The following is a 57,671-nucleotide window of genomic DNA, read 5'->3' on the forward strand; positions in this document are numbered from 1 at the left end:
CGCACGTCACGCACCGACGATGGCCTAACTACGTCCCCTGGCGGGGCCAAACGAATCAAGATCTACGAATGCAGTACCGGGAAGTGCTTTTTCCTTACCTCAACGGGGAGGACCTCAACTCCCGGCCGGACTGCTCGGGGCGTCGCTGGGTGATCAATTTCCGGGACTGGCCGATCGAGAAGGCGCGGGAGTATGCGGAGCCGTTCGCGATTGTGGAACGAGACGTCAAGCCCGAGCGTGCCCGCAATTCAGATCGCCGCCGCCGGGAAATCTGGTGGCGGTTCACGCGTCCTACGCTCGAACTGTATGAGGCCATCGCGGACTTTGATCGTGTCCTTGTCATCGCCTTGGTAAGCCGCCTCGTGATGCCAGCCTTTGTGCCTGCACGGCAGGTTTTCGCGCACAAGCTCGGCGTCTTTGCCACCGATAGATCTGCCGATCTTGCTCTGCTTTCCAGTGCGTTCCACAACCAATGGGCTTGGCAACGGTCATCAACGATGAAGACGGACCTTAACTACTCGCCGTCTGATGTCTACGAAGCTTTTCCTCAAGCGACGCGGACCGAGCGGATGGATTGGGCTGGAGCCGGGCTACATGAGTTCCGAAGCAAGCTCATGCTGGACCTCGATCTCGGCTTGACCAAGTTCTACAACCTGGTGAACGACCCGACTCGGTCCGACCCGGAGATCCAGCGGATCAGGGAACTACACGTCGAGATCGACGAGGCCGTCCTTGAGGCGTACGCACTGGACGAGGAGCGGGAATCGGCCATCCGCGACTACGAGGTCCGAAAAGCGAAGGCGCCCCTACCCGCCTGGTCCGACGTCGTCCTGGACCACGGGTTCCATGATCACGGCCAGGGCACCCGCTGGACGATCGGCCCGCAGGCTCGACTGGACATCCTCGACAAACTTCTGGTCCTCAACCACTACCGCCATCGGCAGGAGCCGGAAACTGGCCTTCGTAAGCCCAAGAAAACCGCCCGAGCCAGGAAGACAACCCCCGCCGCCACGGCAGGCCCTGCCTCACCGGCCACGAGCCACGCGGAAAGCCCGAACTCGGCGGCGAAGGAGACCGACTCCTTGCTCGACGATGGCCTGTTTCCCCCGGACGGTGCCCTCTTCTGACGCTCTCCTCCAACGCCTCCCGGCTGCCGCTCCGCAGCCCGGAGGCGTCATGGTCGATGAACCGAGGGGATGAAAGATCAGGTCAGAGAGTCGAACGCGCCGGTTTTGACGCCGCCGATGAACGACTTCCACTCGGCAGGGGCGAAGAGCAGTTTGGCCCCATCCGGGTTCTTGCTGTCACGAACGGCAACTACCCCGGGCAGGTTGGCGGCCACCTCGACGCACTGACCGCCGTTCGATCCGGAACGTGATGACTTCCGCCACACAGCGGCTCTCAGGTCCATTCCTGCCTCACATCTTCAATCATCTTGAGGGACATGTGATCAGGATAAGCCCATCGCCGTATCGCCTCATATCGGTTCCATATTGAGGCCACAAGACTGGAATCAGTCGAGACATGCCCTTCCGCCGATGAGTCGGCATGGATGGCATCTGGTTGCCCGTCCGGAAGCTCGGCGATCATAAAAGCTCCCAGGAGTCCTGGCAGGCATCTCTGATCGACAAGCTGGATAGAAACAGCGGGATTCTGGCCAACCTCCAATAGGTAGTCGAGCTGGCCGCGCATAACCTCAGAATCCCCAACCGGACGGTGCACCACATTGGCGTCGATGAGAGTCAGGAACAGGGGCGGATCGTCCCGCTCCAGGATGGAGCGACGTTGAACCCGGGCCTCAATGCGTTCCTCCACTTCTTGAGAGGTCATTCGGGGTTCTTGGCTGAGAACGTGGCGGGCGTAGGACTCCGTCTGGAGAAGGCCGGGAACGAGGAGGGGATCCCAGGAACGTAGGACGAGGGCGGTCGGCTCGATCTCCTCGACCCAGCTCTGGAACCAGATCGGGCCACCGGGCTGGGCCAGGATGCGCTGACGGAGGCGAGTGAAGGCGCTGCCGTCAGCGGTCTTGAAGAGCTCGTCCAGCTTCTCCGCGTCGGACTTCGACGGTGTGCGGGTGGCTCCCTCCAGACGGCTTATCTGAGTCTGGGTGCAGCCGAGCCGCCGGGCCACGGAGGACTGCGAGAGCTGCGCGGCCTCCCGCAGCCGACGCATCTCGGCGCCGAACCGCACGCGAGGGGATCCAGGGTCGAGGGGCAGCACCTCATCCATTTCATTTCCTCCCGAATTAGAAAAAACGGACTTAATGGTCAGTCGGTGATATCAAATCCAGTCCAGATAAACCAACGGCTGTCATGGTCCGCTCTATCCTGGGTTGCCTATCCAGTAGTCGGTCGACTACCGATAAGGCATTCTAGGCACAGGAATCCTCCTCATGAAAGTGCTGATAAGAAAGCGGTAAACCAATTTCCTAGCCGGAGGCGAATCGAGCCGGATATGAATGATATAGCCATCTTTCGGCCTCCCGTCGCGCGCACCGGAAAGCATTCGAAAGGCGAAACCATGACGACGAGCGAGCCGCCGGCCGAGCGGATCACGGCTTCAACCCGCGAGGACATGCCCCTGCCCTGGCTGACGACAGCGGTCGGCGTGACCTGGCAACTCCCCTTGCCTGACGAACGAGTATGGAAAGGGTGTGGCGAACGCGTGCCGGGTGGGTAAAGATTGATACGTCCCGGCGCCCACCACCCCCGGAGGTCCCAAATGCGCTCCACCTGGTTACTCGCCTTCGGTCTAGCGCTGATGATGGTGGCCTCAGGATGCGCTTCCGGACCATCTTTGAAGGAAGCAGCAGCGGAGTTGCAGAGGGACACACAGCGACTAGAAACCGACGACGTCTTCAAGAACCCGCTCAAAAAACTGCGCATCCTACAGCGCCCAGACAAGGATCTTCCCTGTGCCAAGGACGGATTCAGGCGGGTATTACGAGCAACGGCAGATTACCAACGTGGCAAGGAGGAGGATCTGGACTCCCATTTAGACGGGGCCCAGAGGCTCATAGAAAATACTCTTTCCCAAATTCTAGGCTATAAGCTGGAACACGACATTAGCCAGGTTGATGCTCTAGAGGGGCGGTTTATTTATGGTAGCAAGGAAGTGGGGATTGTCGTGAACGTTTATGTTGCGCCAGAGACCCCAACCTGGCGGTTGCACGTGCAGACCGCCTGCCTGCCGCGCTGAAGAAATTGTCTCGTCAGTCCTGGGTTCGGGCCTTCAAGAGATTCTCGGCCAGGTCGCTAGTCTGAACCCTTGAGGAATTCTCAATCTTGTCATCGAGCTTACCGTTGCCGTCCATCCAATTATCGTAAACGGCTAGCTTCTCTTGGAGTACCTGCTCCCATTTTTTGCCGCCAGTGGCATCATGCTTAGCCTCGGCCATAAATTCGTCATACGTTTTGAGAGCGCCTGTGGCTGTGCTGAGGAGTTCCTTGGGGGGTTCACTCGTTGGGTAACCGCCGCTATGGAGAAGATATGCCATTTCATACTTCATGCGTTTGGCTAGGTCGGCACGGGTCTCGGTGGCTGCTTGGACCTGTGTCTCGAAACTGTCGGCCCACATATCCGATGCGGTGCTGACGATGTAAGCCTGGGTGAACTGCCAGCCAACTTCGAATACCGGCTTCGTGAAGCTAAGCCCGCCGAGCATCAAACCGACGGTGTTCTTGGTGATATCTCGGGTCATATCGGAGATAGCGTCTTCTTCGCCGAGCACGTCTACCGCCGTCATGAACGTGACACTGGCGAAATCGCCGAACATCATCGAGACGTCGCGGAAATAGTTATTGTCGCTCTGTGCATCCAGGCGAGCGGAAGTCAGCAGTGTGTCATGGCGGAACCGTGCCACAGCCGAGTCAAACGCATCAGCAACCTTGTCCTCACCGACGAAGGTCTTCATGAATTGAGAAGTATCGCCGGGGCTTAGGTAGAAAGCGGGAGTCACTCCAGGAAGGGATTTCCAATGTTCGGGGATTTGCATGCCGGAGGAACGGTCGGCGGCCCTGTCGAAGCGTCCGCCCGAGACCATCTCATGGACATACGAATTCGCGACCACGCCCATGGAATCCTTGGCGGGCCATGGCAGGTCGGAGCCGAAGGAGCCCGCGACTTTTATCAGGTCCAGAGCGAAGGTGGCGGCCTCCGGGCTGTGCTGGCCGGCCTTTTCGGTCTTGGCCTCGGTGCCCGCCTCCATTGCCCGGCCGAACGCGTCGGCCACCTCGTCTCCGGTGCCGACGCCCTTGGCGTAGTCGAGGAACAGCTTCATCTTGTCGACCTGGCTGAGCTTGACGTCGGCCCCGCCCATCTTGGCGAAGGCATCCCGTACGGCCGAGCCGTCTCCGTCGAGCACCTCCAGGCCCATGGCGACCAGGTCGTCAGGCAGGTCGTACTTCTTGCCACCCAGGGATCCAGCACGCCACTCCTGGCCGGGTCTCTTCGCGAACTCGTCCAGAGCCAGCGCGCGGGCCGCCGCGCTGCGGATGGACGAGGGGGCGTTCGCGCCCTTGAGCAGCGCGAGCCGGTTCCACGCGACGATCTTGCCGTCGACCGGTTTGACCAGGTCTTCTCTGACCTTGGCGAAGGCAGGGACGAGAGTGGGGGCGTTCAGGGCCGCGCCGAGGGCCTTACTGAAGGTGGCCAGGTCCTGCTTGGCGGTCTTGCTGCCGCTGGCCGCGATGATGCTGGGCAGCGCGTCGCGGACCTTGGGAGACAGCAGGGCGAAGAAGGCGGCGGCGGCCTGGGGGTTTTCGGCGATTTTGGCGACGTCGTCGATGTGCTCGTGGATGAGCTTGGCCTGCAGGTCGCTGTGGAAGTTAACGAGGATGTCCTCGCCGTACATCCTGGCCAGGCCCTGGGCGAGGTCGTAGTCCTTCAGCTCGTCGGGAAGACGGATGAGCCCCCGCCCGCCCGCCGCCACCGACGCCGTGCCGCCCGCGTCGCCCAGCTCCGGGGCACCTTCACCCAGGGAGTTGATCAGGTCGATCCGGCCGTGGAGCATGGAGACCTGTCTCCCGCCCCAGTCGGCGATGTCGCTGATCTCCCGGAGGACGGGGGTCTCGACCCCGTTCTCGCGAAGCTTTCCCTCGAACTCCTTGCTGAACGCGGTCAGCCTGTCGGCGGCGCCGCGCAGGGAGGTGGCGAGCTGACCCATCTGCTCGGGGTCGATGCCGCAGAATTCGGCGGTCGATGCCATGGAACGGTCCCCCTCATGGTCGTGACGGTCATGTGCGTCCGGCCATCTCCCGGCGCATGGCGTTCGCCTCGGCCTCGGTCACCAGCGGAGGGGAGCGGCGCAGCTCCTCCTCGACCGCGTCCACCACGTGCTGGGCGAGCCGTCCCAGCCGCTGGTGCCGGTCTTCCAATTCGGTGGTCCAGGTGGCGGCCGTCGGCCCCGTCCACACCTGTCCGGATCGCATCGCCGAGGAGGCGCGCTGGTAGGCCTGCCGCACCTCGTTGGCCCGGTATTCGGCTTCGACGAGCAATTGCCTCAGCCGTTCGTGCCGGGGACTGGGCACCATCCGCTCGGCCACGCCACCCCCGCCCTTTTCGTGACCCCGTAATGAAGGAGAAAGTCGCATACCAGGTTAGGTATTGATCGTCTAAGTCGGCAAGTCCCGTACCCGGCCGGTATCGCGCTTCCGCCGGTGGGTCTATGACCACACGAGCGGACGGAACTGGTATTTCGGTCATTCCCTCTCATGCCAGAGCGACTACTCCACCCACCACCATCGGAGTAACGCATGACGCTGTTCGAAAAACACATCGACACCATAGAAACCGCCGTCAAGACCGCGTACTGGATATATTTCGTCGCCGGTTTCGTGCTATTCCTCGCCGGTCACGTGACCGTCCTCATGGCCGTCGTGATCGGCATCATCTGGCTGTCCCGTGTCGCCCTGTACGAGATCCGGCGGACCCGGGCGCGCTGGGACCGCGAGAGCGCCGACGAATCGGAACTACGCCGCGAGCAACGACGCGAGCACCGCGAACGAGAGCTGCGTCTCCAGATCCGGCGCCTCCAGCAACCGGACCGCTGACCACACGCTTCCGCCTCGATCATCCATGTCGGCAGGGTCGGCCGCGTTCCCGCCGCACCGGTGAGAGCGGACGGGGCGGGTGGCAGTGGAACGAGTCGGTTCCGTGCCGGATCGCCACCGCGTCGACCCCGGTGACACCGACGAAGCCCTCGAACACGACCTCAGCCGAACACGGCGGATGGCAGTCTGAACAGCGGTGTCGGTGCCATCATGGCTCGGGTTGGCCCGAGCGCGATCGGCGATCCACACGGCCGTGATCGGTTCACCGGCGTCGCGGGCAACCCGGAACGACGCAGATCTCCAGCGAGCGGAAACAAGGAGCAGCCGACGATGGGCAAGGCCAACCGGGAACGGCGCAAAGCCAAGGAGAAGGAGCGCAAGCGGCGGCAGCCCAGGGACGCAGGGGCTCCCCATGGGGCCGGGCCGCATGACTTCTCGCCGTTCGGCTTCCCCGGCAAGGCCGGGTTCTCGCCGTTCGATCAGTCCTGGTCGCTCAGCCCCGCCGTGCTCGCCGAGCAGTTGGTGTCGCAGGCGGTGCACGCCCGGTTGGACGGCGACACCGACGGGTTCGAACGAAGCGCGGCGGCGCTGGTCGAGCGGCCCGGAGTCAGCGGATGGCGGCGCGTCGCCGACCGCACGCTGACCGCCACGCTCCGGCACGATCTGGCCGACGTCTGGCAGCGGGGCTGGCAGCCCGCCGACGTCGCGCGGATGGCCCGCAAGGAGTTCGGCGCCCGGCACGTGCGGCTGTTGACCGACGCGATCGCCGACGAGGCACAGAAGTATGCCGCGGTCACCGTCGACCCCCAATGGCACGGCCAGCTGTCGGCGCTGGAGGCGAAGGTCTGGTGGGAAGGCGACGACTACCCACGGGCACGCGGCGAGCGTGAACGCCTGGACCGGGCCGCCCTGGTCACCCTCCTGCTCCAGCTGATCTGCCTGTTGGCCACCCTTCCCCGGCTGGAGCGGCTGATCGCGCCGCCGGGCACCGCCCGGCACGCCACCCTGCGACGCGGCCCAGCGGTCGACGAGCGCATGTTGACCCGGGTCAGGGCGCTGCTGGCCAAGGCCGAGTCGACGGAGTTCCCCGCCGAGGCCGAGACCTTCACCGCGGCGGCGCAGCGGCTGATGGCCAAGCACAGCATCGATTCGGCACTGCTGGCCGCCGCAGCACACGGCCAAAGCGCCACCGACCAGCCCGCGGGCCGCCGGATCGGTGTCGAGGCCCCCTACGAGGGGCCCAAGGCGGTGCTGGTCGACACGGTGGCCGCGGCCAACCGCTGCCGCGCCATATGGAGCAGTGATTTCGGCTTCTCCACCGTGCTCGGCTTCCCCGCCGATCTGGACGCGGTAGAACTGCTGTTCACCTCGCTGTTGGTGCAGGCCACCACCGCCATGGTGCACGCCGGTTCCCACCGCGACGGCCATGGCCGCTCCACCACCCGTTCCTTCCGGCAGTCGTTCCTCACCTCCTACGCCCAGCGGATCGGCGAGCGCCTGGCCGAGGCCACCGGGGAGGCGGTGCGCGAGGCCGCCGCGAGCTCGGGCACGGACCTGCTCCCCGTGCTGGCCGCCCGCGACCAGGCGGTCGACGAGGCGGTCGACGAGATGTTCCCCCAGCTGACCTCACGCCCGGTGGCCCCGTCCTACAACCTCGACGGCTGGCTCTCCGGCCGCGCCGCCGCCGACCTCGCCACCCTGCACGGCGGCACCGAAGTCACCGGCTGATCGGAGTCCGCCGAGCCATTGCCGGCACGTCGAGGAAGGTACAAAGGAAGCGGTGTCGGCGGGGCGGGCGGCAGCAGAACGAGTCGGTTCCGCTGCGAGGTCGCCGGCACCTCGGCCACGAAGACGCCCTGATCCTCCCGCGCGAGGTGGTGAGCCTGCTCGCCTACATTTCGACCCAGGCCGCGGAGGGGCGCGGTGTCTCGGTCACCGCGTCGTTCACTTTCCGATTGTCCAGGTTCTTCCGTTACACAGGAGCGGACCGTATGTATAGGTCCTTCCGCTCTCGGTGCCGGTGGCGACCAGCCAGCCGCTTTCCTTCGGTTCGAGTTCTCGACACATATCCTCGGCAAGGCCCCGGCTCGTAACCTCTTCCGGTGCGAGAGTGGCGAAAGAGCCGCCACCGACCTTGTGTTCGATCGTGACGGTTTCCACGGTGCGATTGTAGATGTGAAACTGTTCGCCGTCCCGAGGCGTACACGCACCGAGAAAAATCATGGAGATCACCGCCAGAGCCGCCGAACACAGGAGGTCCAGCGTCGGGCATGCGCCACGGGGTACGTTCATGACGACCTCCTCGTTCCCGTCCCCGATGTTCACCCGTGGTGCCCGCCGGTTCTTTCAACGAGCCGGGTGACGGTCTGTTCGTCTGGGAAGCACAGGATCGGCGACACGGTTCTCCTTGGAACACACTACAGTCGGCCGGAGTCGCGGTTCGCTGTCTCCTTGCCGACGACGTTTGAATCCTGACGCTCTGGCATCACCACGGGGTCAGTTATCACGCGTCGCCGGCACTTTCTCACCGCCATCGCGCCGGAGAGGCCGGGACGGAGCCTCTCCGGCGCGATGAATCATCTACGGTCGCATCGAAACCGCCCGGGCACGACCGGTCACGGGATCTTCGAAGAAAAGAACGCACTTGTCGGTACATCAATGAACTGCGTCCTATAGGCATCCGGGAAGAAGTAGCCGCGAATTCGGCAGCTTGAATTCATCGCGCTCGTGCCCACGGTGTAGGAGATAGCGACTCTACGGCCGTTGGGAAAAATTACCGGATGGATTCTCGCTCCATAAATGGTGGAATATTGGGGGTTGGTCGTCGTCTCCGGCGGAGTGTACAGATCGACCATCTCCGACCCGAATCCCCATGCGGTCCTGGAAGGTGTCGCGATGATTTTTCCCGGTGCCTGGGACGCGGGTGTGTGGCGCACCAACCAGAACAGGCCGTTGATGTGAACGACGCTGAAATCCACTTCCGACTTCGGCAGCAGAGGCTTGGACGCAGAGCATGATTCCACCCATTGCGCGGATCCTCCGCTACCTGCGCCGGCGTAGTATCGCCAGCGGGTCTGGTCGACCAGGCCAGAAGGGGTCGAACCGGGTGCGCGTGCGAGGTAGAGCGGTTTCTCGGCCTGAGACCCGTCGGCCTCCCAGCCGTAGACGTAGGTATATCCGTCGTGGTCCAGGAGGGAGGCCCCCCAAATGATCGGGTATGGAGCTCTGGCAGAGCAATCCTGCAGGCTTGAGGGAGTGGCGTTGACCACGCTCTGCGTCTCAAGGTCGTCGGCCGAGAACCTGGCATAGGCGCCGCGTGTGTTCTCGTCGCCTATGCCCTCATAGTAGAACTTGATTATCTCGTTGCCGAAGATCTTTGAGTCTCCGGTCCAGTACTGACCTCCCTCGCCCGCCGGGGTCTTCGCGTACCGAGACCAGAAATCCGTGCTGGGGTCGGTCTCCCGGCAGGTACTGCCACCCGTGATTGTGCGCAGTGCCGACCCGTCTTGGATCACCACTGAATTCCGGATGTAGCTGGTCTCGTTGCCGGTCGATCGCTTCGCGGGATCACCGAGGAAGGTGTCCGCGAAGAACCACGCCCGCTTCCCGTCGGGCAGGGGCAGGGACTGGGCCGCGTCACCACCGCTCCAGTCCGCGCACTTGGCGTTCTCACCGTATGTCTTGAACATGGTGGTCAACGCGGTGTTGATCTGCGGCCCGGGTTCGGTGACCAGGGAGGCGCTCCAGTTCACCGATTCGTCGTTGGCGTCGTTGCCCGGACCGGCTGACGCGGCGACCGTGTCGACCCGGGCGATGATCAGAGTGGCGACCTCCCCTGAATTAAGGGCAATGGATGCGGATCCGGTGCTCTCGGACATGGTCGCCCGCGACCACTGCAACGGAGTCCGCGCCGACAACCCCGACCAGGTGACCAGCAGATAGCGGAAATCCGGCGGTGAATGTCTGTTGCTTCCCGTAACGGTGATGTTGAGTTGCCCGTTACCTGAAGCCGGAGGGGTGAACTCCAAATATGAGGAGCCTCCGGGCTGGATCGCGGGTACCAGTCCTTCCGCCGACCCTCCCCAGGCCAGGGCCGTCTCCACGGCACGAGCGGGACGGTTGTCGGGGGAAAGTTGGTCACGCCAGACACTGGGGGCGTGCGGGTCACTGTAGCCGTCAGCGGCACCGAGAAAAGCGGTTAAATTCGTTGTTTTGGCCCCCAGTCGGTAGTTGGCGACCGTGAAGCCCTCCAGTTCGTTCTTGAGGTTCCGGCCATAGCCGGTCAGCACTTGGTCGATGGCCTCCAGCGGAAGTTTGTCTTCCATCACCTGCCAGGTCTGCCGTACGAAGTCGAACGCGGTCGCCTCGGTCAGATAATTCGCCAGGATGAATGCCCCGTACTGCCGTTTGGGACTCGGGCTCCACGGCGAGAACGCCACGTTCAGCGCCTGCTCGGGTTTCCGCAGGAACAACGCCAGGTTCTGCGCGTAGGCGTCCGGCTTCGGGCCAAAGGGGTTGATCTTCTTGTACATCTCGTGGGTAGCCCACTCAGCGGTGGCCTCCATCCACCAGTTGATGGACGTCAGGTTGGCACCCAGGTGCGCAGTGGACAGATAGTGATACTGCACGGCGTGAAACATCTCGTGGTAGGGGAGGTAGGTGTACCTCCAATGTTGCCGCGTGCCGGGGGTCGACGGAAACGGGTCGCCTGGATCGGGGGGAAGCAGGATCACCGGCCCTCCGGTGTCACTGCCGGGCCCTCCTGTGGGAATGGTGATGCCCGGATGATTGGGATTGACTCCACCGAAATCGAATCCGACGGCCACCTGGACTCCCTGGCCGGTGATGTCGTATCCCCAGGACTCGTACTGTTCCCACGCCTTGACAAGATTGAAGGTGATGGCGTCGATGGCGTCGGGAATGTCGTTCCCGTTGCCGTCCACAGCCTGGACCCCATCTTCCGAGGTGAGACCGTCGACGTTGTAATAGATTTCGAACTTAATCGTCGTGTTCTCGGTGTGAACGCAGGAGAAATACTGCTCCAGGTAGAGGAAGGCGTCACCACACTCGTTCCACGCCGCGGACGGCGTGGCGGACTCCGGTGACACGGAAGGCCGCCTCGTGATCGGGCCGGGGCTTTCGAAGGCGTCCTTCAGCCATGCCTTGGTCTCGGGGGACGCCTGCCGCTCGGCCAGCGACAATGCGTAGTGGAGGGCCAGACCCGCCTCGTGCGGTACTCCCTCCTGCGCCCGTAGTCTCTTTGGGACCTTCTGCGGGCGCGTGAGGCGTTCGACCGAGTAACGCGCGTACTCGTCGACGCTGATCTCTCCGTGCTTCCACGCCTTGGAGAGCGGGTCGTCGTCACCGAAATCGGGTTTCTGCCCTGCCAGCTTCTTGTGCAATTCGCTTTCCGGACGTTCGACCGGCCGATACGCCGTTGGAGCGCTGGCCTCGTCGGGGGGCTGCGGTCGCGCCGGCCCGCCCACCGGCGCCGGAGCCGGGGACTGGCCGGCCATGGCGCCGGGCGCCGTGGACGACTGTAGGAAAGCCGCGAGCATACCGATCACCGTCAACGTCGCCACACGCGTCCGGAAACGATTCCCAGCTGAGAACAATGGATTTTCCACCTGTCAAGAGAGGCGAGGAACGAGATCACTCGTCAGTGGGATGCCGATCCAGCCTGCCGGTAAAGGCGCTATAGGTCCGGGAAGCCATTCGAAATCGATGTCAGAAGTCACGTGAGACAACGCCGAGGGAGATTCCGGCCGTGAGACTGATTACGCCGACGCTCGGGAGACGTCATGGACAGGAGGCCGGGGCGAAGGCGATCGCGTCGAAAGCCACGCTTTCGTCTCCCACGCCGTTACCGTTGAGAGTGCTCAACGACACTTTCGCCGAGCCGGAGAAATTGAACACACCGAGGGCCACCCAGCGGTTCGCCCGCTGACCGGGGTTCGCCTTGACAGGTCGCTGCGTGATCACTCGTGGTCTGATGCCCTGGGCGGTGTGGACGTCGTATCGAGCCTGTCTGGTGTATCCATAGTGGTCCGGCAGGTGGACGAAGATCTCTCTGAGCCCGTTGACCTGCTGGTCCAAAGTCCACGTGCCGGTGACTCTCATGACCGCCCCGTTGTGGCCCGCGTTGCGCGTGTAAGCGAACCACTGGTGGCCGCCGAAACCGTTGCCGAGCTGCTGGAAGTCCGCCTTGGCGGGAACCTTTCCCGCGGAGTCCTTGCCGAACTCCAGGGTGAAGGTTCCCGAGTTGGTCCAGCCCATGTTGTCGCAATCGCCTCGCACGGCGGGAGCGGTACGGGGAACGTCATCGACGATGAGGGCGCCGGACGGCAGGCCGGGAGTGAGGCACGGATACCAGAGATCCTTGGGTTCCTCGCGTTCGGTGGACGCCCAGGAAGGGTCCGAGTAGCGGATGGTGCCCTCGTTCCCACACTGGACCGGGCAGCTCTTCCAGAGTTTCGGGATGTGCCACCAGCATTTGAAGTCTGCGCGCAGACACGTGCCCCGCGGCGTGGAGGCCGGGTCCTCATGATTGACGGTGCCGGGCCGGCAGTCGTTGTGATCCCCGCCCGAGCTTCCCGGCGCGACACAGAACGCGCTGAGATCGACGACGGAAAGGTTCGCCTGCTGGATCACCGGGACTATCGCGGAACGATGGAGGGTGTCGTTCCACCAGGCGGGATTGTAGCCCGCCTGTTCCTGGTACTTATTGAGACTCGTGTCCCAGTAGGTCTTGGTGATGGGCCAGGCCGCCCAGCCGAGCACCTTCTCCTGGTAGGGCCAGTACTGCGGGGTGGCGGCGTCCGCGTAGGCGTTGCCGTCCAGGAACGGGTGGCGTCCCTGCTTCCAGATGGAACTGGAGGGGTTGTTGGTCCAGCCGAGCCCCCAGGCGCCGTTGTTCGGCTTGCCTTCGGCGTCGTTACCGTTGGCCTGCGCCCTGGGGTGCCAGCCGGAGTTGTAAGCCCAGATCGCGAAGTACCAGTTCTCCAGCTTGGAGGAGTCACCGTTGTTGGCGATCATCTGTCCGCCGGTGTCGGTGCGGATCTGGTTCCACTTCTGCGTTAGCGTGCGCAGGCCGGCCGCGATGTTGGTGACGTAGTCGAGGGCGACGGCCTTCTGCTTGTCCTGCGGCCAGGCCACCTCGCCGGGCCGCTCCGAACCGGCCTTGCGCATCCCGTCGGTCTGCTGGGAGATGCCGTATCCACAGTCGGCCTTGGAGAAGTCGATCGTCCAGTCGTTGGAAGGATCGCTGTCATAGACGTTGACTCCGTAGTAGTTGCCCACCAGCGAGTTGCCCGTCTCACCTTCGGAGACCCGCCGCTGGGCCTGCCAGAGGTTCGACTCCTGCGCCAGGATGCCGAGCATGATGTTCGTCGGAACCCGTCCTCCGCCCTGCAGGTCCTCGGCGGGAAACATGGTCTGCGGTGACCAGGCGGGCAGTCCCGATCTCTTCCAGTCGGGGCCCCGGCTCAGTGTCAGCCGTTTTTGCACCAGTTGATCGACGGCCCACTCCACCTGGCGCCAGTGGGGCTGATAGGTCTGGAGTTTCGCGTCGTTACGTGGCACCGCACACGTGTAGCCCGTATCGATCGGATCTTCCGCGGCCATGCTCTGCTGCGGACCGTCCTCGGCCTTCCTCGCCTGTTTCGTGATCTTGGCGAGTCTGGGATTCATCACCGTGCCGGCACGACCCGTCGGCGTGGATCCTGTTTTCGGCACCATCTCGAAGCTCAGCTTCGCCCTCGTCTCGGGGACCTCTGCTTTCACGTCGATTCGTTCGGCGCCTCCGTCGACCGCGCCGTCTCTGCCGACACCGTCGATTCCGGTGTCCCTGGGATCCCCGCGCAGCCCTTCCCGCAGGCCGCGCCGAGCTGCGCTGGTGACGACGAGTTCACCTTGGGAGGAGACCTGACCGGTGGCCGGAGCGGTGAGGACGGCCATCGTGCCGGGAAGTTTCCGAACCTTCTCCGCTCTGCCGACGAGAAAGACCCTGCCCTCGCTGCCCGCGCGGATCGAGAGTTCCCCCAGATCGCCCTCGGCCAGGGTCCTGGTCTCACCACCGTGGTGGTAACGAACGGTCATACGACCCGCAGCCTCCTCGGCGAAGGCGATCCCGCCCTGTTCGTCCACCCGGATGTCGAAGGGGACGGAGCCGGTCTCGGCCAGTGTCCTCAGCTTCCCTGAGCCGGAAACGGAGACGAGGGCGGCGCCCCTGGCTACCGCGTAACCGTCCTTATAAGGGACCGCCGAAGTGATCTGCCCCGGAATGACGACGGGGTCGGTGGTTCGGCCTTCGCCGGTCTTCACCCGGAGCAGCCGGCTGGTGCGGTGCTTCTCGTCAGCCCCCTGAGTGAGCGCGACGGTGTCATCCGCACCACAGCCCGGGTTGAAGTACGCCAGGGTGACCTGATCCTGGAGCTTGACGACCGCTCCGCTGTCGATGTCGACCACCGCCGCGAAGGCTCCTCGCGCGAAGAGTTCGGGCCTGTTGGTGAAATGGCGCGGAGCGTAGACGACCATCACATGGTTGCCCGCCCCGGTCAGGCAGGCATTGCCGATCCATTGGTCGGTGTCCATCCCCGGCTCGCTGAGCGTGGCGACCGTGCGCCACTGGTAGCCGGCGTCCCCCCGTGCTACCAGGACATGAAACCCGGTGGAATCACCCGCCGTGGCGAAGGCGAGATCCTTTGACGTCCTCCACCGCTTCGGAAGAAGACGATCTCGCTGGCCGGGAACTACCTGCGAGATCTCCGGTGGCATCCCGGAAGCTGACTTGACAATCCCCCCTCCCTGAACATGTGCTTCCAACGGGTCGGCCGCCGCACTTCCCTGAAGGGGCATGAGCGCCCCGAAAAGAAGTACGGCGGCCACGCCGGAAATGAACGTCAACCTCTTCGGTACCGTACGTGACATAAGGAACCACCAAAGTGAGATGGAGGAGCGGGAACGACTCTCGAAGCCGGAACTTTCATTCCGAGCACTTCCGGCGATGTCATGCCAACTTAGAGTGACGAATGTTGCACAATGCGCAGGCGGTCAAGGCCAGATGAACATCACGCCTATGTGTGGCGTGACGACCAGACCTTCAGCGCCTAGGCAAGCATTGTCGGCGAGGGTGACGATCCCGGCGTACCCCAGCGCGCTGGATGCCCCCGTTCATTCTGGATGTCCGGTCACGGCGGGCACGCTCGGGCTCTGTGTCCGCCGTAACCGGGAGTATGGGTTTGAAAAGATTTCAGGGATGCGTGGACGGGCGACGACCGGCCGCGTTCAAGGACCCTTACTCCCCGTTTCTTTTCCACTTGCAATAGTCGACGAGCGTGTACGGTCCGCCGGTGTAGTCACAATGTTCGGTGTGGTACAGAGTTGTGTACATGCTGCCGGCGGATTCCGCGGAAAAAACGTTGTGGTGCGGGTCGCCATTACAGCCCGCCTGGTTCTTCCACATGATGAAATCGCGCCGGTAGCCATCGTCCCAGACTCTACGGTACTTCCAGCGCTGCCATGACTGGCCGTTCCCCTGATACTGTATTCCATAGCTGCATCTTCCCTCGTAGTCGATTACTCCCGTGTCCCAGCGGTCGAGCTTTTTTAGGCTGTTGTAGTTTGTTAGACTATAGTCGCCGTCCTCGAGTTTATAGTCCTCCCACGCCTGGTTGTTCGACGGAGGCCCGTCCCAGGTGATGACTCTGGCCATGTCCTCCGTAGACGAGAGCCATACCTCAAGGAATCCATTGGTAGCCTGGTTCCTCCACCGATATATTCCGTCGGCTTGCGCCGAGGTCGCCGGAACGATGGTCGCGGCTGTCACGAGCGCCACGATCGTGAAGAGCACGCGTTTGGCTTTTCGTCCTGAACGCGGATTCATTTCTCCATCCTTTCAAGGTGTCATTCAGGGTGGTCGGATGATGGGGCCGCTGAGCAGTGGACCGAACGGCATCTGAAGGTCTCACGGCGGACGTCGCTCACCGCCGCCCGGCGGCGTACATACCCCCGTCGTCCGCGGGGCCGGAGTAGTGATGCCTGATCGCGGGGCCCATGCCCAGGGGACTCGCTACCTTCCGGCGAGGACGGACTCCGCGTTTCTCACCCATCCCTCGAAAATCGCCTTTTTCTGGATCAGCTTGCTCTTGTTGGCGTCCACCAGCCGGGCCTCATACGCGGCTCGCACGGTTTTGTAAACGCCGACGAGGTTCACCTCCTGCTGGCATCGCGCGTCGACGGCGGCCGTTTGCCTCTCCCGGTCATCTGCCGGCGTACCGGCCTTACGGGACACCCACAGGAAGTTCAAGCGCAGGATGACGGGGTCCTGGTGCTGCTGCAGGCCGTTCTTTCGCATACAGGATCGCCAGGAGTCCAGTGCGGCCTTCACCCGGCTGTCTTGCATCGCGGACTTTCGTGCGTCGGCGGCCAGGGAACGGGCGTCGATCGGAAGCGCCTCGTCGCGGACCTTTCGCTGCCCCTCCCCGAGGCACCCTCCCTCCGGGACGGCGCGGTCGGTGGTCGTCCCGGTCCTGATTCCTTCGAAGGCCTCCACCTCCCGGCTGGTGGGAGACTTTTTCGGAGCCTTCTCGCCGTCGGTCACCCTGAGCGTCGATTCGGCCGGAGGCCTTGGATAACCTGATCTCGCTGCCTCTTCCGGGTTGATGTACTCGAAGAAGTCGAACTCCTTGTAGCTCTCCTCGTCCCACGTGCGCAGCATGTTGGCGGTCCACCCGGTGTGTCCCAGAGCCCTCATGCAGTCCGCCGCTGCCGCCTCCTGGGCCACGTCGATGGTCTTCAGGTCCATCATCGAGCTCGTGTACGGGTCAAGCGGCATGGGGATCTTGCCGCTGTCGGAAATCTTGGGTATTTCTCCCACCACTGGTTCGTCGATCACCTTGGGTTTGGGAGTCGAACTCGGTCCCGTGGGTGAGGGGAAGGCGGAGATCCCCGGTGTCGAAGACGGTGGAGCCGCAGTCCTCCCGGCGGAGCCGCCCGCATGGGTTTCGGTGCCGCAACCAACGAGAACTCCGCCCAGAACGGTGCAGAGCACCAGAGTTGCCGGTTTCGGTCTTTTGAATCGCCGCATGGATGTCATCTGGACTCACCTCTGTGATCTCTATGCCGGAAGATTGGTGAATGACATTTTCTCATTCGCGTGGACCGTCCTGGTTGGGCTCCACACATGGATTTCGAAGGTTCGCGGGGAGGGCGGGACGGATTCGACGCATCACGCGGTGTCGGGGACCGGGGCGAACCCTTTATCTTCGTGGCGGACCTCCCCACTACACTCCGTCTCTCTTCCAGTAGCAGTGCGTGGGTATTCCATAACTGGTGTCGTCGCAGTGACTTTCGGTGTGCAGAAAAGTCATGGCGCTGTCCTCGATGTCCGCCGTAAGGACGTCATGATACGGGTCACCGTTGCAACCGTATTTGTTGATCCACATTATGAAATCTCGACCGTAGTGCGCGCTCCAGTACCTTCGATATTTCCATCTCTGCCAGTCCTGCCCGGTATCGGAAAACTGCATCACCCTGCCGCACCGACCGGTGCTGTACATCCCTTCGTCCCAGCGGTCGAGCACCTTCCAGCTGTTGTAGTTCTCCAGCCTGTAATAGCCTCCGCCGCTTGCGTTCTCCATCTTGGTGTCTATCCACCACTGATTGAGCGAGCTCGGGTTAAAGGGCCAGGTGAGAACCGACGCATGGTCGTTCAAGGAGGAGCCCGACACCTCCAAATAACCGTTACTGCGTTCGTTCTCCCACCTGTAGATTCCGTCGGCCCGCGCCGGGGAAGCCTGGAGAACGGTCATCGTCAACAACCCCGTGGTCACCGCGACGACGCTCCTGCCCTTCGACTTCGATGGCAATTTCATGTTGTGGCTCTTTCCGTCGATCCCGAAAATGGCATGGAGAAACCTCGTTGAGGTCATGGGAGTGAACTCCTGTGAATCCATATAGAGGGAAGGGGTATCCGCCCAGGGTTCGATCGTGGTAGACGAACGCTCATAAGATTTTAGGAAGATTTCCCAGAAGGATCATGAGTGGACGCTACAGGACAAGCTTTCTAAATTCAACAGCGGCGTCCGCTCATGTTTTATCCATCATTGAACGATGATTTTATGTAAGCCGTAATAGGCCGTTTCGCCGCAAGATTCGGCGGCCGTGCAGGCGGACGACGCCACGCGGGCAGGTTTGAATAAAGGGTGGCGCCATACTCCCCGCTCTCATTCGCTCACGGAAGGGTCGGAGGTCAATGGGATTCACGGCGGACATCCCGGACTAAGTTGGGGGCACCTGTGGCCGACCTTTTCGTGCTCGTCACCCTGTCCCACCCCGAACTCGGAGGTGGCGCGTTTTGATGTGACGGATGCCGAGTGAGTGTTGGTCGATCCGTATTTGCCGGTGGCGGGTATCGGGCCGTTGCCGCGGCGGATGCGTGATCAGTTCAACGGGATTTCGTACGGGATCTGGCTGGCGTGATGTTCCGGAACGCTACGGGCCGTGGGCCACGCTCTACTCGCGGTTCAACGGCTGGGTCAAGGCCGGGGTGTTTCAGGGGGTGATGGATGCGCCGATCGCCGAGGCCGCCTCGCGCGGGCAGGTCGGGTTGGAGGTGGTCAGTGTGGACTCAACAATCGTGCGGGCCCATTAGGAGTCGGCCGGGCTGGCGGTGGCCGGGGAGACCCTGAATGCGTTGGGGCAGGCTGCTGACCGAGGAAAAGGGGGCTCCGTTGCCCGAGCAGCCGCCGGTGCTGCGGGTGATGCGCCACAGGTCACACCCGACGCGGACACGTCGCAGCAGGATCGTGCCGCTACACGGCGACGCCGCAAGGCCCGGGCAAAGGCTGGCGAGTTTGGCCGATCCCAAGGCGGGCTGAGCAGCAAGGTCCATGTCGCGGTCAACGCCTCCGGGTTGCCGCTGGCTTTCGTGCTCACGCCTGGCCAAGCCGCTGACTGCCCGCGGTTCATCACCGTCCTGGACAAGATCCGCATCCCTGGCCGGGTCGGCCGTCCTGGACCCGCCCTGCTGCGGTGGCCGCGGACAAGGCTTACTCCTCCTGTCAACGGCCAGGTGCGTGTCTATCTGCGTCGCCGCGGGATCAGCGCGGTCATCCCGGAGAAGAGCGATCAGCGGGCCAGCCGGAGGAAGAAAGGATCAGCGGGCGGGCGGCCTGTCGTCTTCGATCCGCAGCGCTACCTGCAGCGCAACACCGTCGAACGCTGTTTCCAGAAGATCAAGACCTGGCGCGGATTAGCCACCCGCTACGACAAAACCCCGGAAAGCTACGAGACCGGGCTCTACCTCCGAGGCTCGGTCATGTGGCTGAAGCTCCTCACCTCAACTACATGATCCGAACTCTGAGCAGCTCCTAGACGGGAATTTTGTCCCGCTGCTGTGGGCACAGGTTGACGATGGCGACCCTCGTTATGTACTCAGACGTATCCAGGTCAAACCCGCTGGTGCCGAGGGCCGCAGCCTCGGCGAAGCCCTTTCCTTCCTCCAGCGCCTTGCATATGTTCCAGCCGAGCCGTCCCAGTTTGTAGGAATCGGCGTCCTTTAGCGCTTTCCGCTGCTTCACCGAGGCCGTGAACACGGCTTCGCGTGCCGACGCCGACGGGTCGGGTGTGGGCGTCGATGGGTCGGGTGTGAGCGTCGGTTCCATGCTTGGTTCGGCGTTATTGACCGTGGAAAGCGCCTTGGCGGGCGTCGACGTCGAAGCTGCCGGCTTCGCCACGGCCTTCTCTGCACCGTCGCCTGACAAGGTGGTCAGGCCGCCCAGTAGGCCGATTACGCCTACCACCGCGATGAGCGCGATAAGCGCGGTGACGATGATGATCGACACGCTTTTGCCGCTCATCCTGGGCGGCGGAGGTGAGCCTGGCCGCCGTCCGGGTGGCGGACCGATGGGGGGAGGGTGCTGTGAGGGCTGTTTCGGGGGATGCATTTGTGCACCATACGCCCCATATTTAATGATTCATCTGGAATGCCCTATGGGAACACCCGAAAAGGATCATCGGAGCGGCCCGAACCCCACCCGGTCGACCACCGTTCTCGCACTTCCCACCCCAGGGTCCGCCATCGGGCCTCACCTAGATCCGAGCTCCGAACAGCTTCTAGAGCCCCTGGTAGACGGGTTGATCACCACAACCATCACCGCCGGGAGCTCTGGGTGTGAGGTTCCGGTGCCGTCCACTGGGGCGAACGCGGGTCGTGAGTGGCTCGCCTGGTCTCGTATGACCACCGGCGGAATGTCAGGCTCTGCCCCTACAGTGATCGCCATGAGCGGTGAGACGGTGCTCGAACGTCCCGACGAGGCCCGGATCCGGGACGAGCTGGAGAAGCTGGTCGTCCACGACCTCCACGGCCCCTTCGGGGACGAGGAGGAGGAGTTCAAGGAGCGCCCGACCGATCGTTACATCCTGGGCAGGCTCGCCCCCGAGGGCGAGACGATCGAGCCGGACCTGATGGACGACGGCGCCGACACCGACGGCGCCGACGTGGGGGAGGACGAGGCGGAGCCGTCCGTCCTGACCGCCGCGAGCCTGATGCCCTCCGCCCTGGGCTGCACGGTCTTCGTGGACGGTGAGACGGCCGAGCTGAAGGTGAGCGGCCACTGGGCACGCTACGAGCGCGTCGACGGTCCCGAGGGGGGAGGGGGCGGGGCGGGCGCGACCGGTGGGAGGGTTTGGTCGCGGGCCCCCGACTCTGGAGTCGTGCGGCTGGCACTGCGGGAGGGCCGGCTCGGTCCGGAGCGGATGCCCTGCGACGAGCACGTGGTGGTCCGTGGCCGGGCACGCCGTCACGACGGCGGCTGGCTGGTCTCGGTCTTCCTGGTCAACACCACGCCCAGACCGCAGACCCTGGAGGCCAGGGCCTGGCTGTTTCAGGCGCGGATGAGCGTCACCGCCGTGGACGGCGGGCCGATCTTCCGTGCCCGGCCCGACACTTTCAGCGGCGGCGACGACATCGACCGTGCCGAGCAGCGGCGGCTGGCCATGGCTTACCGCTTCCACCCGGAGTTCGCCGTCGGCCACGGGGTGGGGGTGACGGCGCGGCAGGCGCCGGACGACCCGATGCGGGCGGTCCTGATCGAGATGCGGGCCGTGCCGGGCTACGAGATCCCGTTCACCGGCGTTCCCGACCCGGATGCCGACCCTGACCTGCCGGAGCTGGCCGACCTGGTGCTCGACATGGAGGTGCTCGCCCGCCTTCCGGCCGCCGCGCTGCGCAGGGGACTGTCGCCGCTGGTCACCGGATACCGCTCCTGGATCGACCGGCAGGAGGGGCGCCTCGCCGACTCCGGGGAGCGGCTCGATCCGTACGGCAGGACGCCGCACGAGGTGCTGGCCACGGCGCGCAGGGCGGCCGACCGGATCGAGGCCGGGATCGACCTGCTCTGCGGCGAAGAGAGCGCGTACGACGGGAACGCACAAGGCGGGAACGCGCCAGAGGGGAACGCGTACGACGGGAGCGCGCTGAGGGCCTTCCGGTTCGCCAACGAGGCGATGCGTCTGCAACGCGTGCACACGCTGGCGGCGGCCGTACGGCGTAAGAACCCCGCCACTACCCTGGAGGAGGCGCTGAGGCGGGTCGACACGCCGGACAACCACCGGTGGCGTCCGTTCCAGCTGGCGTTCCTGCTGCTGAACCTGCCCGCACTGGCCGATCCCGGTCATGCCGAGCGCGGTGCCCCCGAGAGTGACGGCGACGCGCTGGCCGACCTGCTCTGGTTCCCCACCGGCGGCGGCAAGACCGAGGCGTATCTCGGCCTGACCGCGTTCACGCTGGCGATCCGCAGGCTCGGCCCGCCGCTCGGCGGCTACGATCCGTCGGTGGGCGTGGCGGTGCTGATGCGCTACACCCTGCGGCTGCTCACCATCCAGCAGTTCCAGCGCGCCACCGCGCTGATCTGCGCGTGCGAGCACTTGCGCCGCGGCGACGAGACGACATGGGGGACGACGCCGTTCCGGATCGGCCTCTGGGTCGGCGCGCGGGTGACACCCAACAAGACCGACGACGCCGCCGACTGGCTGAAGCAGCTGCGCAAGGCGGGACGGCGGGGCTTCGTGCGCGCCGCCGGTTCCCCGCACCAGCTCACCGGCTGCCCGTGGTGCGGCGAGGTGCTGGAGGCGGGCATCAACATCGTGGTCGATCCGACCCGGCGCCGCACCCAGGTGTTCTGCAACAACCTCTACTGCGACTTCAACGACGTCACCGACCCCGAGGGCCTCCCGGTCGTCCTGGTGGACGAGGAGATCTACCGGCTGCTGCCCAGCCTCGTCATCGCGACGGTCGACAAGTTCGCCCAGCTCCCCTGGCGCGGCGAGACCCAGGCACTGTTCGGCCGGGTCGGGCAGCGGTGCGAGCGGCACGGATACGTGACCGAGGACACCGGGTCCAACGACTGGGAGCTGTCGTCGGCGTCGGCCAGGCATCCCGCCAAGGGGGCGCTGCCGTCCGCGAGGATCGTCGGCGTGTCCCGGCTCCGGCCGCCGGATCTGATCATCCAGGACGAGCTGCACCTGATCTCCGGCCCGCTGGGATCCCTGGCCGGCCTGTACGAGACGGCCGTCGACCGGCTCGCCACCTGGGAGCTCCCGGGCGGCAGGCGGGTCAGGCCCAAGGTGATCGCCTCGACCGCGACCGTGCGACGGGCACAGCAGCAGATCGGGGCGCTCTTCGACCGGCACACCGAGATCTTCCCGCCGCCGGGGCTGGACATCGGCGACAACTTCTTCTCCCGGCAGCGCCCGGTGGATCCGGCCGCGTCCGGGCACCGGCCAGGCCGCCGCTACGTCGGCATCTGCGCGCACGGCGTCCGCAACAAGTCGGTGCTGATCCGGGTGTACGTCGCCGTGCTCGGCGCGGCCCAGACCCTGCACGACAGATACGGGCGCAACCGGGTCACCGACCCGTACATGACCCTGGTCGGCTATTTCAACAGCTTGCGCGACCTGGGCGCGATGCGCCGCATGGTGGAGGACGACGTCTCCACCCGCCTGTCGCGGGCCGAGGACCGCGGGTTCTCCCGCCGCTGGGATCCGGTCGTCAAGGAGCTCACCTCCCGGCTGTCGTCCTCCGACATCCCCATCGTGCTCGACCACCTGGAGCAGGCGTTCACCGACGACCGCGAGGAGCGCAGGCGCCGCCCGATCGACATCCTGCTCGCCACCAACATGATCGCCGTCGGGGTCGACGTGTCCCGCCTCGGCGTGATGGTCGTCTCCAACCAGCCGAAGTCCGCCGCCGAGTACATCCAGGCGACCAGCCGGGTCGGACGTGCCGCGCCGGGCCTGGTGTTCACGGTCTACAACTGGGCCCGGCCTCGTGACCTGTCGCACTACGAGACGTTCGAGCACTTCCACGCCACCGTCTACCGGCACGTGGAGGCGCTGTCGGTGACACCGTTCGCCGAGCGCGCCGTTGACCGGGGGCTGACCGGGGTGCTGGTCTCCCTGGTGCGCAACCTGGAGTCCACCTACAACGGCAACCTGAGCGCCGGGCGGTTCGACCGGGCCGGTGAGCTGGCCGACCACGTGGTGCGGTTCGTCAAGCGCAGGGCCCGGGAGGTCACCGCGGACAACGGGGTGGGCGTCGAGGTCGAGCGTCACCTGGACGCCCGGCTCGACCAGTGGCACAACGAACGCCGGGTGCCGGGCCGACGGCTGGCCTACAACGACCGCGCGGCCGGGTTGCCCAAGGACGCCTCCGGGTTGCTGCGCCGCCCGGAGGACGGGCGCTGGCGGCCGATGACCTGCCCGACCTCGTTGCGGGACGTCGAGCCGGGAGTGCGCCTGCTGCTCCTGCCCGAGGACGACCCCCTCGCCATCACCCGGGAACCGCCGTTCATGGCAGGGGGAGGTGCCTGATGACCGGCTTTCCCGGCCGAGGGGAGCGTCCGATGACCGGATCGAGCCTGCGGGTCGGTGAGCTGCGTCCCAACCAGCTCCTGCACACCTACGGCGTGGGGGCGGTCGCCGACATGCCCAACCTGTCGGTGATGGTGTGCGGGCTGGACGAGTGGGATCCGCTCAGGACCCAGGTCGTTCCGGAGGACCGGCTGCTCGCGGCGGTGCGGGCCAAGCTGCGGGCGCCGGTGGAGGCGCTGCGCACCCCTCCCCACATCCCCGAGTCGTCCGACTCCTTCGGGGAGTGGACCCGGGTGGGGGTGCCCGTCACGCTGTTCCCGCGCTGGCTGCGCTGCACCAACCCCAGGTGCGGGCTGCTTGCCCCGGTGGAGACCGGCCTGTTCGAGCTCCTGCCGCACGCCTTCTCCCCCGACCGGATCCGCTACGTGCACGGCTGTCGCGGCAGCGGCGGGGGCCGGCCCACCGCGGTGCCCGCCCGGTTCGTCCTCGCCTGCGTCCACGGGCACCTCGACGACTTCCCCTGGATGTTCTTCGCCCACCGGGGAGTCGTTCCCGAGTACGGCGGGCACACCCTCACCCTGGAGGAGCAGGGTACCACCGGTGACGCGGCGAGCCTGTGGGTGCGGTGCTCGTGCGGTGTCCCGCAACGGTCGATGGCGCAGGCGATCGGCGAGAAGATGGTCCCGAACCTGCCGCGCTGCCGGGGGCGCCACCCTCACCTGCGGTCCGACCAGTTCCAGGGGTGCGGCGAGGAGGCCCGGACGATCGGCCTGGGCGCCACCAACAGCTGGTTCGGCATGCAGCTCAAGGCTTTCACCCTTCCGCAGGCCGACGCCGAGATCGACCAGCGGGTCGCCGAGTTGTGGAAGATGCTGGAGCTGGCGGCGAGACTCCCGGAGGAGGACGCCAAGGAGCTGCTGCCCAACCTGCGATGCTGGCCGGAGCTGGAGCAGTACGGCGTCGACGAGGTCTGGAAGGCGATCCGGCGGCACGCCGAGAGTCCCGGCGACGACGACCAGGATGACGAACTGGACCTGGTGACCCCCGAATGGAACGCCTTCACCCGCGCGCAGCCGGTCAGGCTGCCCGACTTCACCACGGAGAAGGAACGACCCCCCGCCGAGGGGAAACGGTGGCTGGAGGAGGTAGTCCTGGTCACCCGGTTACGCCAGGTGTCGGCCCTGTACGGCTTCACCCGGATCGACGCCCCCGAATGGGGTGAGGACGGCGGCGACACCGAGTTCGCGCCGATCTCCGTCGCCCGGCCCACCTGGGTGCCGTGCGCGGAGATGCGGGGCGAGGGCATCTTCCTGCGTTTCCGGGAGGAGGAGCTGGCCACCTGGGAACGGCGCCCCGACGTCCGCAGACGCCGCGCGCGGCTCCGCAGGGGACACGACACGTGGCGGGCCCGGCGCCGGCTCGAACCGGGTCACTGGCCGGGCATCCGCTACCTGCTGCTGCACACCTTCGCCCACGCGCTCATCCGGGAGTTCGCCTTGGAGAGCGGCTACAGCGCGGCGGGCATCGGCGAGCGGATCTACTCCGGGACCGGCCCGCAGCCCATGGCGGGCGTGCTGCTGTACACCGCGGCCCCCGACAGCGAGGGCACCCTGGGCGGCCTGGTCACCCTGGGCAGGAGGGACCGGCTGGGCACGCTCATCGACCAGGCGCTGGACGCCGCGGGGCTGTGCAGCTCCGATCCGCTCTGCGCCGAACGCGACCCGGCGGAACACGGCCATCTGTACGGCTCGGCGTGCCATGCCTGCCTGTTCGCGTCCGAGACCTCGTGCGAGCGGGGCAATCACTACCTGGACCGGGCCCTACTCGTCGACACCGTCAGCGACCTCGGCATCGGGTTCCTGGCCGCGCGGTGAGCGACCTGCCGGGCGCCGGTGACCCGCCGGACGTCGGGAGTCTGCCGGGCGCCGGTGACCTGCCCGCCGTTGTCGCCGCGCTCGCGCGGGAGCTTCCCGAGGTCCACGTGCGGGCGTGGGCGCGGATCCTGCGCGAACACCCCGAGCCGCACCCGGCGGTGCGGGGCCTGCTGACCGAGGCCAGGACAGGGGCCGTCATGGGAGCGCGGGCGGCCCGGCTCGTCGCCGCCTGGTCGGCGGCCGACCCGCCGCCGCCGGGCTCGGCGGTGGCGCTCGCGCTGGAGACCGCGTCCCGGATGTACGCCGAGGAGAGCCGCCGCAGGACCGACGTCGTGGTCAGCGGTCCGCACAGCGACGAGGTACCCGTCCGGCTGACCGGCTCGGTCATCGTCGAGGTGATCCGCGCCAGCCGTACGTCGCTGCTCCTGGTGAGCTTCGCCGCGTTCGGCATCGCCGAGGTGGTGCGAGAACTGGACCGGGCGGCCAGGCGAGGCGTCCATGTCGATCTGATCCTGGAGGACACCGTCGAGGACGGCGGCGCGTTACGCGGGGGGTCCGCCGCGACCGCACCCTTTGAGGCGCTCCGCCCGTTGGTCACGTTCTGGGCCTGGGCGGGCAGGGCGAAGGTCGGCGGCTCGGTTCCCGCGCTGCACGCCAAGGTCGTCGCCGCGGACGAGAACGTCGCGCTCCTCGGCAGCGCGAACCTCACCGACCGGGCGCTCGCCCACAACCTGGAGGTCGGCGTGGTCCTCCGTGATCCCGAGGTGGTACGCAGGCTCGTCGGGCATTTCCGCGCGCTCATGCGGCCAGGTGACGGGCCGCTGCGTCCTGTCGTGTGAGGGTTCGCCGGCTCTGCCGGGTGGCGGGCTGCTGGGCCTTGCCGGGGACGGTTCGTTGCGCCTTGTCAGGGATGGTTCAGCCGTGTTCCAGCACGACGAACCCGCGTACCGCCTCCAGTTGTGTCCTGCTCATCGTGCGTACCAGGACGCCGGTCATGCGTACGCGCAACCCGTAATCATGGGCGCGGGTCGCGGAGCTGTAGTCGTCGCCTCCCAGACGGACCCAGATCCGCCGCCGCCTGGTGCGCCGCTCGAGTCCGCGCGTGGTTGCCACCCCTTCGATCACCACCCAGCCCATCTGCTCCGGGGCGGCTCGCTCCAACTTGAAGATCGTCCCGGTGACGTCGACTTCTGGTTCCTGCTGTCTGTGGTCCCCGAGATCCTCCTCGGCCTGGGTGAGCATGGCTATCTCCGGTTCCGAGAAACGGATGGCCGAGGTTTGCACACCGGTGGGCAGCGTGCTCGCCCATGAAAACTGGATCTTGAACGGCCGCTCCCGGTCCGCCCCGCCGAACAGGGCCAGCGCGCGGCAGAGCGTCACTGAGATGCCCTCTCCCACCCGGTCGGCGAACGGTGAGAGCTCAGAGGTCTCCGATGCCTCGGTCGCGGCGGCCTTGGCCGCACGGATCGTGTCGTAGAGGCGGAGCAGCACCCGGCGGGAGAACGGCTCCTCCGGCGGCAGGAACAGGGCCTCTGCCCCCGGCGGCCGGAGGTTCAGGGGCACCTCGGCGGTGATCACGTAGCTGCCCGCTCGGGGCGGGCGCAGCCGCACGTGGCGGGGGAACTCCTCGACGGTCCGGGGCTTCCGGTTCGGCAGCACCAGCCGGGGTTCGCCGTCCACCGCGTAGGCTCCCGCGATATACAGCCCGCGAAGCCCCTCGTAGGCGCCGACGGCGTCGACCACCGACGTCGTCCCAGGTGGTCCCTCGGGGTAGGTGGTGAAATGCTGGGAGTCGATGTTCTTCGCGGTGACGTCGCGCAGGATCTCCGGTTGCGGTCGCTGCTCGACCTCGCTGAGCACCTGAAAGAGGCTCACCATGCGTGGCAGGTAGTCGCGCATCCCCGTGTCGCCGGGCAGGAGGACCTCGAACTCCCCGCCCGTGTCGTCCAGGACCCAGATCCGGGAACGGCCGATGACATCGCTGCCCAGCCAGCCGGCATTGGCGAGATACGTGGAGATCTCCTGCGGACGCAGACCGGCGAGAGCGTCCAGATACTCCTGTCCGAGAGTCATGACGCCTCCGGGCGGATCATGAGTTCCAGCAGGACCGCCGGCGTGACCACATTCGCCAGCGGCAACCTCACGGTCTTGGAATTCTGACCGTTTCCGGGAATGACCGCCTGGTCCTCCAGCGAGACCCAGTAGCCGCGGTGGCGGACCCTGATCTCGGTGTCCTCCTGTTCGGCATGAACGTACTCGCAGGAACGGCTCGGTACGTGCACCACGATCAGGTAGCGCGGTGTGTCGAAACCACCGCCGGCGAGCTCGTTGAAGTGTTTGGCCTCAAGGGTGTACGCCAGTTCCTTGGAATTCGTGTACTGCGGTGTGCGAACCGTTTTGACCTGGATGTCGATCTGAGGGCGATACCGCGTGCCGCGTGCCTGCGGATAGTTGAGGAACAGATCGATTCCGTCGACGTCCGGCTGCGGCTTGGCGACCGTCAATCCCACACACGAGGCGAGCAGGCTCACGTACGACTCGCCGTACCACCCCTGAAGGATGTTGTGATCGACTGGCAGATCCGGCCTCCTCGCCGATCGTTCCGGCCAACCGAGCCGGCCCGGTGGCGTGATCTCCCCTTCGGGAAAATACTGCGTCGGTGGATTTTTGGAAAGATTTTTGCCGGACGACGTCGGCCGACCTCTGGACGGGGCCGCGAGGCCGGATCCAGGGGGGAGCCATGGCCATCGCGATCGGCGTCATCTGGCTGTCTCGCATCACCCTGTACGAGATCCGGCGGACCCGGACGCGTTGGGACGAGAAGAGTGCCGAAGAATCGGAACTGCGTCGCGAGCAACGGCACGAGCAGCGAGAACGAGAGCTGCGTCTTCAGATCCAGCGGCTACAGCGGCCGGATCGTTGACGACACGCTGCCGCCCAGATCATCCATGTCGTCGATCAGCAGGAAGTCGGGCGGGTTCTCACGCCACTCGGGCACGTCCATCGAATTGAGTACGGAGATCAGCTTCTTCTCCTCGTAGATGAAGTGCGTCTGCATGATCGCCGACAGTGCCCCAACCTCTTCGCGCACCTTGGAGGCCGTGGCCGGATCCGGTTTCTCCGGGAGGGACTCGAGCAGTTTCTGCAGATTCCCCAGCAGCCAGTCCAGCTGGTTGTGGTCCGTGCGCAGATCGGAGAGCACCTTGCGCAGCTCGGGGAACTCCTCGGCGATCGCCGGGAACGCGCCCCTGTCCTCGCCGGTGTGGTGGCGCGTCAACGCCGTGCAGAAGGAAAGGCAGTGGGCGCGCAGGTCCCGTGGCGGAAGCCCCTTGCCGTCGAAGTAGTCGTCGACGCTGTCCTGGAGGTCTTCCAGCATCTCGCGGAGCCAGATGTGCACTTCGAGCAACTGTGTGCCCATGGCGGTGAGGCGGCCGCCCGCCTCGGAACGTGCGTTCATGCTCTTCCTCCGGATGGGTTGCTCCGCCCAGTGTCCCCGAAGTCCCGGGGGACGCGCGCGGCGGTGGGAACGGACGGGCCGACCGGCCCATGGTCTGGGCCGTGTCCCGGGTATAGGAAGGACGGAGCCGGGTTGTTAGGTTGAGGATCGCCCGAAATGCCGTCAAAGGGATGCGTCAATGTCGGCACCGTCCGTACTTCCCCCCTCTCTCGTGCGCCTGCTGGCGCGGCCCGCCCCTCCCGGAACCCTCTCCGACCTCAAGCACGTCGTCTTCGTCATGCAGGAGAACCGGTCGTTCGACCACTACTTCGGCCGGATGCGCGGGGTGCGTGGCTACGGGGACCGCAACGCGGTGCCCACCCGGGCACTGCGGCCGATCTTCGAGCAGGACGGGATCCTGCCCTTCCCGGTGCGGGAGGCCGCCGAGCGCGCGGGAGCCGACCCGATGCTGCTCGACAGTCACGACCACAGCTGGCTCGGCACGCAGAACGCCTGGGCGGTGGGCTGGAACGACGCCTGGGTGCCCAACAAGGGCCCGTCCACCATGGCGTACTACGACCGCGAGGACCTCCCGTTCCACTATGAGCTGGCGGACGCCTTCACGATCTGCGACGCCTACCACTGCTCGGTGCTGAGCTCCACGACGCCGAACCGCAACTACCACGTCTCCGGCCACACGGGTCACGAGCCCGGTACCGAACAGCGGGCCGTGGACAACGGCGCCTGCGAGGAGGACGGGCACCGGGGCTACTCCTGGACCACGGTGCCCGAGCTGCTGACCCGGGCCGGGCACTCCTGGCAGGTCTACCAGGAGTGGGACAACTACCAGTGCAACAACCTGGAGTTCTTCGCCGCGTTCAAGGCGGTCATGGCGAAACTGGGGCAGAGCAGCATGCACTCCTTCTACGAGAAGGTGCGCGCGTCCGAGGATCCCGCGCCGATGCTCGCCGAGCTGGAGGAGAGGGCGGCACGCCTCGATCCGGCCGACCGGGTGCTCTACGACCGGGCGCTGCGCCGCACCCGGACGGGCGGGCTGGGGGAGTGGTTCGCCGCCGACGTGGCGGCGGGACGCCTCCCCGCGGTCTCGTACGTCGTGACCTCGCTCGCCGACTCCGAACACCCGGAGGGGTCCTCGGCCGTGGAGAGCGGGAAGGTCGTCTACCGGATTCTCGACGCGCTGGCGTCAAGTCCGGAGGTGTGGGCGAGCACCGCGGTCTTCGTCACCTACGACGAGAACGACGGCTTCTTCGACCACGTTCCCCCGCCCGTCCCGCCCGACGGGACTCCGGGGGAGTTCGTCGCCGGGAGGCCCATCGGGCTGGGCATGCGCGTCCCGATGATCGTCATATCGCCGTGGAGCGTGGGGGGTCACGTCTGCTCCCAGACGTTCGACCACAGCTCGACGGTCCGGTTCCTGGAGACCTGGCTCGGCATCAGGGCCCCCGACATCAGCGCCTGGCGGCGGACCGTCGCCGGGGATCTCACCTCCGCCTTCGACTTCACCCGGCCGGAGGCGTGGCCCGCGCCGGAGACGCCGGTTCCCGACATCCCGGAGAGCGCCTCGCCAGGCCGGAGCGCCTCGCCCGATCAGGGCATTCCACCCGTCCGGGACATCTCGCTCGTCCAGAGCACTTCGCACGCCCAGGGCACCTTGGCCGCCCAGAGCGGCCAGGACATCTTGACCGTCCCGGACGTTCCGTTCGTCCAGGGCATCTCGGCCGGTCAGGGCGCCCCGACCGGCCGCTGGTACCCCGAGGTTCCCGCCGAGCAGCGGATGCCCCGCGGGGAACCGGGTGTCAGACCCGCTCGCGTGCTGCCGTACCGGCCCGACGCCTCGGCGCGGACCAGCGGGCGCGCCGTCGAGATCGCGATGAGCAACACCGGTACGGAGAGCGCGCACCTGGCGCTGTACGGCTACATGGGGGAGCTCGCCCGGCCGTTGCACTTCGACGTGCTCGGCCACGCCCGCGAGGTGGTCTACTTCCCGTGTCCCACGTACGTCCTCGTCCTCACCGGACCCAACGGCTTCCGCCGGGAGTTCAGGGGCGGGACGAGTGACCCGGTGGAGACGTCCAGTGTGATCGACGCGGCCGCGCGGACGATCGAGATCGTCGTCGTCAACACCGGTGACGAACCGGCCGACGTGACCATCTCGCCCCTGGCCTACGGCGGGACGGCACGGACGCTGCGGCTCGCGTCCCGGGCCACCGCCCGGGTGCCGTGGCGGGCCGCGACCGGATGGTACGACCTGTGGATCACCGTCGCCGGGGACACCGCCTTCGCCCGCCGCCTGATGGGACACATCGAGAACGGCGAGCCCGGCGTCACGGGCTGACGGCGGCCTGGGCTCAGGCCACGCCGCGCCCGGTCAGCCGGACCGCCAGGATGATCCCCCAGGCCCAGACGTCGCGGGTCCGGAAGGCGCTGCCGTCGGCGAGACGCCCGAACCGGTCACGCGGGCCCGTCAGGGAGGACTCCGTCTCGCCTCGTGCACGTCGGCGAGACGGTTCGACGGCTCGCGGGCCCGGAGGCCCGGCGGACGGGGACGAACGCCGAGGGAAATGTCGGTGGGTTCTGGTAAAGGTGGGCCATGGGTGTGAGCGTGGATGAGTTCCTGGAAATGCTGAAGAAACTGCCGGAGGTCAAGCAGAGCGACGGCGGCGACTGGATCTCGCTGAAGGTGCGCGACAAGGGCTTCGGCTACCTGTGGGAGAAGACGGAGACCGTGGGGCTCAAGGCGACGATCGAGGAGCAGATCGCGCTGGTGGCGGAGCGCCCGGAGGTGTTCGAGGTCCAGTTCACCATGGGCCGCTTCGGCTGGGTCGTGGTGCACCTCGCGAAGATAGACGCGGATGAGCTGTTCGAGCTGGTCACCGAGGCGTGGTGCCTGACGGCTCCCAAACGGCTCATCGACGCTCACGAAGCCGCGCGCTAGCGGTCCACGCACGGAGCCGCGCGGCAGCCGTCCACGCACGGAGCCGCGGGGAATTCCACGATTCCGCGATTTCGCGGCAAGTGGTGTCGTCGCGCAGCGGCCGGGCACGCGAGGGCGAGATCGCCGGGCGCGGAGGCGACGGGCGGCCCGGCCTGAGAGCTCGGTGGTTCGGGCCGCCCGTCGCGGGTCGGAGCTCCCGCGAGCCCTGGCCGGGCCTTCCTCACGGAGAAGAGGGGTGTGTGGCTCGCACTCGCGGTGAAGGCCTTCAGGCCTTCCGGCCTCCTGGTCGCCGGAGGTCGTGTCAGTCGTCCGCCGATCGCCCGTCAGTTGTCGATCCCGCGACCCGTGCCCCTGCCGCCGAGGTCGTCGCTGATGCCGCCGCCGACGCCGACACCACGGCCCTCGCCGCCGCGCCTGCCGTAGTCGTGCCTGCCGCGTTCGTGTCTGCCGTACCCGTGCCTGTGTCCACGCCGGGCACGGCACCTGTCGGGATTCTTGTGTTTGCGGCAGGGCTTCAGGACGGATGTGAGGGTGGACGGGGCGGTCGTGGCCACGGTGTCCGCGGTGGCGGACGAGACCGATATCGCCGCGGGGACGATGAGGGCGGAGGCCGTCATCACTCCGGCTGCGAGAGCGTTCCTGATCTTGGTCATGGCAGATCACTCCACGTCGAGTCGGTTGAGCTCTGGGCGATGCCCGGGCCGGCGGAGCGCCGTGCCGCGTCGAGGCCGACGTCGACACGATGCGTAACCTACCCTCACGGTAAGTGGAAGGGTTCGCGGCAGTCTGCTAGCGGATCCCAAAGCCTTGGGGCGGTCGGATTACCCGGCGGTAGCGGAAAGGAACGGACAGGGGGCGATCGGTGACTCTGGGCTACCGGTCTCCGCCGGAGGCGCGTGCCCCGAAAGGATGCCATTCGCGACCGGACCGCCAGGGTTCAGTAGATCATCTCTGGTCCGGCGCATGTTTCCGCGGCGAGAATCCCGCCGACCCGAGGGCTGTCGCGGCGCCCGGATGCCGGTCTCCCCGGCTCCGCCCGCCAAGAAGACCATGCCACCCGTCGAAGACCGTGCCGCCAGCCGAGGGCCGCTCCGCTCGCCAAGGCCGCACCGCTCGTCGAAGGCCGTGCCGCCCGTTGGGGGCTCATGCCGCCCGAACGGGTGGCGGGCGTCCTCGATGGCGTCCCGGCCGGGTGTGACCAGGGCGTCGGCGCCGGTCGGCTGGAAGGCCGTTCGCGGAGGGCTCGCCGTGAAAGTTTCCCGGTCCGTTGACAGTTGGAAAGCGCTTTCCTATGGTGTTCATTGTCCGCCAACACGGACGTGTTCACTCATGTGAGCGGTGCGCACTCGCTGGGGGGATCCGGAACGCAGGCCGTGCGGGCCTGCCGGACCAGCAAGGAGTTCGGCTGTGAAGAGCAGATTCGACAGGAGGGCCGCCGCCGCCGTCGCCGTCGTCGGCGCGGTCGCCGTGTCCGGATGGGCGTTCGGCACCTCCGCCGCCGCGGCCGCTCCGGCACCCGGCGCCTACACCCTCGTCAACGCGGCCAGCGGCCTGTGCCTGACCGTCCCCGGCGCCAGTGGCTCCGACGGCGTGCAGCTCGCGCAGTCAGGCTGCGGCGCCGCCGGCCAGACCTGGAACCTGACCGCCGCCGGTAGCGGGTTCCAGCTCAAGGCCGCGCACAGTGGCCTGTGCGCGGGTGTTCAGGGCGCGAGCACCTCGGCGGGCAAGGCCGTTCAGCAGGAGAGCTGCTCGGGCGGGTCGTCGCAGACGTGGAACCTGACCGAGTCGGGCTCCAACTACCGGGTGGTCAACGCCAACGGTGGCAAGTGCCTCAACACCAAGGACAACTCCACCTCCTCCGGCGCCCTCGTCCAGCAGAACTCCTGCGACTCGGTGGCGACCAAACAGTGGCGGCTCGCTCCCGCGGGAGGCCCGCAGCCGACCCCGACCGTCACCCCGACACCCACCCCGACGCCCACCCCCACCGTGACGCCGACCGTCCCCCCGGGTAACGCGGGCGGCCTGATGGGTTTCGCGACCCTCAACAAGTACGGCCGTAACGGCACGAGCGGCGGCACCGGCGGCCAGACGGTGACCGTCGGCAACTACGCGCAGCTGGCGGCGGCCGTCGCCGACGACACGCCCCGGATCGTCCGAGTGTCGGGCACGATCAGCGGCGGCGGCGCGGACATGCTGGACGTCGGGTCGAACAAGACCATCATCGGCGTCGGGACGAACGCGACGATCAGCGGGTTCGGGCTCGACGTCAACGGCTGGGGCCCGGAGGAGGTCGCCTGGGGCGGCGACCTCTGCGACCCCGCGGAGAGGGACAGGTTCACCCACGTCCAGAACGTGATCATCCGGAACCTGTCGTTCAGGAACTCCCCGGACGACTCCGTCAACGTGCAGTGCTACTCCCACCACGTGTGGATCGACCACAACACGTTCTACCCGGCCGCCGACGGCTCGGTGGACATCAAGCGCGGGTCGGACCTGGCGACGGTCTCCTACAACCGCTACGCAGGTACGGACAAGTCGATGCTGCTGGGCCACAGCGACAGCAACGGCTCCCAGGACACCGGCTACCTGAACGTCACCTACCACCACAACTGGTTCGACGGGTCGAACACCCGCCACCCGAGGGTGCGGTTCGGGTACGCCCACGTGTTCGCCAACTACGTGGACGTCGACGACTACTTCATCGGCCTGGGCGTGAACGGCAAGATCTACGCCGAGAGCAACCATGTCAAGGGCGCCAAGACGATCACCGAGGACTTCGGCAACGCCGGCCTCACCTGGGCGAGCAGCAACTACTACGACATCGCCACGATCCGGCGGGCGCAGAGCAGCGGAAGCTCCATGAGCGACTGGCTGCGCGCCGACGGCAGCGTCTCGCGGCCGTCGTACGGCTACTCGGCCGGATCCGCGTCCTCCACCCCGCCGTCCGCGGGCGCCGGTGTCAGCGGCGCGGACACCGTCCCGTAGTGATCCCGTACGAACCAGAGCGATCCCGTACGAACGGGGCAGGACCCGTGGCGATCGCGTACGGACGGATCAGGACCCCGCCGCCGTCGGCGCCCCGTTCGTTCCGGCCACCGAGGTGGCCGGAACGAACGGGGCGGACGCGGGAACCGGCGGCGTCCGACCCCTGTGAGCTATGAGGTACGAGGGGCGCGTCAGCCGATCGCGCGGAAGCTCTGGGCGTCGAAGCGGATGAAGCTGTGGATGTCGTTGGCGGGGAAGGTGAGCGCGTGACCGGTGCAGTCCGTCGTCTTGTAGACCAGGATGGACCTGTCGGTGTTGTTGAACTCGGAGTGCACCGTGAACGGCAGCGTCGTGCAGTCGGTGCTCGGGTTCGCGTAGGTCACGGGCTGGCCGGTGAAGGCACCGGACCAGAAGGTGACCCCCACGGGCGCCGGGTCCGCGGCGGCGGGGGTGACGGCGCCGAGTACGGCGCAGAGCGAGGCGGCGCTCGCGATGCCCAGTGCGATCTTGACCTTGGTGGTAGACACGGTTTTTCCCCTTGTCTGCAATGGTGCGGCGAAGCGTCGCACCCACGGTGTCCGCCGCTCCGGGTGATCTCTGAAGCGGCGCGATCATTGTGTTGAACATTCAAATACCAATGATCCTTCCCCGTGGCGAAAAGTAGCGATGCGTGGGAGATCCGGCCTCACGCCCGGGGCGCCACCGAGGCCAGGAGCTTCGCGACCCGCTCCACGTCGGCCTCGGTGGTGCGCCAGTTGCTGAACGCGGCGCGCAGGGCGGGCACCCCCTCGTAGACGGTCGGCGTCAGGAAGGCCTCGCCGGACGCGGTGATCGCCGCGGCCAGCTCCTCGATCCGGCCGGGGGTGGGGGAGGAGGCGAGGGTGAAGCAGACCACGTTGAGCCGGACCGGGGCGAGCAGCCGGTAGCCGGGCAGCGCGGCGATCCGCTCGCCGAGCCCGGCGGCGAGGGCGACGCAGCGCCGGACGATCTCCGCGTGCCCCTCGCGCCCGTACGCGGCCAGGGTGAACCAGGCGGGCAGCGCGCGCAGGCGCCGCGAGTTCTCCGGCGTCAGGTGCACGAAGTCGGGGTCGTCGCCCACCGGGCCGAGGTAGGCGGCCGAGTTCTGGAAGACACGGGCCTGCAGGTCGCGGCGGCGGTTGAACTGGATCGCGCTGTCGTAGGGCACGTTCAGCCACTTGTGCAGGTCCACGCAGACCGAGTCGGCGTCGCCGAGGCCCGCGACGAGGTGGGCGTGCGCGGGGGAGAGCGCGGCGAAGGCCCCGAACGCGGCGTCCACGTGCAGCCAGAACGGGTGGCGCTCGCGCAGGGCCGCGATGGCGCGCAGGTCGTCGAAGTCGACGGTGTTCACCGTGCCGGAGTTGGCGACCACGATCGCCGGCGCGCCGTCCAGCCGGTCGAGCTCCTCGGCGAGCAGGGCCACGTCCACCGCCTCCCGGCCCGGCGACAGGCCGACCCGCCGGATCGCCGACCGTCCCAGCCCGAGCATGGACAGCGACTTGACGACGCTGGAGTGCGGGCTTCCCGACAGGACCGTCACCGGCCCGAGCGCGGCCGTGCCCTCCTCGGCCGGCGACACGCCGCGCAGCTCGCCCAGCCACTCCCTCGCGACCGCCAGGCCCGCGAAGTTGGACATGGTCGCGCCGCTGACGAACGTCCCCTCGTGTTCGGGCGGCAGGCCGAAGAGGTCGCGCAACCAGGCGGCCGTCTCCCGTTCGAGGTCCGGGGCGAGCGAGTCCACACCCGAGGTGGGGTTCTGGTCGAGGGCGCCGGTCAGCCAGTCACCCGCCAGCGCGGCGGGCGTCACACCGCCCGTGACGAAGCCCAGGTAGCGGGGACCCGCACCGGCCGCGAAGCCCGGCTCCCACCGCCGCGCGAACTCCTCCATCGCCCCCTCCAGGCCGATCCCCGCCTCCGGGAGGGACGCGGGCGCGGGTCTCACCGGCGCCCGCGCCGCCGGCCGGTCGTCGAGCCCGGCGAGGATGCGCACGGCGTACGCGCGGGTGGTCTCCATCAGCTCGGGGAGGCGACCGCGGTCGGCCCCGAGCGACCCGCGAGCGAGGCGCGACGGTCCGGGGGTGCGCGGGGTGTCCGCGTCGTGTCTGGTGTCCATGCTTCGACGGTACGAGGTGGTCACGCTGACATCGTGGTCCAATTACGGCAAACTGGATCAGTGCTCAATTATGTCCAGGCAGGATGGCGGAGCCCCGGGCTTCCCCTCGCGGACTCGCTGGCCGCCGCGTTGCGCGAGGCCGTGCTCGACGGGCGCGTGCGGATCGGCGACCGGCTGCCCTCGGAACGGCGCCTGGCCGCCGAGCTCGGGGTGAGCCGGGGAACGGTCGTCGCCGCCCTGGCCCGGCTGCGGGAGGAGGGCTGGCTCGTCACCGAGCACGGCAGCGGCAGCAGGGTCCGGCTGCCACGGAACCTCGGCGAGCGCTACGCGCCCCTGTCGGTGGACGGCCGGGGCTCGCTCCTCGACCTGCGGCGTGCCGTGCCCGCCGCCCCGCGCGAGATCGTCACCGGAGCCGTCACCCGCGCGCTCGCCAGGTCGGCGGGGCTGCTGCTGGAGAGCGGCGAACCCGGTGCCGGTCTGCCCGAGCTGCGCGAGCTGATCGCCCGGCGCCACACCGGCGAGGGGTCGGCCACCCGGCCCGAGCAGATCCTGGTCACCTCGGGAGCCCGCGCGGCGCTGGCGCTGCTCCTGACCCACCTCGGCCCGCGCAGGGCCGTCGTGGAGAACCCCGCCTTCTTCGACACCCTCGCCACACTCAGGCGCTTCGGCGTCCGTACCGTTCCCGCGCGGGTCACCGCGGAGGGCTGGGACACCGGCCAGCTCGCCACCGCGTTCCGCGAGGCCGCCGGGGGAGCCGCCCTCCTGACCCCGGACTTCCAGAACCCGACCGGGGCGCTGATGGACCCCCGCGCCCGCGTGGAGGTCGCCGATCTGGCCGCCAGGCACGGGGTGACCGTGATCGTGGACGAGACCATGCGCGACCTGGACCTGCGCGACCGGCCGGTGCCCGAGCCCCGCGTCGGCCGGGCCGTCACGGTCGGCTCCATGAGCAAGACCGTGTGGGGAGGGCTGCGCATCGGGTGGATCCGCGGCCCGGCCTCGCTGATCCGCGAACTCCTCCTCGATCCCGTCAACGGGCTGTACGCCCCTCCGCCCATGGAACAGCTCGTGGCGTGCGAGATCCTGCCCCTCATGGACGGGCTGCTGGCCCAGCGCAGAAGCGAGTTGCGACGCCAGCGTGACCACCTGGCGAGCAGTCTGGACGGGGACGACGCCTGGAGCTTCACCCTCCCGCGGGGCGGCCTGGCGCTGTGGCTGCGCCTCGACGGCGTGTCCGGCGAGACCCTCGCGGAGAGGGCGGCCACGGCGGGGCTCAGCCTCCTGCCGGGCTCGGCCTTCTCCTCCGACGGAACCCTGGCCGGCTGGCTGCGGGTGCCGTACACCGCCCCTGTCGAGACCCTCGACCGGGTCGTCGAGCAGCTCAGACTGGCCCGCAGGTCCTGAGGGCCGCTCGCCGGACGTGAGGTCGTGAGGGAGCCGTCAGGTCGCGAGGGAGATGGACGGGCGGACCCGGACGGCCTCGCCCAGCGCCCAGCGCATCCGGCTCGCGTACGCCTCCGGGTGGTCTCCGGCCTCCTGGGCGACGAGGGCCGCGCAACCGGAGAGATCCGCGTGGCGGGCCCGGAGCTGGCCTTCGATGATCATGCGCACCTGGTCCGGAGAGGGGTGGTCCGAGGCCTGCAGCGCGGAGACGAAGAGAACCTGTGCCAGGTCGGACACGTTCATCGGGGTCGTCATCACGTGATCCTTTCCTGGGAGGCGGGGAGGCCCTGTGGGACCCCGGCCGCGTCCCCGTCAGTCGTTCACCTCTCCATCATCCCTCCCGGGACCGACATTTTCCCCTGTCACCGACCCCTGCCACCCCCTATTTTCCGGCGAATAATGAGATGTGGCGCGCAGCGGCGGCGGCTACCGTTGGAAACGCCTCGGAGTTCGGAAACGAAACCGGCCGTCCATCGCGGGAAGAACGCGCCGGAGCCGTCTCCGGAATACGAGGCTCCGACAACTGGATAACACGCTTCCCCGGTGCGAAGGCGGCGGTTACTTCGCTCTTCCAAAGCGATGGTCCGGGTTCGACTCCCGGCTCCGGCTCAGGGCCGGTGTGGTGTAACGGCAGCACGTCAGAGTCCGCGGCCGACCTTGACCTCGGGGAAGTCCACAAATTCACAGAGACCTTCCCGGTGCGAAGGCAACGGTTACTTCGATTTGGGGTCGAGTGGTCCGGGTTCGATTCCCGGCGCGCCGCCAAACCCGTGCGGCGCGTGGTGTAAAGGCAGCACGCTTTCGTTCCGTCGCCGATTTCGATCTCGGGAAGGTCCAATAAAACGTCCACGCACCTCCCGGTGCGCCGATCGCGGTTACTTCCAGGTTCGACTCCTGGCGGCTCCACTCAGCGGGGCCGCCGCCCGCCAAGGCCGGGCTACCGCGGTCACCTCGATCTCGGGAGGAGCACGGCTCCACGCGCGTGCCCGGTGCGCTCCCGGCACGCCCGGCCCGGCGCGGTCATCGCGATCGTCGCCTTCCGTTCCCCTTCCGCCCGTGAGGCTCGCGGGCGGCGTACGGAACTCGCAGAGAAAGGCCCGTCCATGTCCAAGTTCAACACCGCGACCAACCGGCCGGCCGTCTCCAGCCCGGTCAGGACCGAGCGCACGCCGTCCGGTCTCACCCACGAGGGCGCCCCCGGGTACGCCCGCGACGCCAAGGGTGAGCTCTTCCTCCTCGCGGTGTCGAACATGGTCGGCGAGAACACCTTCTACGAGAAGGCGGGCGACCGCGACGAGCGTTTCCGTGGCCTCGTCCACCGGGTCGCGGTCGAGGACGGCGAGTGGATGGCCCGTTTCCTGCCCTGGCTGCGCGGCGAGGCGAACATGCGGACCGCCCCGGTCGTCGCCGCGCTGGAGTCGGTCAGGGCGCGGCTCGGCGCCGGCCTGCACGGCCTCAACCGGCAGCTGGTCGACGGCGTCCTGCGGCGCGCGGACGAGCCCGGCGAGGCCCTCGCCTACTGGACGTCCAGGTACGGGCGGGCGATCCCCAAGCCGGTCAAGCGCGGCGTCGCCGACGCCGTCCGGCGCCTGTACACCGAGCGCGGCCTGCTCAAGTACGACACCGGCGCCCGGGGATTCCGCTTCGCCGACGTCATCGACCTCGTCCATCCCGCCCCGGCGGCGGACAAGGCGTGGCAGGGCGAGCTGTTCGCGCACGCCCTGGACCGCAGGCACGACCGCGACCGGCCGATCCACGACTCGCTGGCGACGCTGCGCGCCCGCGCCGGGCTGGCGGCCCTGCCGGTCGAGTCGCGACGCGCGGTCCTGGCCGACCCCGGCCGCCTGCGGGCCGCGGGCATGACCTGGGAGGCGCTCGCCGGGTGGCTCCAGGGCCCGATGGACCGCCAGGCCTGGGAGGCGGTCGCTCCGTCGATGGGCTACATGGCGCTGATCCGTAACCTGAGGAACTTCGACGAGGCGGGGGTCTCCGACGAGGTGGCGGGACGAATCACCGCGAAGCTCGCCGACCCCGGTGAGGTGGCCGCGTCGCGGCAGCTGCCGTTCCGGTTCTACTCCGCGTACCGCAACGCGCCGAGCACGCGCTGGGGCCACGCCTTGGACAGGGCGCTGACGCTCGCCACGGGCAACGTGCCGTCGTTCGGCGGGCGCACCCTCGTTCTCGTGGACACGTCGGCGTCGATGACCTCCGGCGCGGTCTCGGAGCGGTCGGCCGTCACGCCCGTCCAGGCGGCGGCGCTGTTCGGGGTGACGCTCGCCGCCCGCGGCGAGCGGGTGGACCTGTACGGCTTCGCCGACGGCGTGTTCCGGCACGGGATGGGCCGGGGCGCGTCGGTCCTGAAGGAGGTGGACCGGTTCTGCGGGCGCGTCGGCGAGGTCGGCCACGGCACGCAGATCGCCGCCTCGCTCCGGCGCGCGTACCGCGGGCACGACCGGGTCGTCATCCTGTCCGACATGCAGACCATGAGCGGCCACCACGGCGCCGAGGTCACCGGCGCGGTGCCGGAGCGCGTTCCGATGTACGGCTTCAACCTGCAGGGTTACCGGCGGGCGGCCATGCCGACCGGCTCGGGAAACCGCCACGAGTTCGGCGGTTTCTCCGACGCGTCGTTCCGGCTGATCCCGCTGCTGGAGACGGGGCGCGACGCGAGCTGGCCGTTCTGACCCCGGCCGACCGGCCGGCCGTTCCGGCTCCGGCTGGTTGGCCGGATCCCGGCCGGTCGAGCCCCGGTCGGTTGGCCGGACCCAGGCCGGTCGGGCTCCGGTGGGTCGGGCCGTCCGTGCCGGGCGCCGCCGGGACGTTCCGGGGCCGCGTCGAAGGGCGTTCCGGGCGTCACCGCGTCCCGGGCCGGAACGCTCCGGCGTCACGGCCGGGCCGGTATCGGATCAGGTGGGAGACCGTCCGGCCGCCATCGGCCCGGCCGGGCGGGCTCCGCGATCTTTACTCGTCCTCATCGCAACTGTGTTCACTTCTGTCACGCCCGTGAGCGCCTGTTTCGCGAACAAGCAGCCGACATTCTGGAATGATCGCTGGATATCCTGTCGGACATCGAGACTGACGGACAGTGACTGATGCCCCCCATCGATCAAATCACCACCTTCGCATCGGACCAGCCGGTTCTGACGGTCATCATCGGCGTGTTCGCCCTCGTCCTTCTGGTCGTGGCGTATTTCGTGCTCCGCGCGACCCAGCGCATGGCGGTCCGCTTCTACCATCGTCATGTCGCGCCCCGCCCGGCGGAGGACATCCTCACCATCGTCGCCGCCAGCATCGCGACGGGTGTCTCCGCCCAGGGCATGTGGCGTTTCTCCGGTGACGTGCTCGGCTTCGACGGCCCCCTGCGGCTGCTGCTCTTCGCCTTCATCGAGGTCGCCGTCATCACCAGCGCCGTCCGGGCGCGCCGCAACATGCGGGAGAACTTCTCCGCAGGCATCGACGGCGTCGCCGTGTGGGCGCTCACCGGCTTAACGGCCGTGCTGTCGAGCATGGACGCCCGCAGCGTCGCCGAGGCCGTCTTCCGGCTCGCCGCCCCCCTGGTGGCGGCGTGGCTGTGGGAACGCGGCATGGCGATCGAACGCCACCGCATCACGGGACGTTCCCGCATCAACTGGCGGATCACCCCGGAGCGGGCGCTGGTCCGTGTCGGGCTGGCCGAGGTCAGCGACCGTACGGCCAGTGAGGTGGACGCCCACCGCAGGCTGACCCGGGTCGCGCTGGCGGCCAAGCGCGCCCGCGCGCTCCGCGCCTCGGGGGCGTCCGACAGGAAGATGCGCGCGGCCCTCGGCAAGCTGGACCGTGCCATGGACCGGGCGGTGGAGCACAGCGGCCTGGCGGTCGACTCCGCCCGCCAGGAGGCCCTGCTCTCCCAGATCGGCGCCCTCTACAACACCTCCGCCCTGATCGACCTGACCCCGCCCGTGCCGTGGGATCCGGAGCCCGAGGCGCCCGTGCGTCCCGCGGTGGCCGCGGGCCCGTCCGCGCTGCGGCCTCCGGTCGACGATGACGACGACGAGCTCCAGGTGCTGGACGTCCCGCCGCCGGTCGTCGACACGGCGCAGCGCGCCGCCCTGATGCGCGCCGCGCGGGAATACTGGGACAAGCAGATCGAGCGGAAGTTCGTGCCCCGCGCGGCCGACATCGCCCACGAGACCGGTGTCTCCCTGGCCACCGCCCGCGAGTACCGGGCCCTGTGGAAGCTGGAGCCCAAGGCTCACGCGCTGCTGGAGGCCGCCTTCCACGAGCACGGGATCATCGACACCGGCACCTTCCCCGCCATCGAGACCGAGCAGGTCCTGACCGTGAACGGGTCCTCGCCGGGTCGCTGACCCCGCTGCCCTGCCACGACCTCACCGCCCCTGCCCCACGGGTCACCCCGGCCGCGGAACCCGCGGCGGGGGGCCCGTGGGCCGCGCTTCCGGTGTTTCCGCCGCTCCTGATGCTCGCGCGGCCTTCGGTGCCCGCCCGGTCAGGTCGACTCGCGGACGATGAGCTCCGTGGGCAGTATCACCGGGTCCAGGTGCTCCGCGCCGTCGATCAGGGCGAGCAGCAGGCGGACGGTCTCCTCGGCGACCCGTTCCATGGGCTGCCGGACGGTGGTGAGCGGCGGATGGGTGGTGAGCGCCACCACCGAGTCGTCGAAGCCGCCCACCGCGACGTCCTCGGGCACCCGGCGCCCGGCGGCGCGCAGGGCGGTGAGCGCGCCCGCGGCCATCAGGTCGGAGGCGACGAACACCGCGTCGATGTCGGGAGCGCGTTCCAGCAGCCGGGCCATCGCGCGCTCCCCGCCCAGCTGGGTGTAGTCGCCGTGCTCGATGAGCCTCCTGCTGGCCTTCCTGCCGAGGATGTCGGCGAAGCCCTCCAGGCGCAGCGCGCCGCCGGGGGTGTCGAGCGGGCCGGTGATGGTGGCGATCCGCCTGCGGCCCCGCTCCACCAGGTAGCGCGTCATCTGCCGGGCACCCTCGCGGTCGTCGGCCGCCGCGTAGGGGATCACGTTCTCCCGCCCGATGACCGCGCCCTGGGCGACGGCGATCACGGGGATGTCCACCAGCGCGTCCACCAGCCTGTCGCCGGCGTGGGTGGAGACCAGGAAGACCCCGTCGGCGTGGCCGCCGCGCAGGTAGCGGACCACCAGGTCGCGGTCGCCGTCGTTCCCGGCGATCATCAGCACCAGCGACACGTCCCGCTCGGCGAGCCGCCGGCTGGCGGTGCGCAGCAGCACGCTGTAGGTGGGATCCTCGAACAGTTTTTCCTGCGGCTCCGACAGGACCATCACCACCGAGCCGGTCCGCTGGGTGACCAGGCTGCGGGCGACCCGGTTGAGCACGTATCCCGTCTCGGCGATGGCCCGTTTGACGGCGGCGTGCGCGGCGGGGCTGACGTACCGGTCGTCGTTGAGCACCCGGGACACCGTTCCCCGGGACACCCCCGCCACCGCCGCGACGTCGTGAATGGTCGGACGCTTCGCCATGCTCCCCATTGTCCCTTCGACCGGCCCCTGGTCGGCCCGGCCGCTAGCTTTTCACGGCTCCGCCGGCCAGGTCGGTCCGCCAGTGGCGCTGCATCGTGAGGAACAGCGCGATCAGCGGGATGATCGACAACAGTGTGCCGGTGAGGATCAGGTTGTAGAGCGAGGGCTGGTTGGCCCCGGCGGCGAGCAGGGTGTAGAGCCCCACGGTCAGCGGGAACCTCTGGTCGTCGCCCAGCATGATGAAGGGCAGCAGGAAGTTGTTCCAGATCGCGACGAACTGGAACAGGAAGATGGTCACCATGCCCGGGATCATCAGGGGCAGGGCCACCCGGCGCAGCAGCAGCCAGTGCCCGGCGCCGTCGATGCGCCCCGCCTCCAGCAGGGAGTCGGGGATGGCTGCGGTGGCGTAGACGCGCGCGAGATAGATGCTGTACGGGTGCAGGATCTGCGGGAGCAGGACCGACCAGTAGGTGTCGGCCAGCCCGATCCGCGAGAACAGCAGATACTGCGGGATGGCCAGCACGACGGCGGGCACCAGGATGCCGCCGATCAGCAGGTTGAAGATCAGGTTCCGGCCGGGGAAGCGATACTTGGCCAGGGTGTAGCCGGAGACCACGGAGACGGCCGTCGACAGCAGGGCGCCGCCGCCCGCGTACAGCAGCGTGTTCAGCATCCACAGCCAGAAGACGCCGTCGCGGTAGGCGAACAGGTCGGAGACGTTGGACAGCAGCCCGGTGCCGGGGGCGAAGGTCGAGGTGGAGAACAGCTCCGCCTTCGACTTGGTGGCGGCCACCAGCACCCAGCTGACCGGCAGCAGGCAGTAGAGCGCGCCCAGCAGCAGGATCGCGGTCGGCGCGATCCCGGCCGGGCGGCGTCCGGCCGCCCTTCGGCCCGCCGCGGTGAGGGTCGTGGTGGCCATCAGCCCTCCCCGAAGGCGCGGTCGCGGACGACGCGCAGGAAACCGAACGACAGGACGAGGGAGATCGCCGCGATGACGATCGAGGTGGCGGCGGCCGAGTAGAGGTCGCCGGTGACGAAGGCGTCGCGGTAGACCTTCATGAGCGGGCTCCAGGTCGAGCTGATCGTGTTGGTCAGCGGCCGCAGGGTGGTCGGCTCGGTGAACACCTGGATCGTGGCGATGATGGAGAACACCGTGGTCAGGATGATCGCGGGCAGCAGGATCGGGACCTTGATCCGCAGCGCTATCTGGATCTCGCTCGCCCCGTCGATCCTGGCGGCCTCGTAGTAGGTCCTGGGGACGGCCCGCAGGGCGGTGTAGAGCACCAGCATGTTGAAGCCGACGCCGCCCCAGACCGCCACGTTCGCCATGGACAGCACCACCGTGCCCGCGCCGAGCAGGTCGACGTCGAGCACGTGGCGGATCGGGCTGAGGCTCGGCAGGTAGAGGAAGCCCCACAGCAGGGTGGCGGCCACGCCCGGCACCGCGTACGGCAGGAAGAGGGCGATCCTGGAGAAGCCCGCGAGCCGCACGTGCGCCGAGTCCAGCAGCAGCGCGAACAGCAGGGCGAGCCCGAGCATGACCACCAGCACCAGCAGGCCGTAGCCCAGGACGCGGAGCCAGCCGGCCCACAGCTCTCCGTCCGCGAGCGTCGCCGTGTAGTTGTCGAGGCCGGCGAAGATCTCGCGGCGGGAACCCTTGCCCAGGCCCAGCCCGGAGACCTTCGTGCGCCGCAGGCTGAGGTAGGCCGTGTAGGCGATGGGGAGGGCCATGAAGAGCGTGAACAGCGCCATGGCCGGTGCGAGGAAGAGGTAGGGGGCGGCGCTCGCGGTGCGAGCGCCGTCGTCGCGGCGCCGTGTCATCGGGTGAGCTGGAATCCGGACTTCTGCATGTCGGCGACCGTCGCGTCCTGCATCTTCACGACGGCGTCGGAGAACGCCAACTTGTCCTGCAGGGCCTTGTCGAAGGCGTCCTTGAAGGCGTTGTAGGTCACGTTGACGTTCGGCCCGAAGGTGAAGCCCCGGGCACCGGTGGCGATCGTGGCGGTCCGCTGCCAGAAGTCGGGCTGGTTGGAGAAGTAGTCGGGGGCCTCGCCGAGCATGGCGCCGCCCTTGGTGGCCGCCGGGTAGAGGGCGCCCTCCTTGACGAGCAGGCCCAGTGCCTCGGAGTCGGTGTTGAGCCAGGTCGCGAACTTCGCGGCGGCGGCCCGGTTGGCGGACTTCGCGGCGACCGCGGTGGAGGAGCCGCCCCAGAAGCCGCTGGAGTTCTCGCCGGCGTTCCACTGCGGCAGCGGGGCGATCGCCCACTTCCCCTTGGCCTTGGGGGCGTTGCTGGACAGCACGCCCGGTGCCCAGACCGCCGAGGGCCAGGTCAGCAGCCTGCCGTCGTTGAGGGCCTTGTTCCACTCGGGGGTGAAGTACGGCTGGTCGTCGATGGCGCCCTCCTTGACGAGGCCGCCCCAGTAGTCGGCGACCTTCCTGGTGGCCCCGTCGTCGACCGCGACCTTCCAGGACTCGCCGCTGATCGACCACCACTGGGCGCCGGCCTGCTGGGCGAGGCCGACGAAGGCGCCGGGGTCCTTGCTGGAGAAGGTCCCCAGGAAGACCTTCGGATCCTTCTTCCGTACGGCGCGGGCGGCCTCGGCGTACTCGGCCCAGGTCTTCGGGACGTCGACGCCGTACTTGTCGAACAGGTCCTGCCGGTAGTAGAGCATCATCGGGCCGCTGTCCTGGGGGAGCGCGTAGACGGCGTCGGTGCCGAGCGTGACCAGTCCCCAGATGCCCTCGCCGAACTCGCCCCTGGCCTGGCCCACCTCGGCCGTGAGGTCGGCCACCGCGTCGGCGGCGACGAAGGAGGGCAGCATCTGGTACTCGGCCTGGACCAGGTCAGGGGGGTTCCCGGCCTTGGCGGCGGTCAGGAACTTGGCGGCCGCGTCGTCGCCGCCGGCCTGCTTGCTGATCGTGACCTGGATGTCGGGGTTGGCCTGGTTCCAGACCGCCACGATCTTGTCCATGTTGGGGACCCAGGTCCAGTAGGTGAGCTTGACCGGCCCCGCGGGGGCCGAGCTCCGCGCGTCCGGGGCGGCCGGCTCCTGGGGAGTGCCGGAGCACCCGGCGGCCAGGGCGGCGGCGAGGATCGCGGTCGCCACCGCTGCGAGCCGGTTCGTCTGCATGCGTTCCTCCGTGTGGGGGGTTCCGTGTGGGAGTTCATGTCAGGGGAGTCGGCCACTGGGAGGCCACCGGCGAAGTTACCGAGGAGACCGAGGGGAGGCCGCTGGGGCCTTTCTGGGAGCGTTCACAGACTGAAATCTCGCAGGAGGTGCTGTCAATGCCCGTTACGTTCTTGTTAACCCCCTGATCCGCCGAGGATACTGTGAGTGGTCTTCCGTAGTTGTCGGCCCTGCATTACTGTGCACGTTCACAGAAACCATTCGAGGGGGAGTCGTTGCCCGGATATCCCGCCCTGCCAGAGGGCATCGCGTACGGCGGGGACTACAACCCCGAGCAGTGGCCGGAGGAGGTCTGGCGCGAGGACGTCCGGCTGATGCGCGAGGCCGGGGTCAACCTGGTCAGCCTCGGCATCTTCAACTGGAGCCTGCTGGAGCCCGCCGAGGGGGTCTACGACTTCGGCAGGCTGGACAGGATCGTCGACCTGCTGCACTCCTGTGGCGTCATGATCGACCTCGCGACGCCGACCTCGTCCCCGCCCACCTGGTTCAGGACGACCCACCCCGGCGCCCGCCTGGTCGACCGCGAGGGCCGCGTCATCGCCGGTGGCTCCCGGCACAGCTTCTGTCCCAGCTCCCCGGAGTACGCCGCCGCCTCCGAGCGGATCGCCGGGCGGATCGCCGCCCGCTACGCCGGGCACCCGGCGGTCGTCATGTGGCACGTCCACAACGAGTACGGCTGGGCCAACGCGCGCTGCTACTGCGAGACCTCGGCCAAGGCGTTCCGCGACTGGCTGCGCGAGCGGCACGGGGACGTGGCGGCGCTCAACGCGGCCTGGGGGACCACGTTCTGGGGGCTGACCTACGGCTCGTTCGACGAGGTGGAGCCGCCGAGGATCGCGCCGGTCGGCCAGCTGACGGCCCTGCAGCTCGACTACGCCCGCTTCTCCGTCGACGCGCACATCGCCAACTTCCGGCGCGAGCGCGACGCCATCCGCCGCTTCGGCGACCAGCCGGTCACCACCAACTTCATGATCCCCAACTGCGAGCCGATGGACTACTGGCGGTGGGCGGGCGAGGTGGACGTCGTCTCCAACGACCACTACCTCGACGCCGGGCGGGCCGAGAACCACATCGAGCTGGCCATGGCCGCCGACCTCACCCGCTCGGTGGCGGGCGGGCGCCCGTGGATGCTCATGGAGCACTCGACCGGCGCCGTCAACTGGCAGCCGCGCAACCTCGCCAAGCGGCCGGGGGAGATGCGGCGCAACAGCCTCGCCCACGTCGCCCGCGGGTCGGACTCGGTGCTGTTCTTCCAGTGGCGTGCCTCCCGCCACGGCGCGGAGAAGTTCCACTCGGCGATGCTGCCGCACGCGGGGACCGGCTCGGATCTCTGGCGCGACGTGGTCGCCCTCGGTGCCGACCTGCGCGGGCTGGCCGCGGTGCGCGGCTCCCGTGTCGAGGCCGAGGTCGCGCTCGTGTGGGACTGGGAGTCGTACTGGGCGCTGGAACTGGAGTGGCGCCCCTCGGTCGACCTGCGCTTTCGCGAGCGCGTGGAGGCCTACTACGAAGCCCTCTGGCGCGAGCACGTCACCGTCGACTTCGCCCACCCCTCCGCCGACCTCTCGGCGTACCGGATGGTCGTCGTCCCCAGCTCCTACCTGCTCACGGAGGCGGCGGGCAAGAATCTGCGCCGCTACGTCGAGGCGGGCGGGCACCTGGTCGTCTCCTACTTCTCCGGCATCGTCGACGAGAACGACGCCATCCACCCCGGCGTCCACCCCGGCGCGCTGCGCGACGTGCTCGGCCTGTGGGTGGAGGAGTTCCACCCGCTGCCGGAGAACGGCACGGTGCCCGTCGGCGACGGCGGCCTGACCGGCCGGATCTGGTCCGAGCGGGTACGCCTCGCCGGGGCGCGCGCCGTCCACGCCTTCACCGGCGGGCCGGACGCGGGCCACCCCGCGGTGACCCGCCACGAGCTGGGCGCGGGCACGGCCTGGTACGTCGCCACCGCCCTCGACCCGGCCCCCGACCACGCCCCCTTCCCCGGCTCCGGCACGGCGGGGTCCTCCGGCGACACGGGAGCAGGTGACGGCGGAACCGGGACGGGAACGGGAACGGGCGGCGGCCGGGATCTGCGCGCGATCCTCCGCGCGGCCCTCGACCTGGCGGGCGTGTCCCGTCCGCGCGACCTGCCCGACACCCTGGAGCTCGTACGCCGGGGCCGCCACCTCTTCCTCTTCAACCACGGCGACGAGCCGGTCACCGTCCAGGGGGTGAGCGGGACCGGGGTCTTCGACGGCGCCGCGTACACCGGGTCGGCGACCGTGCCCGCCGGCGGCGTCACGGTCGTCGAATCGGCCGGGGACGCGTGATCGTCCCCGGGGCCGCGCCGGCCACCTGACCGCGGCGCGCCACCGGGGGGCTCCTGGACCTCCCCCGCCGTTCCCGAGCGGCGCGGGGAGGTCGCCATCCCCCCTCCGCGTGAAGGCGGAGGTTCCACGCCCAAGGAGAAACGATGAGGAAGATCCTGGCGGTGCTGCTGTGCGCCGCCGCGCTCACCGCGGGTCAACCGGCGCACGCCGCGACCGGCCATGACCGGGGCGGCCTGCCCATCAGGGGCGCTGACGTCTCCAGCCTGGCCAAGTCGGAGGCGCTCGGCGGCGTCTACCGCCACCCGGACGGCAGGCGCGGCGACGCGCTGGCCATCCTGCGCTCGGCCGGGCTCAACTACGTCCGGCTGAAGGTGTGGGTGAACCCGGCCGACGGCTACAACACCAAGGCGCGGGTGCTGGCCCTCGCCAAGCGGGCGAAGGCCCAGGGCATGGGGCTGCTGGTCGACTTCCACTACTCCGACAGCTGGGCCGACCCAGGCAAGCAGAACAAGCCCGCGACCTGGAGCGCACTGCCGTTCGAGGAGCTCAGGCAGGCCGTCTACGACCACACCCACGACGTGCTGGGCGCGCTGAAGGCCCAGGGGACCACGGCCGACATGGTGCAGATCGGCAACGAGCTCAACGGCGGCCTGCTCTGGCCGGACGGCCGCTGGGACAACTGGCCGAACATGGCCGCACTGCTCAACGCGGGTCACGACGCGGCCAAGGCCGTGTCCCGTTCGACGAAGGTGGTGCTCCACCTGGCCGACGGCGCGGACAACGGCCTGTACCGCTGGTGGTTCGACAGCGCCGCGGCCAACGGCGTCCGCTACGACGTGATCGGCCTGTCCTACTACTCCTTCTGGCACGGGACGCTGGAGGCGTTCCGCGCCAACCTGCACGACGTCGCCGCCCGCTACCGCAGGCCGCTGGTGGTGGTCGAGACCGCCTACCCCTTCACCGCCGCCGACGACGACGGCTGGGAGAACATCATCACCTCCGCCGAGCCGTACCCCGGATACCCGGCCACCCCCGCGGGGCAGGCCGCGATGATGCGGGACGTGGCGGACGCGGTCAGGTCCGTCCCCGGCGGCCTGGGCCTGGGCGTCTTCTACTGGGAGGCCACCTGGACGGGAGTGCCCGGCAACGGCTGGGACCCGGCCGACCCCTCCTCGGGCAACGGCTGGGAGAACCAGGCCCTGTTCGGCTTCGACGACCAGCTGCTTCCCACGGTCAGGACGTTCGCCCGGCGCTGAGCGGCACCGACGCGCTGTCCGGGGCCGCACGGCACTGACATGCTGGGCGGCGTTGAGTGGCGTTGAGCGGAACGGCCCACACCGACCCGGAACACTGAGCGGAACCGCTCGCACCGACCCGGAACACTGATCAGCACCGATCGGCGTCGACGCGCTGATCGGTGCTGTTCGTCGCTGTCCGGTGCCGATCGGTACGGCCGTCGCCGGCCTCGGCATCCGACGCCGGGCGCCGGGGCCGACACCGGATTCTGGGCTCACCGGGGAGCCGAAGGGCCGGGAAAACCTCTGACCGGGCTCCACGGGGGAGCCCGGCCACTCGGGAACGGTGCCTCGCCGGACCCGGGTCAGGGGCGGGTCAGACGACGTGGGGCGGGGTCCGCGTCAGACGGAGATCCGGCCCGCGCCGGCGCCGCCGGTCACGATCGACTTGACGCTGGAGGCGCCGTCGAGGGAGTAGGAGTAGGGGATGGAGGACACGCTGCCGCCGGCCTGGCCGCTGCCGGAGTTGACGAAGTGGTTGTTGCGGGCGACCAGGGTGCCCGGTCCCGAGTCCCCCTCGCCGAGGTGGTAGGGGTCGTCGGTGTTCTCGAAGTAGTTGCCCTCGACCAGGACGCCCGCGCCCTCGGTGGAGGCCACGCCGTAGCCGCCGACGCTCCCGTAGTAGTTGTTGTAGACGTGCACCGGGTTGCCGAAGCGCACGCGCGGGTGGCGCTGGGTGGTGCCGTCGAACCAGTTGTGGTGGTACGTCACGCGCAGGCGCCCGCGGTCCTCGCTGCCGTTGCCGTCGTCGTGGCCGAGCAGCATGGACTTGTCATGGTTGGTGACCTTGTTCCAGGAGATGGTGACGTAGTCACTGGCCCGCTTGACGTCCACGGCGCCGTCATAGCCGTTGCTGAAGGTGTTGTGGTCGATCCAGACCCGGGTCGAGTACTGGACCTGGATGCCGTCGTCGTTCCAGTCGCGGAAGGACAGGTTGCGGACGATGACGTTGGACGCCTCGGAGATGTTGAAACCGCAGCCCGCGATGGTGGCGCCGGAGTTGCCGAGGATCGTCTTGTTGGAGGCGACCCTGAGCATTCCGGAGCAGGAGATCGTGCCCGACACCCGGATGACGGCCGCGCCGCTCGCCGAGAGCGCGCTGGCCAGCGCGGAGGAGTTGCTCACCGTGGTGGGGGAGGCGTTGCCGCCGCCGGTGGTGCCGCCGCCCTGGGTCGCCCAGCCGACGAGGCCGCCCGGGTTGCCGGGAGTGGGGGTGACCGTGGGCGTCGGGCCGGGGGTCGGGGTGACGGTCGGGGTCGGCTGCGGGCCTCCCGCGGGGACGAGCCGCCACTGCTTGGTCGCCACCGAGTCGCAGGAGTTCTGCTGGACGAGGGCGCCGGAGGAGGTGGAGTTGTCCTTGGTGTTGAGGCACTTGCCACCGTTGGCGTTGACCACCCGGTAGTTGGAGCCCGACTCGGTCAGGTTCCACGTCTGCGACGACCCGCCCGAGCAGCTCTCCTGCTGAACGGCCTTGCCCGCGGAGGTGCTGGCGTCCTTCACACCCGCGCACAGGCCGCTGTGGGTGGCCTTGAGCTGGGTGCCGCTCCCGGTCACCGCCCACGTCTGGCCGGAGCCGCCGCAGCCGCTCTGGGTGAGCTGGACGCCGGTGGACGAGCTGGCGCCGGGAACGGTCAGACACAGGCCGCTGCCGTTGTTCACCAGATTGTAGTTTCCCGCGGCGGGGGCGGCGGCCGAGGCGGCGGAGACGCCGGCCACCATCCCCGACAGGGCGAGGGCGGCGACGGCGATGACCGCGCCGGCCGCCTTCGCGTTGATTCTGTACAGCACAGTCGAGCTCCTTGCTGGTCCGGCAGGCCGATACGGCCTGCGGTTCGGAATCCCCCCAGCGAGCACTCGCCGTTCACATATGCGATCCGCGTACATGTGAGCGAACAACCCACAAGGTAGGTAAGCGCTTTCCCGCTGTCAAGCGGGCTGTGAAACTTTCATGACGACCGCTGTCACCCGGCCGTCCCGCCGTCACGCTCGGTGACCGATGGAGGGCGCGCGGGACGGCGCCCCGCCGAGGCGACGCGAGGATTCAGGGACGGCGCCCCGCCGGAGCGGTGCGAGGATTCCGGGTCGGCCCGGTGGTGCGAGGAGTCCGGAACGGCGCCCCGCCGGGGTGGCGTGAGGATTCAGGGACGGCGCCCCGCCGGAGCGGTGTGAGGAGTCCGGGACGGTCTAGTCGACCTCGGCGCTGCCGTTGACGCGGAGCTTGCGGCGGGCGCGGTCGTAGAAGCTCTTCGGGCCGAGCCGGACCACCCAGGCGGCGGCGCGGATCGCGGTGACGCCGAGCGCGTCCCCGGGTGTCAGGTGCGCGGCCACCCCGCCGTCCACCTCCACCGCCAGCCGCCCGCTCGTCGGCAGCAGGTCGAGCACGACCCGCTCGTCGGCCGACAGCACGAGGGCCCGGTTGAACGACGAGTGCGCCGCGGCGGGGACCACCAGGAACCCCTCGACCGTCGGCGACACGATGGGACCGCCCGCGGAGAAGCTGTAGGCGGTCGATCCGGTGGGGGTGGCCACGATCACCGCGTCGGCCGCGTAGCGCACGAAGGGGTGGCCCTCCACGGTGATCGACACCGCCGACAGCCCGTCACCCGGTATCCGCACCAGGGCGATGTCGTTGAACGCGGTCACCGCCGTGCCGTCGGGCAGCGTCGCCCGCACGGCCATGCGCGGCTCGACCGTGTAGTCGTGGTTGTCGATGGCCGACAGCGCGGGGGGCAGCTCGTCGACGTCGATCTCCGCGAGGAACCCCAGCTTGCCGAGGTTGACGCCCAGCACGGGAGTTTTGCGCCCCAGGATGAGCCGCATGGTGCGCAGCATCGTGCCGTCGCCGCCAAGGCTGACCAGCAGGTCGGCGCGGTCGACCAGGGTGGAGTGGTCGACCGCCACCGCGCTGCAGTCGATGCGCCCGACCTCGTCGGGCAGCCCCAGCACCGTGACGTCGCGGGAGCGGGCCCACTCCACGATCGTGTCGATGGCCACCTTCGAATCGCGCTGCGGGTGCAGAACCAGCCCCACGGTCTTGACCATCCCCATGCCCCACACTGTACGGGGGCCCGGCGGTGGAGCCGTACGCCGCGAAGGCGGGGGACGGATGATCAGCTCTGGCGCCGTTCCTTCATCCGCGCCTCGTGCAGGTGGCGGCGCCCGCCCGCCAGCCGGTCCCTGATCCGCTTCTCCACGTTGGTGAAGACGCTGTGGTAGCCGTCCTCGTACTCCTCCACGACCTGGAACGTCCACCGGCCGGGGACGACGTCGAGGCCGATCAGCTCGCGGGTCACCATGTCGGCCATCTCCGGGTGGCCGGCGGCGCGCAGCAGCTCCACGGCCTCGTCGAGCTGCAGGTCGGCGTGGCCGGTCAGCTGGTGGAAGGAGTAGAGGTGGCCGCGGGCCCTCTCGGTCGTCTCCAGCGCCTCGGAGAGCTTGCCCAGGGCCTCGACGGTGGCGTCGTCGAGGTCGGGGGACGAGGCTCGGGGCGAGGTGTCCGGCGATGTCTGGGAGGAGGCCGTCTCCGGCCGTACGTCATGGGGCACTCGATCTCCTCCTCGCGGGCGCGGCGGGCTCGGGGCGGCGCGCCGGAGTTCGTCCGACACCGGACGCATGCCGTCTGAGCTGTGAGAACGTGTCACTACCCCGCGCGGAGGGGGTGAATCACCGGCTTTGCCCAGCCATTACGTTCGGGGGCGGGAGGCGCGTCAGTGGACGGAGAGGTGTTCTTGAGTGAACACACAGTTAAATGCCAGGAAAGGTGACTACCCTCCCTGGGCATGGACTGGCAGCGCAAGGCCAACGACGCCCTTGTCAGGCTGACCGGATTCCAGCTTAACCGAGTAGGGAAAGTCGGTCCACCGGCGACCGTGAGGACGTCCGCGGCGGTGGAGGAGTCGTTCAGGCCGCCCGCGGACCCGAAGACCGACCGGCTGCTGGTCGCTCCGATCTTCATCCTCTCACCGGTCAGGTCCGGTTCCACGCTCCTGAGGGCGCTGCTCAACGCCCACTCCATGCTGCACGCCCCACACGAACTGCACGTGCGGAGGCTCCGGGTGGAGTTCGGCACCTCGCTGGCCGAGAAGGCCATGGGAGCCCTCGGGCATGACCGGGCCGACCTGGAACACCTGCTGTGGGATCGCGTGCTCCACCGCGAGCTGGTCAGGAGCGGCAAGACGTTCGTCGTGGACAAGACACCGGCCAACGCCTTCGCGTACCGGCGCATCGCCGCCTGCTGGCCGGACGCCCGGTTCGTCTTCCTGCTGCGCCACCCGGCGTCCGTCGCGAGTTCGTGGTACGAGGCCGGCGCGGGCAAGAGGACGCCCGAGGAGGCGGCACTCGACGCCCTGCGCTACATGAAGGCCGTGCAGCGGGCGCGGGGCGCGCTCAGCGGGTGCACCGTGCGGTACGAGGACCTGACCGCCGACCCCGAGGCCGAGTCGCGCCGCGTCTGCGACTTCCTCGGCATCCCCTGGGAGCCGGAGATGCTGGCGTACGGGGAGCAGGCCGTGCTGGAGAAGGGGCTCGGCGACTGGAAGGACAAGATCCGCTCGGGGAGCGTGCAGCCCGCGCGCGACCTGCCGGGGGTGGAGGAGATCCCCGAGTCGCTCAGGCCGATGTGTGAGAGCTGGGGATACCTGCCGCACGCCGCGGAGCCCACATGACGGCGCCCGGAGTGCCCGGGGCTCCCGGGGCCATGAGGATCCGCTACATGCTCCTGCACGCGTACGGCATGGGCGGGACGATCCGCACGGTGATCAACCAGGCGAACGCGATGGCCGCGGCCGGGCACGAGGTCGAGATCGTCAGTGTGGTGCGCCGGAGGGAGAAGCCCCAGTTCCCGATCGACGCGCGCGTCCGCCTTCTGGCGCTGTCGGACCAGCGTGACGGCAGGCCCGCCGACTCGGTGGGGCGCAGGGCCTGGCGGCGGATCCGGGGCAAGATCGTGCCCGCGGGCGAGTTCGCGGCCTCCTATTTCACCGAGCGCGTGGAGCGGGCCGTCATCGACCACGTCTCCGCGCTCCAGGACGGCATCCTGGTCACCACCCGCCCCGCGCTGAACCTCATCTCCGCCCGGCGCGCCCCCGCGAGCGTCGTCAGGATCGCCCAGGAACACATGAACCTGGCCACTCACCCCAAGGCGGTCCGGTCGGCGATCGCCCGCCACTACGGCGGCCTGGACGCGGTGGCCGTGCTCACCGGGACCGACAGGAGGGAGTACCAGGCGCTCCTGCCCGGCACCCCCGTCGTGCGCATCCCCAACGCGGTCGGCCCCGTGCGGCGGCCGCTCTCCTGGCAGGACGACAGGCTCGTGGTCGCGGCCGGGCGGCTCGTCGGGCAGAAGGGCTTCGACCTGCTGATCCCCGCGTTCCGGCAGGTCGTCGACCACCATCCCGACTGGCGGCTGCGCATCTACGGCACCGGCCCGAAGAAGGACGCGCTGCGCGAGCTCCTGAAGGAGCACGGGCTGCGTGACAACGTCACCCTGATGGGACGGACCGACCGCCTCGACGAGGAACTGGCCAAGGCCTCCTTCTACGTGCTCAGCTCGCGGTTCGAGGGGTTGCCGATGGTGATGATCGAGGCGATGACCCAGGCGCTGCCCGTCGTCGCCTTCGACTGCCCGACCGGCCCGGCCGACGTGCTGACCCCCGGGATCGACGGGCTGCTCGTCCCTCCGCGGGACGTCGACGCGCTGGCGGCGGCGATGATCCGGCTCATCGAGGACCGGGAACTGCGGGAGCGGATGGGGGCCGCCGCGGCCGTCACCGCGCGCGACTACACGCCCGAGGCGATCATGCCGCTCTGGGAGAACCTGTTCGCCGAACTCCTGGGCCGCGCACCGGAACGGTCACGCTGACCGGTTCTGCCTGACTTTTCGGTTTTCATGCGAAATATCGCCTCGGATGATATTTCGCTTTTTTCGCTGTTGTCCCGCCGCGCTTTCGCGCGGGTCCGCGGGTGCGCCCGAGGCTGCCGGGAGGTGTTTCTCCACGTCGCGCGGAGAGGGTTTTTCGTGTCGCGATCCCGCTTGTCGAGGATGGCTGATGTGATGTCTGGAATGACAGATATCCCCAGGTCAAAGGGCATGTACGCGAGCTCCACGCCGACATGAATAAGACATTCAATCTTTTTCGGGCATTTGACAACGGCGACTTTGTTGATTGTCGGCCAGATCGTATCCAATGCTTGACAAGATATTTAAGGGCAACCCAAAATTGAGGCGTCCACGGTGGCGGGCCGTATCCGGCTCCGCGCATCGGGGGGTCAACGATTCTGCCGTTTCTGTCGCGGGTAATTGACGTTCCCCCCTGGTTGATTCATGTCTTTCCCCTGTCGGTACGAACACGGATCGGTGGTGTGTTGTGACGGAGTTCGAGGCTGGCCGGTCGCAGCTGAGTTTGAGTACGGACGCCGCGCGTAACCTGGCGACGACGACCAAGTCGACTCCCCAGATGCAGGAGATCACCTCACGGTGGCTGCTGCGGATGCTCCCCTGGACGCAGGTCTCGGGCGGCACCTACCGCGTCAACCGGCGGTTGACCTACACGATCGGCGACGGGCGGGTGAGCTTCACCAACACCGGGTCGCAGGTGGCGGTCATCCCGGCCGAGCTGTGCGAGCTGCCCCTGCTGCGCGGGT

At 68.2% G+C, this 57,671-nt stretch carries 44 protein-coding genes and 1 pseudogene (1 of these 45 running past the window's edge); 20 read left to right on the top strand and 25 right to left on the bottom strand.

Annotated elements, in window-relative coordinates; translation table 11 throughout:
* Positions 1-68 precede the first annotated feature (68 nt).
* A complete protein-coding gene (locus tag ACSDR0_RS21935) occupies positions 69-1,127 on the top strand; it encodes a hypothetical protein (RefSeq protein WP_435290730.1) in 1,059 nt (352 codons plus the stop codon).
* Between the two features lie 77 nt (positions 1,128-1,204).
* Here ACSDR0_RS21935 and ACSDR0_RS21940 read toward each other — a convergent pair whose 3' ends face one another.
* A complete protein-coding gene (locus ACSDR0_RS21940) occupies positions 1,205-1,411 on the bottom strand; it encodes a DUF397 domain-containing protein (RefSeq protein WP_435290731.1) in 207 nt (68 codons plus the stop codon).
* Entirely contained in the window at positions 1,402-2,229 is an 828-nt protein-coding gene (locus ACSDR0_RS21945) for a helix-turn-helix domain-containing protein (protein WP_435290732.1), read from the bottom strand. Before ACSDR0_RS21945 ends, ACSDR0_RS21940 begins: the two co-directional genes overlap by 10 nt.
* A gap of 492 nt (positions 2,230-2,721) precedes the next feature.
* Here ACSDR0_RS21945 and ACSDR0_RS21950 point away from each other — a divergent pair, with 492 nt between their 5' ends.
* Positions 2,722-3,198, top strand: a complete 477-nt coding sequence (locus tag ACSDR0_RS21950; protein ID WP_435290733.1) for a hypothetical protein — start codon at positions 2,722-2,724, stop codon at positions 3,196-3,198.
* Between the two features lie 13 nt (positions 3,199-3,211).
* Here the strand turns inward: ACSDR0_RS21950 and ACSDR0_RS21955 are convergent, their stop codons facing one another.
* Positions 3,212-5,206: a hypothetical protein gene (locus tag ACSDR0_RS21955; RefSeq protein ID WP_435290734.1), complete on the bottom strand. Its 1,995-nt coding sequence runs from the start codon at positions 5,204-5,206 to the stop codon at positions 3,212-3,214.
* A 28-nt stretch (positions 5,207-5,234) separates the two neighbouring features.
* Positions 5,235-5,543: a hypothetical protein gene (locus ACSDR0_RS21960; RefSeq protein WP_435290735.1), complete on the bottom strand. Its 309-nt coding sequence runs from the start codon at positions 5,541-5,543 to the stop codon at positions 5,235-5,237.
* A 210-nt stretch (positions 5,544-5,753) separates the two neighbouring features.
* Between ACSDR0_RS21960 and ACSDR0_RS21965 the strand changes: the two genes are divergently transcribed.
* Entirely contained in the window at positions 5,754-6,050 is a 297-nt protein-coding gene (locus ACSDR0_RS21965) for a hypothetical protein (RefSeq protein WP_435290736.1), read from the top strand.
* A 330-nt stretch (positions 6,051-6,380) separates the two neighbouring features.
* Complete coding sequence (locus tag ACSDR0_RS21970; protein ID WP_435290737.1) at positions 6,381-7,778, top strand: DUF2786 domain-containing protein; 1,398 nt, start codon at positions 6,381-6,383, stop codon at positions 7,776-7,778.
* Positions 7,779-7,994: 216 nt separating this feature from the next.
* On the opposite strand, the gene ACSDR0_RS21975 is transcribed toward ACSDR0_RS21970, so the two are convergent.
* The 6 genes from ACSDR0_RS21975 to ACSDR0_RS22000 all read right to left on the bottom strand — a co-directional run bounded on the left by ACSDR0_RS21975 (position 7,995) and on the right by ACSDR0_RS22000 (position 17,980).
* Entirely contained in the window at positions 7,995-8,342 is a 348-nt protein-coding gene (locus ACSDR0_RS21975; RefSeq protein WP_435290738.1) for a hypothetical protein, read from the bottom strand.
* Between the two features lie 323 nt (positions 8,343-8,665).
* Positions 8,666-11,632: a hypothetical protein gene (locus ACSDR0_RS21980; protein ID WP_435290739.1), complete on the bottom strand. Its 2,967-nt coding sequence runs from the start codon at positions 11,630-11,632 to the stop codon at positions 8,666-8,668.
* Positions 11,633-11,849: 217 nt separating this feature from the next.
* Positions 11,850-14,642 (bottom strand): hypothetical protein, encoded by a 2,793-nt coding sequence (locus ACSDR0_RS21985; RefSeq protein ID WP_435290740.1) that lies wholly within the window; start codon positions 14,640-14,642, stop codon positions 11,850-11,852.
* 703 nt (positions 14,643-15,345) lie between these two features.
* A complete protein-coding gene (locus tag ACSDR0_RS21990; RefSeq protein WP_435290741.1) occupies positions 15,346-15,900 on the bottom strand; it encodes an RICIN domain-containing protein in 555 nt (184 codons plus the stop codon).
* A gap of 219 nt (positions 15,901-16,119) precedes the next feature.
* Positions 16,120-16,944, bottom strand: coding sequence for a hypothetical protein (locus tag ACSDR0_RS21995; protein WP_435290742.1), 825 nt, complete (start codon positions 16,942-16,944; stop codon positions 16,120-16,122).
* Between the two features lie 388 nt (positions 16,945-17,332).
* Entirely contained in the window at positions 17,333-17,980 is a 648-nt protein-coding gene (locus ACSDR0_RS22000; RefSeq protein ID WP_435290743.1) for an RICIN domain-containing protein, read from the bottom strand.
* Between the two features lie 448 nt (positions 17,981-18,428).
* Here ACSDR0_RS22000 and ACSDR0_RS22005 point away from each other — a divergent pair.
* A pseudogene (locus ACSDR0_RS22005) lies at positions 18,429-19,401 on the top strand (IS5 family transposase).
* A gap of 19 nt (positions 19,402-19,420) precedes the next feature.
* Here ACSDR0_RS22005 and ACSDR0_RS22010 read toward each other — a convergent pair.
* On the bottom strand, positions 19,421-19,894 hold the full coding sequence (locus ACSDR0_RS22010; RefSeq protein ID WP_435290744.1) for a DUF732 domain-containing protein: 474 nt from the start codon (positions 19,892-19,894) through the stop codon (positions 19,421-19,423).
* Positions 19,895-20,330: 436 nt separating this feature from the next.
* Between ACSDR0_RS22010 and drmA the strand changes: the two genes are divergently transcribed.
* Genes drmA through drmC form a run of 3 tightly spaced genes read left to right on the top strand, consistent with a single transcriptional unit; the run spans position 20,331 to position 26,634 of the window.
* A complete protein-coding gene (drmA, locus tag ACSDR0_RS22015) occupies positions 20,331-23,921 on the top strand; it encodes a DISARM system helicase DrmA (RefSeq protein WP_435290745.1) in 3,591 nt (1,196 codons plus the stop codon).
* A 32-nt stretch (positions 23,922-23,953) separates the two neighbouring features.
* A complete protein-coding gene (drmB, locus tag ACSDR0_RS22020; RefSeq protein WP_435290746.1) occupies positions 23,954-25,795 on the top strand; it encodes a DrmB family protein in 1,842 nt (613 codons plus the stop codon).
* The gene (drmC, locus tag ACSDR0_RS22025; RefSeq protein ID WP_435290747.1) at positions 25,792-26,634 is read left to right on the top strand and encodes a DISARM system phospholipase D-like protein DrmC; all 843 of its coding nucleotides are present in this window, start codon (positions 25,792-25,794) and stop codon (positions 26,632-26,634) included. The genes drmB and drmC overlap by 4 nt, the downstream gene beginning before the upstream one ends.
* Before the next feature lie 76 nt (positions 26,635-26,710).
* On the opposite strand, the gene ACSDR0_RS22030 is transcribed toward drmC, so the two are convergent.
* Positions 26,711-27,868: a hypothetical protein gene (locus tag ACSDR0_RS22030; RefSeq protein ID WP_435290748.1), complete on the bottom strand. Its 1,158-nt coding sequence runs from the start codon at positions 27,866-27,868 to the stop codon at positions 26,711-26,713.
* Complete coding sequence (locus ACSDR0_RS22035; protein ID WP_435290749.1) at positions 27,865-28,326, bottom strand: DUF4365 domain-containing protein; 462 nt, start codon at positions 28,324-28,326, stop codon at positions 27,865-27,867. Before ACSDR0_RS22035 ends, ACSDR0_RS22030 begins: the two co-directional genes overlap by 4 nt.
* A 209-nt stretch (positions 28,327-28,535) precedes the next feature.
* On the opposite strand from ACSDR0_RS22035, the gene ACSDR0_RS22040 reads away from it, so the two are divergent.
* Positions 28,536-28,718, top strand: a complete 183-nt coding sequence (locus ACSDR0_RS22040; RefSeq protein WP_435290750.1) for a hypothetical protein — start codon at positions 28,536-28,538, stop codon at positions 28,716-28,718.
* On the opposite strand, the gene ACSDR0_RS22045 is transcribed toward ACSDR0_RS22040, so the two are convergent.
* Entirely contained in the window at positions 28,698-29,252 is a 555-nt protein-coding gene (locus tag ACSDR0_RS22045) for a hemerythrin domain-containing protein (RefSeq protein ID WP_435290751.1), read from the bottom strand. The genes ACSDR0_RS22040 and ACSDR0_RS22045 overlap by 21 nt on opposite strands.
* A 178-nt stretch (positions 29,253-29,430) precedes the next feature.
* On the opposite strand from ACSDR0_RS22045, the gene ACSDR0_RS22050 reads away from it, so the two are divergent.
* Together ACSDR0_RS22050 and ACSDR0_RS22055 are read left to right on the top strand one after the other, a co-directional pair.
* On the top strand, positions 29,431-31,587 hold the full coding sequence (locus ACSDR0_RS22050; protein ID WP_435290752.1) for an alkaline phosphatase family protein: 2,157 nt from the start codon (positions 29,431-29,433) through the stop codon (positions 31,585-31,587).
* Positions 31,588-31,842: 255 nt separating this feature from the next.
* Positions 31,843-32,187, top strand: a complete 345-nt coding sequence (locus ACSDR0_RS22055) for an MmcQ/YjbR family DNA-binding protein (protein ID WP_435290753.1) — start codon at positions 31,843-31,845, stop codon at positions 32,185-32,187.
* Between the two features lie 323 nt (positions 32,188-32,510).
* Here the strand turns inward: ACSDR0_RS22055 and ACSDR0_RS22060 are convergent, their stop codons facing one another.
* Positions 32,511-32,840, bottom strand: a complete 330-nt coding sequence (locus ACSDR0_RS22060; protein WP_435290754.1) for a hypothetical protein — start codon at positions 32,838-32,840, stop codon at positions 32,511-32,513.
* Between the two features lie 754 nt (positions 32,841-33,594).
* Between ACSDR0_RS22060 and ACSDR0_RS22065 the strand changes: the two genes are divergently transcribed.
* Positions 33,595-35,172, top strand: coding sequence for an RICIN domain-containing protein (locus ACSDR0_RS22065; RefSeq protein WP_435290755.1), 1,578 nt, complete (start codon positions 33,595-33,597; stop codon positions 35,170-35,172).
* Positions 35,173-35,363: 191 nt separating this feature from the next.
* On the opposite strand, the gene ACSDR0_RS22070 is transcribed toward ACSDR0_RS22065, so the two are convergent.
* Both ACSDR0_RS22070 and ACSDR0_RS22075 read right to left on the bottom strand, forming a co-directional pair.
* Positions 35,364-35,699, bottom strand: coding sequence for a hypothetical protein (locus ACSDR0_RS22070; RefSeq protein WP_435290756.1), 336 nt, complete (start codon positions 35,697-35,699; stop codon positions 35,364-35,366).
* 158 nt (positions 35,700-35,857) lie between these two features.
* On the bottom strand, positions 35,858-37,303 hold the full coding sequence (locus ACSDR0_RS22075; RefSeq protein WP_435290757.1) for a pyridoxal phosphate-dependent decarboxylase family protein: 1,446 nt from the start codon (positions 37,301-37,303) through the stop codon (positions 35,858-35,860).
* A 60-nt stretch (positions 37,304-37,363) separates the two neighbouring features.
* Here ACSDR0_RS22075 and ACSDR0_RS22080 point away from each other — a divergent pair, with 60 nt between their 5' ends.
* Complete coding sequence (locus ACSDR0_RS22080) at positions 37,364-38,707, top strand: PLP-dependent aminotransferase family protein (RefSeq protein WP_435290758.1); 1,344 nt, start codon at positions 37,364-37,366, stop codon at positions 38,705-38,707.
* A gap of 36 nt (positions 38,708-38,743) precedes the next feature.
* Here the strand turns inward: ACSDR0_RS22080 and ACSDR0_RS22085 are convergent, their stop codons facing one another.
* A complete protein-coding gene (locus ACSDR0_RS22085; protein ID WP_435290759.1) occupies positions 38,744-39,001 on the bottom strand; it encodes a hypothetical protein in 258 nt (85 codons plus the stop codon).
* An 848-nt stretch (positions 39,002-39,849) separates the two neighbouring features.
* Between ACSDR0_RS22085 and ACSDR0_RS22090 the strand changes: the two genes are divergently transcribed.
* Both ACSDR0_RS22090 and ACSDR0_RS22095 read left to right on the top strand, forming a co-directional pair.
* Positions 39,850-41,430, top strand: coding sequence for a TROVE domain-containing protein (locus ACSDR0_RS22090; RefSeq protein WP_435290760.1), 1,581 nt, complete (start codon positions 39,850-39,852; stop codon positions 41,428-41,430).
* 408 nt (positions 41,431-41,838) lie between these two features.
* The gene (locus ACSDR0_RS22095; RefSeq protein WP_435290761.1) at positions 41,839-43,092 is read left to right on the top strand and encodes a hypothetical protein; all 1,254 of its coding nucleotides are present in this window, start codon (positions 41,839-41,841) and stop codon (positions 43,090-43,092) included.
* 140 nt (positions 43,093-43,232) lie between these two features.
* Here the strand turns inward: ACSDR0_RS22095 and ACSDR0_RS22100 are convergent, their stop codons facing one another.
* From ACSDR0_RS22100 to ACSDR0_RS22115, 4 genes are read right to left on the bottom strand one after another with little or no spacing between them, the layout of a single operon-like run.
* A complete protein-coding gene (locus tag ACSDR0_RS22100; RefSeq protein WP_435290762.1) occupies positions 43,233-44,234 on the bottom strand; it encodes a LacI family DNA-binding transcriptional regulator in 1,002 nt (333 codons plus the stop codon).
* A 43-nt stretch (positions 44,235-44,277) separates the two neighbouring features.
* On the bottom strand, positions 44,278-45,153 hold the full coding sequence (locus ACSDR0_RS22105; RefSeq protein WP_435290763.1) for a carbohydrate ABC transporter permease: 876 nt from the start codon (positions 45,151-45,153) through the stop codon (positions 44,278-44,280).
* On the bottom strand, positions 45,153-46,055 hold the full coding sequence (locus ACSDR0_RS22110) for a carbohydrate ABC transporter permease (protein WP_435290764.1): 903 nt from the start codon (positions 46,053-46,055) through the stop codon (positions 45,153-45,155). Before ACSDR0_RS22110 ends, ACSDR0_RS22105 begins: the two co-directional genes overlap by 1 nt.
* A complete protein-coding gene (locus ACSDR0_RS22115) occupies positions 46,052-47,365 on the bottom strand; it encodes an ABC transporter substrate-binding protein (RefSeq protein WP_435290765.1) in 1,314 nt (437 codons plus the stop codon). The genes ACSDR0_RS22110 and ACSDR0_RS22115 overlap by 4 nt, the downstream gene beginning before the upstream one ends.
* A 272-nt stretch (positions 47,366-47,637) precedes the next feature.
* On the opposite strand from ACSDR0_RS22115, the gene ACSDR0_RS22120 reads away from it, so the two are divergent.
* Positions 47,638-49,734 (top strand): beta-galactosidase, encoded by a 2,097-nt coding sequence (locus ACSDR0_RS22120; RefSeq protein ID WP_435290766.1) that lies wholly within the window; start codon positions 47,638-47,640, stop codon positions 49,732-49,734.
* A gap of 143 nt (positions 49,735-49,877) precedes the next feature.
* Complete coding sequence (locus tag ACSDR0_RS22125) at positions 49,878-50,990, top strand: glycoside hydrolase family 53 protein (RefSeq protein WP_435290767.1); 1,113 nt, start codon at positions 49,878-49,880, stop codon at positions 50,988-50,990.
* A 381-nt stretch (positions 50,991-51,371) separates the two neighbouring features.
* Here the strand turns inward: ACSDR0_RS22125 and ACSDR0_RS22130 are convergent, their stop codons facing one another.
* The 3 genes from ACSDR0_RS22130 to ACSDR0_RS22140 form a co-directional block, all read right to left on the bottom strand.
* The gene (locus tag ACSDR0_RS22130) at positions 51,372-52,817 is read right to left on the bottom strand and encodes an RICIN domain-containing protein (protein ID WP_435290768.1); all 1,446 of its coding nucleotides are present in this window, start codon (positions 52,815-52,817) and stop codon (positions 51,372-51,374) included.
* A gap of 396 nt (positions 52,818-53,213) precedes the next feature.
* A complete protein-coding gene (locus ACSDR0_RS22135) occupies positions 53,214-54,077 on the bottom strand; it encodes an NAD(+)/NADH kinase (RefSeq protein WP_435290769.1) in 864 nt (287 codons plus the stop codon).
* A gap of 62 nt (positions 54,078-54,139) precedes the next feature.
* Positions 54,140-54,574: a hypothetical protein gene (locus tag ACSDR0_RS22140; RefSeq protein ID WP_435290770.1), complete on the bottom strand. Its 435-nt coding sequence runs from the start codon at positions 54,572-54,574 to the stop codon at positions 54,140-54,142.
* Between the two features lie 324 nt (positions 54,575-54,898).
* On the opposite strand from ACSDR0_RS22140, the gene ACSDR0_RS22145 reads away from it, so the two are divergent.
* The 3 genes from ACSDR0_RS22145 to ACSDR0_RS22155 form a co-directional block, all read left to right on the top strand.
* Complete coding sequence (locus ACSDR0_RS22145) at positions 54,899-55,693, top strand: sulfotransferase family protein (RefSeq protein ID WP_435290771.1); 795 nt, start codon at positions 54,899-54,901, stop codon at positions 55,691-55,693.
* A complete protein-coding gene (locus tag ACSDR0_RS22150) occupies positions 55,690-56,889 on the top strand; it encodes a glycosyltransferase family 4 protein (protein ID WP_435290772.1) in 1,200 nt (399 codons plus the stop codon). The genes ACSDR0_RS22145 and ACSDR0_RS22150 overlap by 4 nt, the downstream gene beginning before the upstream one ends.
* A 505-nt stretch (positions 56,890-57,394) precedes the next feature.
* On the top strand, positions 57,395-57,671 hold the beginning of the coding sequence (locus ACSDR0_RS22155) for a family 2B encapsulin nanocompartment shell protein (protein WP_435290773.1). It continues 1,109 nt past the right edge of the window; only the first 277 of its 1,386 coding nucleotides appear in the window; it begins with the start codon at positions 57,395-57,397; its stop codon lies off the right edge, out of view.

It is taken from the genome of Streptosporangium sp. G11, assembly GCF_051192615.1.
GTDB lineage: Bacteria > Actinomycetota > Actinomycetes > Streptosporangiales > Streptosporangiaceae > Streptosporangium.

What these genes read in the sequence shown, in the direction of transcription:
- ACSDR0_RS22000 (WP_435290743.1), bottom strand. Translation starts at nt 17,980, where the DNA reads ATGACCTCAACGAGGTTTCTCCATGCCATTTTCGGGATCGACGGAAAG.
- ACSDR0_RS21945 (WP_435290732.1), bottom strand. Translation starts at nt 2,229, where the DNA reads ATGGATGAGGTGCTGCCCCTCGACCCTGGATCCCCTCGCGTGCGGTTC.
- ACSDR0_RS22110 (WP_435290764.1), bottom strand. Translation starts at nt 46,055, where the DNA reads ATGACACGGCGCCGCGACGACGGCGCTCGCACCGCGAGCGCCGCCCCC.
- ACSDR0_RS22125 (WP_435290767.1), top strand. Translation starts at nt 49,878, where the DNA reads ATGAGGAAGATCCTGGCGGTGCTGCTGTGCGCCGCCGCGCTCACCGCG.
- ACSDR0_RS22095 (WP_435290761.1), top strand. Translation starts at nt 41,839, where the DNA reads ATGCCCCCCATCGATCAAATCACCACCTTCGCATCGGACCAGCCGGTT.
- ACSDR0_RS22150 (WP_435290772.1), top strand. Translation starts at nt 55,690, where the DNA reads ATGACGGCGCCCGGAGTGCCCGGGGCTCCCGGGGCCATGAGGATCCGC.
- ACSDR0_RS21940 (WP_435290731.1), bottom strand. Translation starts at nt 1,411, where the DNA reads ATGGACCTGAGAGCCGCTGTGTGGCGGAAGTCATCACGTTCCGGATCG.
- ACSDR0_RS22055 (WP_435290753.1), top strand. Translation starts at nt 31,843, where the DNA reads ATGGGTGTGAGCGTGGATGAGTTCCTGGAAATGCTGAAGAAACTGCCG.
- ACSDR0_RS22100 (WP_435290762.1), bottom strand. Translation starts at nt 44,234, where the DNA reads ATGGCGAAGCGTCCGACCATTCACGACGTCGCGGCGGTGGCGGGGGTG.
- ACSDR0_RS21955 (WP_435290734.1), bottom strand. Translation starts at nt 5,206, where the DNA reads ATGGCATCGACCGCCGAATTCTGCGGCATCGACCCCGAGCAGATGGGT.
- drmB (WP_435290746.1), top strand. Translation starts at nt 23,954, where the DNA reads ATGACCGGATCGAGCCTGCGGGTCGGTGAGCTGCGTCCCAACCAGCTC.
- drmA (WP_435290745.1), top strand. Translation starts at nt 20,331, where the DNA reads ATGAGCGGTGAGACGGTGCTCGAACGTCCCGACGAGGCCCGGATCCGG.
- ACSDR0_RS22085 (WP_435290759.1), bottom strand. Translation starts at nt 39,001, where the DNA reads ATGACGACCCCGATGAACGTGTCCGACCTGGCACAGGTTCTCTTCGTC.
- ACSDR0_RS22135 (WP_435290769.1), bottom strand. Translation starts at nt 54,077, where the DNA reads ATGGGGATGGTCAAGACCGTGGGGCTGGTTCTGCACCCGCAGCGCGAT.
- ACSDR0_RS22050 (WP_435290752.1), top strand. Translation starts at nt 29,431, where the DNA reads ATGTCGGCACCGTCCGTACTTCCCCCCTCTCTCGTGCGCCTGCTGGCG.
- ACSDR0_RS22030 (WP_435290748.1), bottom strand. Translation starts at nt 27,868, where the DNA reads ATGACTCTCGGACAGGAGTATCTGGACGCTCTCGCCGGTCTGCGTCCG.
- ACSDR0_RS21985 (WP_435290740.1), bottom strand. Translation starts at nt 14,642, where the DNA reads ATGGACACCGACCAATGGATCGGCAATGCCTGCCTGACCGGGGCGGGC.
- ACSDR0_RS22115 (WP_435290765.1), bottom strand. Translation starts at nt 47,365, where the DNA reads ATGCAGACGAACCGGCTCGCAGCGGTGGCGACCGCGATCCTCGCCGCC.
- ACSDR0_RS21975 (WP_435290738.1), bottom strand. Translation starts at nt 8,342, where the DNA reads ATGAACGTACCCCGTGGCGCATGCCCGACGCTGGACCTCCTGTGTTCG.
- ACSDR0_RS21970 (WP_435290737.1), top strand. Translation starts at nt 6,381, where the DNA reads ATGGGCAAGGCCAACCGGGAACGGCGCAAAGCCAAGGAGAAGGAGCGC.
- ACSDR0_RS22090 (WP_435290760.1), top strand. Translation starts at nt 39,850, where the DNA reads ATGTCCAAGTTCAACACCGCGACCAACCGGCCGGCCGTCTCCAGCCCG.
- ACSDR0_RS22040 (WP_435290750.1), top strand. Translation starts at nt 28,536, where the DNA reads ATGGCCATCGCGATCGGCGTCATCTGGCTGTCTCGCATCACCCTGTAC.
- ACSDR0_RS21950 (WP_435290733.1), top strand. Translation starts at nt 2,722, where the DNA reads ATGCGCTCCACCTGGTTACTCGCCTTCGGTCTAGCGCTGATGATGGTG.
- ACSDR0_RS21965 (WP_435290736.1), top strand. Translation starts at nt 5,754, where the DNA reads ATGACGCTGTTCGAAAAACACATCGACACCATAGAAACCGCCGTCAAG.
- ACSDR0_RS22060 (WP_435290754.1), bottom strand. Translation starts at nt 32,840, where the DNA reads ATGACCAAGATCAGGAACGCTCTCGCAGCCGGAGTGATGACGGCCTCC.
- ACSDR0_RS21935 (WP_435290730.1), top strand. Translation starts at nt 69, where the DNA reads ATGCAGTACCGGGAAGTGCTTTTTCCTTACCTCAACGGGGAGGACCTC.
- ACSDR0_RS22045 (WP_435290751.1), bottom strand. Translation starts at nt 29,252, where the DNA reads ATGAACGCACGTTCCGAGGCGGGCGGCCGCCTCACCGCCATGGGCACA.
- ACSDR0_RS22075 (WP_435290757.1), bottom strand. Translation starts at nt 37,303, where the DNA reads ATGGACACCAGACACGACGCGGACACCCCGCGCACCCCCGGACCGTCG.
- ACSDR0_RS22105 (WP_435290763.1), bottom strand. Translation starts at nt 45,153, where the DNA reads ATGGCCACCACGACCCTCACCGCGGCGGGCCGAAGGGCGGCCGGACGC.